This is a genomic window from Plantactinospora sonchi (assembly GCF_036422035.1).
GTDB lineage: Bacteria > Actinomycetota > Actinomycetes > Mycobacteriales > Micromonosporaceae > Plantactinospora > Plantactinospora sonchi.
This window is the reverse complement of sequence record NZ_JAZGQK010000006.1, coordinates 55774-113444: the sequence shown is the minus strand read 5'-3', so window position 1 is coordinate 113444 and position 57671 is coordinate 55774. Positions and strand designations below refer to the sequence as shown.

The 57671-nt window shown below is 73.7% G+C and carries 51 protein-coding genes and 1 pseudogene (2 of these 52 only partly in view); 24 read left to right on the top strand and 28 right to left on the bottom strand.

Annotated features, from left to right (window positions below; genetic code table 11):
* Positions 1–328, bottom strand: the 5' portion of a protein-coding gene (gene idi / locus V1633_RS06945; protein WP_331213356.1) for an isopentenyl-diphosphate Delta-isomerase. Its footprint begins 308 nt before the window's first position; the window shows 328 of its 636 coding nt (coding positions 1–328); it begins with the start codon at positions 326–328; the stop codon falls past the left edge of the window.
* The gene (crtI, locus tag V1633_RS06940; protein ID WP_331213355.1) at positions 325–1815 is read right to left on the bottom strand and encodes a phytoene desaturase family protein; all 1491 of its coding nucleotides are present in this window, start codon (positions 1813–1815) and stop codon (positions 325–327) included. Before crtI ends, idi begins: the two co-directional genes overlap by 4 nt.
* Before the next feature lie 124 nt (positions 1816–1939).
* On the opposite strand from crtI, the gene V1633_RS06935 reads away from it, so the two are divergent.
* Positions 1940–2887, top strand: a complete 948-nt coding sequence (locus V1633_RS06935; protein ID WP_331213354.1) for a phytoene/squalene synthase family protein — start codon at positions 1940–1942, stop codon at positions 2885–2887.
* On the opposite strand, the gene V1633_RS06930 is transcribed toward V1633_RS06935, so the two are convergent.
* The 4 genes from V1633_RS06930 to V1633_RS06915 all read right to left on the bottom strand — a co-directional run bounded on the left by V1633_RS06930 (position 2877) and on the right by V1633_RS06915 (position 8308).
* Positions 2877–3764 (bottom strand): carbohydrate ABC transporter permease, encoded by an 888-nt coding sequence (locus V1633_RS06930; protein WP_331213353.1) that lies wholly within the window; start codon positions 3762–3764, stop codon positions 2877–2879. The genes V1633_RS06935 and V1633_RS06930 overlap by 11 nt on opposite strands.
* A gap of 12 nt (positions 3765–3776) precedes the next feature.
* The gene (locus V1633_RS06925) at positions 3777–4730 is read right to left on the bottom strand and encodes a carbohydrate ABC transporter permease (protein WP_331213352.1); all 954 of its coding nucleotides are present in this window, start codon (positions 4728–4730) and stop codon (positions 3777–3779) included.
* Between the two features lie 88 nt (positions 4731–4818).
* Entirely contained in the window at positions 4819–6198 is a 1380-nt protein-coding gene (locus V1633_RS06920; protein ID WP_331213351.1) for an ABC transporter substrate-binding protein, read from the bottom strand.
* Positions 6199–6766: 568 nt separating this feature from the next.
* Positions 6767–8308, bottom strand: a complete 1542-nt coding sequence (locus tag V1633_RS06915; RefSeq protein ID WP_331213350.1) for a bifunctional 3-(3-hydroxy-phenyl)propionate/3-hydroxycinnamic acid hydroxylase — start codon at positions 8306–8308, stop codon at positions 6767–6769.
* A gap of 177 nt (positions 8309–8485) precedes the next feature.
* Here V1633_RS06915 and V1633_RS06910 point away from each other — a divergent pair, with 177 nt between their 5' ends.
* From V1633_RS06910 to V1633_RS06895, 4 genes are all read left to right on the top strand, one after another.
* Positions 8486–9946: a dihydrolipoyl dehydrogenase family protein gene (locus tag V1633_RS06910; protein ID WP_331213349.1), complete on the top strand. Its 1461-nt coding sequence runs from the start codon at positions 8486–8488 to the stop codon at positions 9944–9946.
* Between the two features lie 52 nt (positions 9947–9998).
* On the top strand, positions 9999–11000 hold the full coding sequence (locus tag V1633_RS06905) for a LacI family DNA-binding transcriptional regulator (protein WP_331213348.1): 1002 nt from the start codon (positions 9999–10001) through the stop codon (positions 10998–11000).
* Positions 11001–11653: 653 nt separating this feature from the next.
* The gene (locus V1633_RS06900; RefSeq protein ID WP_331213347.1) at positions 11654–13276 is read left to right on the top strand and encodes a glycoside hydrolase family 13 protein; all 1623 of its coding nucleotides are present in this window, start codon (positions 11654–11656) and stop codon (positions 13274–13276) included.
* A gap of 122 nt (positions 13277–13398) precedes the next feature.
* Positions 13399–13989, top strand: coding sequence for a pyridoxamine 5'-phosphate oxidase family protein (locus tag V1633_RS06895; protein ID WP_331213346.1), 591 nt, complete (start codon positions 13399–13401; stop codon positions 13987–13989).
* 88 nt (positions 13990–14077) lie between these two features.
* Here V1633_RS06895 and V1633_RS06890 read toward each other — a convergent pair.
* Positions 14078–14830: pseudogene (locus V1633_RS06890) on the bottom strand (crotonase/enoyl-CoA hydratase family protein); the annotation flags it as partial.
* 179 nt (positions 14831–15009) lie between these two features.
* Here V1633_RS06890 and V1633_RS06885 point away from each other — a divergent pair.
* Entirely contained in the window at positions 15010–15192 is a 183-nt protein-coding gene (locus tag V1633_RS06885) for a hypothetical protein (protein WP_331213345.1), read from the top strand.
* Positions 15193–15345: 153 nt separating this feature from the next.
* On the opposite strand, the gene V1633_RS06880 is transcribed toward V1633_RS06885, so the two are convergent.
* Positions 15346–15711, bottom strand: coding sequence for a YybH family protein (locus tag V1633_RS06880; RefSeq protein ID WP_331213344.1), 366 nt, complete (start codon positions 15709–15711; stop codon positions 15346–15348).
* 82 nt (positions 15712–15793) lie between these two features.
* Complete coding sequence (locus tag V1633_RS06875) at positions 15794–16822, bottom strand: NAD-dependent epimerase/dehydratase family protein (protein WP_331213343.1); 1029 nt, start codon at positions 16820–16822, stop codon at positions 15794–15796.
* A gap of 122 nt (positions 16823–16944) precedes the next feature.
* On the opposite strand from V1633_RS06875, the gene V1633_RS06870 reads away from it, so the two are divergent.
* From V1633_RS06870 to mycP, 4 genes are all read left to right on the top strand, one after another.
* On the top strand, positions 16945–17796 hold the full coding sequence (locus tag V1633_RS06870) for a Rieske (2Fe-2S) protein (RefSeq protein WP_331213342.1): 852 nt from the start codon (positions 16945–16947) through the stop codon (positions 17794–17796).
* A 133-nt stretch (positions 17797–17929) separates the two neighbouring features.
* Positions 17930–18322, top strand: a complete 393-nt coding sequence (locus V1633_RS06865) for a hypothetical protein (protein WP_331213341.1) — start codon at positions 17930–17932, stop codon at positions 18320–18322.
* 3 nt (positions 18323–18325) lie between these two features.
* The gene (locus V1633_RS06860; RefSeq protein WP_331213340.1) at positions 18326–19906 is read left to right on the top strand and encodes a WXG100-like domain-containing protein; all 1581 of its coding nucleotides are present in this window, start codon (positions 18326–18328) and stop codon (positions 19904–19906) included.
* A gap of 101 nt (positions 19907–20007) precedes the next feature.
* Positions 20008–21297, top strand: coding sequence for a type VII secretion-associated serine protease mycosin (gene mycP / locus V1633_RS06855; protein WP_407951987.1), 1290 nt, complete (start codon positions 20008–20010; stop codon positions 21295–21297).
* A gap of 115 nt (positions 21298–21412) precedes the next feature.
* Here the strand turns inward: mycP and V1633_RS06850 are convergent, their stop codons facing one another.
* Together V1633_RS06850 and V1633_RS06845 are read right to left on the bottom strand one after the other, a co-directional pair.
* Positions 21413–21709: a WXG100 family type VII secretion target gene (locus tag V1633_RS06850; protein WP_331213338.1), complete on the bottom strand. Its 297-nt coding sequence runs from the start codon at positions 21707–21709 to the stop codon at positions 21413–21415.
* Positions 21710–21734: 25 nt separating this feature from the next.
* Positions 21735–22073: a WXG100 family type VII secretion target gene (locus tag V1633_RS06845; protein WP_331213337.1), complete on the bottom strand. Its 339-nt coding sequence runs from the start codon at positions 22071–22073 to the stop codon at positions 21735–21737.
* A gap of 314 nt (positions 22074–22387) precedes the next feature.
* Here V1633_RS06845 and eccCa point away from each other — a divergent pair, with 314 nt between their 5' ends.
* From eccCa to V1633_RS06800, 9 genes are all read left to right on the top strand, one after another.
* On the top strand, positions 22388–26446 hold the full coding sequence (eccCa, locus tag V1633_RS06840) for a type VII secretion protein EccCa (RefSeq protein WP_331213336.1): 4059 nt from the start codon (positions 22388–22390) through the stop codon (positions 26444–26446).
* Between the two features lie 171 nt (positions 26447–26617).
* Complete coding sequence (locus V1633_RS06835; RefSeq protein ID WP_331213335.1) at positions 26618–26959, top strand: type VII secretion target; 342 nt, start codon at positions 26618–26620, stop codon at positions 26957–26959.
* Between the two features lie 34 nt (positions 26960–26993).
* The gene (locus tag V1633_RS06830) at positions 26994–28394 is read left to right on the top strand and encodes a hypothetical protein (protein ID WP_331213334.1); all 1401 of its coding nucleotides are present in this window, start codon (positions 26994–26996) and stop codon (positions 28392–28394) included.
* An 18-nt stretch (positions 28395–28412) separates the two neighbouring features.
* Complete coding sequence (locus V1633_RS06825; RefSeq protein ID WP_331213333.1) at positions 28413–28697, top strand: YbaB/EbfC family nucleoid-associated protein; 285 nt, start codon at positions 28413–28415, stop codon at positions 28695–28697.
* Positions 28694–29068 carry a hypothetical protein gene (locus V1633_RS06820; protein WP_331213332.1) on the top strand — a complete coding sequence of 125 codons (375 nt, stop codon included), beginning with the start codon at positions 28694–28696 and terminating at the stop codon, positions 29066–29068. Before V1633_RS06825 ends, V1633_RS06820 begins: the two co-directional genes overlap by 4 nt.
* On the top strand, positions 29043–30230 hold the full coding sequence (locus V1633_RS06815) for a WXG100-like domain-containing protein (protein ID WP_331213331.1): 1188 nt from the start codon (positions 29043–29045) through the stop codon (positions 30228–30230). The genes V1633_RS06820 and V1633_RS06815 overlap by 26 nt, the downstream gene beginning before the upstream one ends.
* Before the next feature lie 31 nt (positions 30231–30261).
* Positions 30262–30783 carry a hypothetical protein gene (locus V1633_RS06810; RefSeq protein WP_331213330.1) on the top strand — a complete coding sequence of 174 codons (522 nt, stop codon included), beginning with the start codon at positions 30262–30264 and terminating at the stop codon, positions 30781–30783.
* The gene (locus tag V1633_RS06805; protein WP_331213329.1) at positions 30783–31325 is read left to right on the top strand and encodes a YbaB/EbfC family nucleoid-associated protein; all 543 of its coding nucleotides are present in this window, start codon (positions 30783–30785) and stop codon (positions 31323–31325) included. The genes V1633_RS06810 and V1633_RS06805 overlap by 1 nt, the downstream gene beginning before the upstream one ends.
* 280 nt (positions 31326–31605) lie before the next feature.
* Positions 31606–32460 carry a DedA family protein gene (locus V1633_RS06800; RefSeq protein WP_331213328.1) on the top strand — a complete coding sequence of 285 codons (855 nt, stop codon included), beginning with the start codon at positions 31606–31608 and terminating at the stop codon, positions 32458–32460.
* A gap of 130 nt (positions 32461–32590) precedes the next feature.
* Here V1633_RS06800 and eccB read toward each other — a convergent pair whose 3' ends face one another.
* Both eccB and eccD read right to left on the bottom strand, forming a co-directional pair.
* Positions 32591–34009 (bottom strand): type VII secretion protein EccB, encoded by a 1419-nt coding sequence (eccB, locus tag V1633_RS06795; RefSeq protein WP_331213327.1) that lies wholly within the window; start codon positions 34007–34009, stop codon positions 32591–32593.
* A gap of 2 nt (positions 34010–34011) precedes the next feature.
* A complete protein-coding gene (eccD, locus tag V1633_RS06790) occupies positions 34012–35388 on the bottom strand; it encodes a type VII secretion integral membrane protein EccD (protein WP_331213326.1) in 1377 nt (458 codons plus the stop codon).
* Positions 35389–35627: 239 nt separating this feature from the next.
* Between eccD and V1633_RS06785 the strand changes: the two genes are divergently transcribed.
* Positions 35628–37388 (top strand): serine/threonine protein kinase, encoded by a 1761-nt coding sequence (locus V1633_RS06785; RefSeq protein ID WP_331213325.1) that lies wholly within the window; start codon positions 35628–35630, stop codon positions 37386–37388.
* Between the two features lie 41 nt (positions 37389–37429).
* Here the strand turns inward: V1633_RS06785 and V1633_RS06780 are convergent, their stop codons facing one another.
* Genes V1633_RS06780 through V1633_RS06755 form a run of 6 tightly spaced genes read right to left on the bottom strand, consistent with a single transcriptional unit; the run spans position 37430 to position 45863 of the window.
* A complete protein-coding gene (locus tag V1633_RS06780; protein ID WP_331213324.1) occupies positions 37430–39754 on the bottom strand; it encodes a transglutaminase domain-containing protein in 2325 nt (774 codons plus the stop codon).
* On the bottom strand, positions 39751–40968 hold the full coding sequence (locus V1633_RS06775) for a DUF58 domain-containing protein (protein ID WP_331213323.1): 1218 nt from the start codon (positions 40966–40968) through the stop codon (positions 39751–39753). Before V1633_RS06775 ends, V1633_RS06780 begins: the two co-directional genes overlap by 4 nt.
* 3 nt (positions 40969–40971) lie before the next feature.
* Positions 40972–41928, bottom strand: a complete 957-nt coding sequence (locus V1633_RS06770) for an AAA family ATPase (protein ID WP_331213322.1) — start codon at positions 41926–41928, stop codon at positions 40972–40974.
* Entirely contained in the window at positions 41925–43838 is a 1914-nt protein-coding gene (locus tag V1633_RS06765) for a fibronectin type III domain-containing protein (RefSeq protein WP_331213321.1), read from the bottom strand. The genes V1633_RS06770 and V1633_RS06765 overlap by 4 nt, the downstream gene beginning before the upstream one ends.
* 55 nt (positions 43839–43893) lie before the next feature.
* On the bottom strand, positions 43894–45174 hold the full coding sequence (locus V1633_RS06760) for a sensor histidine kinase (protein ID WP_331213320.1): 1281 nt from the start codon (positions 45172–45174) through the stop codon (positions 43894–43896).
* A gap of 14 nt (positions 45175–45188) precedes the next feature.
* Positions 45189–45863 (bottom strand): response regulator transcription factor, encoded by a 675-nt coding sequence (locus tag V1633_RS06755; protein ID WP_331213319.1) that lies wholly within the window; start codon positions 45861–45863, stop codon positions 45189–45191.
* Positions 45864–45968: 105 nt separating this feature from the next.
* Here V1633_RS06755 and V1633_RS06750 point away from each other — a divergent pair, with 105 nt between their 5' ends.
* The 4 genes from V1633_RS06750 (at position 45969) to V1633_RS06735 (ending at position 50682) form a co-directional block, all read left to right on the top strand.
* Entirely contained in the window at positions 45969–47774 is a 1806-nt protein-coding gene (locus V1633_RS06750; protein ID WP_331213318.1) for an AfsR/SARP family transcriptional regulator, read from the top strand.
* Positions 47771–49114, top strand: coding sequence for a hypothetical protein (locus V1633_RS06745; protein ID WP_331213317.1), 1344 nt, complete (start codon positions 47771–47773; stop codon positions 49112–49114). Before V1633_RS06750 ends, V1633_RS06745 begins: the two co-directional genes overlap by 4 nt.
* Positions 49111–49854 (top strand): helix-turn-helix transcriptional regulator, encoded by a 744-nt coding sequence (locus tag V1633_RS06740; protein WP_331213316.1) that lies wholly within the window; start codon positions 49111–49113, stop codon positions 49852–49854. The genes V1633_RS06745 and V1633_RS06740 overlap by 4 nt, the downstream gene beginning before the upstream one ends.
* A 174-nt stretch (positions 49855–50028) precedes the next feature.
* A complete protein-coding gene (locus V1633_RS06735; protein WP_331213315.1) occupies positions 50029–50682 on the top strand; it encodes a response regulator transcription factor in 654 nt (217 codons plus the stop codon).
* Positions 50683–50747: 65 nt separating this feature from the next.
* Here V1633_RS06735 and V1633_RS06730 read toward each other — a convergent pair whose 3' ends face one another.
* The 9 genes from V1633_RS06730 to V1633_RS06690 form a co-directional block, all read right to left on the bottom strand.
* Positions 50748–52028 (bottom strand): LysM peptidoglycan-binding domain-containing protein, encoded by a 1281-nt coding sequence (locus V1633_RS06730; RefSeq protein ID WP_331213314.1) that lies wholly within the window; start codon positions 52026–52028, stop codon positions 50748–50750.
* 15 nt (positions 52029–52043) lie between these two features.
* The gene (locus tag V1633_RS06725) at positions 52044–52490 is read right to left on the bottom strand and encodes a pilus assembly protein TadG-related protein (protein ID WP_331213313.1); all 447 of its coding nucleotides are present in this window, start codon (positions 52488–52490) and stop codon (positions 52044–52046) included.
* Entirely contained in the window at positions 52487–52954 is a 468-nt protein-coding gene (locus tag V1633_RS06720; RefSeq protein WP_331213312.1) for a TadE/TadG family type IV pilus assembly protein, read from the bottom strand. The genes V1633_RS06725 and V1633_RS06720 overlap by 4 nt, the downstream gene beginning before the upstream one ends.
* A gap of 150 nt (positions 52955–53104) precedes the next feature.
* Complete coding sequence (locus tag V1633_RS06715; protein WP_331213311.1) at positions 53105–53515, bottom strand: TadE/TadG family type IV pilus assembly protein; 411 nt, start codon at positions 53513–53515, stop codon at positions 53105–53107.
* A complete protein-coding gene (locus V1633_RS06710) occupies positions 53502–53747 on the bottom strand; it encodes a hypothetical protein (RefSeq protein ID WP_331213310.1) in 246 nt (81 codons plus the stop codon). Before V1633_RS06710 ends, V1633_RS06715 begins: the two co-directional genes overlap by 14 nt.
* A 35-nt stretch (positions 53748–53782) precedes the next feature.
* Positions 53783–54655, bottom strand: coding sequence for a type II secretion system F family protein (locus tag V1633_RS06705; RefSeq protein ID WP_407951986.1), 873 nt, complete (start codon positions 54653–54655; stop codon positions 53783–53785).
* On the bottom strand, positions 54655–55557 hold the full coding sequence (locus tag V1633_RS06700; protein WP_331213308.1) for a type II secretion system F family protein: 903 nt from the start codon (positions 55555–55557) through the stop codon (positions 54655–54657). Before V1633_RS06700 ends, V1633_RS06705 begins: the two co-directional genes overlap by 1 nt.
* A gap of 109 nt (positions 55558–55666) precedes the next feature.
* Positions 55667–57238 (bottom strand): CpaF family protein, encoded by a 1572-nt coding sequence (locus tag V1633_RS06695; RefSeq protein ID WP_331213307.1) that lies wholly within the window; start codon positions 57236–57238, stop codon positions 55667–55669.
* On the bottom strand, positions 57228–57671 hold the 3' portion of the coding sequence (locus V1633_RS06690; protein ID WP_331213306.1) for a ParA family protein. It continues 357 nt past the right edge of the window; 444 of the gene's 801 nt are visible here — the last part of the coding sequence; its start codon lies off the right edge, out of view; its stop codon occupies positions 57228–57230. The genes V1633_RS06695 and V1633_RS06690 overlap by 11 nt, the downstream gene beginning before the upstream one ends.

The following is a 57671-nucleotide window of genomic DNA, read 5'->3' as shown; positions in this document are numbered from 1 at the left end:
CGGCGCGGTAGAGGTACACCCCGACCTCGGTCAGTGGTACGGGGTCGACGCCGAGTTCCTCGCGCAGGCGTACCCGGGCCGCGCTGTCGGGCGACTGGCCGGGCTCCGGATGCCCACAGCAGCTGTTCGCCCAGCGCAGCGGGAACCGGGTCTTGGCGGCGGCCCGCCGCTGGAGCAGGATCCGCCCGTCCGGGTCGACCAGCAGGACGGAGAAGGCCCGGTGGAGCAGCCCCGGCTGCCGGTGTGCCTCGTCGACGGTACGGGCGCCGAGCGGCGTCCCCGCCTCGTCGACCAGTTCCACCAGGTGCGCCTCGCGACCCGATGTCATCGGTTACCTCCCGTCACCCGGGCAGCGGCGAGCTTTCCGGAGATCAACACCATGGGTACGCCCACTCCCGGTTGGGTGCCGGAGCCGACGAAAACCACATTGGACAAGGTCCGGTGCAGATTACCTGGACGGAACGGGCCGGTCTGCCACAAACTGTGCGCGGCGGCGAACGGGGTGCCGGCGGCCATCCCGGCGGCCGCCCAGTCGGCCGGGGTGACGATCCGGCTGACCTCGACGCTGTCGGCCAGCCCCAGGTAGCCGCGTCGTTCCAGGGTGGCGAGCAGTTCGTCGGCGTACCGCCGGGGCAGGTCGCCCCGCCAGTCCAGCCCGGTGCCGACCTCCAGGTTGGGCACCGGGGCGAGCACGTAGTAGCTGTGCCGGTCGGGCGGCGCCACCGACGGGTCGGTCCGGCTCGGGTTGGTGACCAGCAGCGACGGGTCGGACATCAGTTCTCCCCGGCGGATCACCTGGTCGAAGGTGCCCCGCCAGGCCCGGCCGAAGTGGATGTTGTGGTGGGCGATCCGGCGGTAGCCCTGGCGGGCGCCGACGTGCAGCACGACGCAGGAGGGCGAGTAGCGCAGCCGGCGGCGGGCACCGGACGACGGCGGCAGCAGGTCGCGGTACGCCACCGGCAGGTCGGGGTTGAGCACGACCACGTCGGCCGGGATCCGCTCGCCGTCGGCGGTGACCACTCCGGTGGCCCGGCCGGCGGAGGTCTCCACCCGGGTGACCGTGGTGTCGTACCGGACCCGTACGCCGTGTTTCTCGGCGGCGTCGGCGAGGGCCCGGGAGACCGCGTGGATGCCGCCGCGCGGGAACCAGACCCCGGCCACCGAGTCGAGGTAGGCGATCACGGTGTAGATGGCGAGCGCGTCGTGCGGGGCGAGGCCGGCGTACATTGCCTGGAAGGAGAAGATCCGCCGGGTCCGGGGGTCCGCGAAGAACTGGTCGATCTTGGTCTGGAGCCGGCGGAAGGCGCCGGCGCCGAGCAGGCGGAGCAGGTTGGCGGTGAGCAGGTCGGTCGGGCTGTCCAGGTTGCGGTCGATGAAGTCGGTCCGTTCGAGCTGCCACAGTCGTCGGGCGTAGTCGACGAACCGCAGGTAGCCGTCGGCCTCCCGGGGGCCGCAGACCCGGGAGATCTCGGCGGCCATCCGCGACGTGTCCGTGATCACGTCCAAGGTGGAACCGTCCGGGTAGTGGGCCCGGTACGCCGGATCGAGCCGGACCAGGTCCAGCCAGTCGGTCAGTTCCTCACCGACCGCGCCGAACGCCTCGGCGAGCAGGTCCGGCATGGTCAGCACGGTGGGGCCGGTGTCGAACTCGTAGCCGTCCAGGGCCAACCGACCGGCCCGGCCGCCGGGCAGCGGCTCGCGTTCCAGCACGGTCACCTGGCGGCCGCTGCCGGCCAGGTGCAGTGCGCAGGCCAACCCGCCGAGCCCGGCCCCGACGACCACCACCCGGTCGGTCCGTCCCGCCACGGTTCGCACCCGCCACCTCCGCCGTACACCATCACACCCGTCGACGGGGCGAACCCCGGCGTCCGTCCGCCGCTGAGCGTACCCTGAGCTGACGAGTTGCATCGATTTATGCGTCGATTTCTCAGGAGGGTCGGTGGACACCAGTCTCGGTGGGTCCTACCAGCGCTGTCGTGAGCTGCACAGACGGCACGGCCGGACCTACTATCTCGCGACCCGGCTGCTGCCGGCGTGGAAACGGCGACACGTGCACGCCCTCTACGGCTTCACCCGCTACGCCGACGAGATCGTCGACCGCACCGAGGACCTCCCGGCCGAGGCCCGGGCCGCCCAACTGGCCGACTGGTCCGAACGGTTCCTGGCCGGGCTGGCCGGCGAACCGGTCGACGACCCGCTGCTGCCGGCCGTACTGCACACCATCGCGGTGTTCGACCTCGACCGGGCGGACTTCGCCCTCTTCCTGCGCAGCATGGCGATGGACCTCACGGTCACCGACTATCCCCGCTACGCCGACCTGCTCGACTACATGGCGGGTTCGGCGGCGGCGATCGGCACGATGATGCTGCCGATCCTGGGCAGCGCGGACCCGGCCGCCGCCCGGGAACCGGCCCGACAGCTCGGCTTCGCCTTCCAGATGACCAACTTCATCCGGGACGTCGCCGAGGACCTGGCCCGGGACCGGGTCTACCTGCCCGGCGAGGACCTGGCGGAGTTCGGGGTGAGCCGCGCCGACCTGGTCGAGGCGGCGCGGCGAGGGGTCAGCCCGCCCCGGGTCCGGCAACTGATCGCGTACGAGGTGCGGCGTGCCCGGGCACACTACGCGGCGGCGGCGCCCGGGGTGACCCTCCTCGCCCCGGCCTCGCAGTCCTGCATCCGTACCGCGTACCTGCTGTACGGCGGCATCCTCGACGAGGTGGTCGCCGCCGGCTACGAGGTCTTCGCCGGTCGGGCCGTGGTGCCGGGGCGCCGCCGGGCCGCCGTGGTCGCCCGGGCGCTGCTGACCCCGGCCGGCACGCCGGTGCCGGTACCCGGCGCGCCGGCCGGGGTTGACCCTGCCTGGGCCGGGTCGCCGGTCACCCCTTGACGCTGCCGGTGGTCAGGCCGGACATGATGTTCCGCTGGAAGATCAGGAAGATGATCACGGTCGGGATCGCGGCGATGACCGACGCGGCGACCACGACGTTCATCGGCGTACCGCCGGAGAAGGCGTAGATGCCGACGCTCACCGTGCGGGTCTCCGGCGACGGCATGACCAGCTTCGGCCAGAGGAAGTCCTTCCAGACCGCGGTCATGGCCAGGATCGCGACCACGCCGAGGATGGGGCGCGACATCGGCAGGATGATCGACCAGAGGGTGCGCAGCGGGGACGCGCCGTCCATCACCGCCGCCGACATCAGCTCCTCGGGGATCGAGTCGAAGAACCGCTTCAGCAGGAAGATGTTGAACGCGTTCGCGACCAGGGGCAGCCAGATCGCGAACGGCGAGTCGAGCAGGTTGATGTGCAGGATCGGCAGGTCGATCACGGTCACGTACTGGGGGACGATGAGCACCATCGCCGGGATCATCAGCGTGGCCAGCATCAGGCCGAGGATCACGTTGCCGAAGATCGGCCGGAGCTTTGACAGCGAGTACGCCGCGGCGGCGTCGAAGACGAGTTGGAACAGCACCGCGCCGGTCGCGTAGTAGAACGTGTTGAAGAGCAGCTTCGCCAGGTCCAGGTTGTGCCACGCGTCGATGTAGTTCTGCGGCTGCGGATCCTGCGGGAAGAGCGACGGCGGGGTCTGCGCGATCTCCTGGCCGGACTTGAGCGCCCCGGTGACCATCCAGTAGAGCGGACCGAGGAAGACGAGGGTGAACACCACCACGACGACGGTGAGCAGGGTCCAGTAGATGACCTTGCCGCGTCCCCGCCTGAGCTGGGCATGGGAGATGAGGGTCCGGGTCCCGGAGTCCTGTGCCATTTCTCGCCCGTCCTAGTCCTGTTTCGAGGTCAGCCGCGCGTAGACGGCGGAGAAGCCGGCCAGCACCACGAGCATGATCACGCCGAGCGCCGCCGCGCCGTTCAGGTCGTTCTGGAAGAACCCGTGCTGGTAGATGAGGTACGCCACCGAGGTCGCGGAGTCCTCCGCGCCCGCACCGTTGGCGAGGATGAGCGGCTCGATGAAGAGCTGCATCGTGGCGACGATCTGGAGCATCGCCAGCAGCAGGAGGATCAGCCGGGTCTGCGGGATCGTCACGTTGACGATCCGTCGCCAGATCCCGGCGCCGTCGAGTTCGGCCGCCTCGTAGAGCTCGCCGGGGATGTTCTGCAGCGCGGCCAGGTAGATCAGTACCGCACTGCCCATGTTCATCCAGGTCGACGCGAGCACCATGGCCGGCATCGTCATCTCGGGCGACTGCATCCACTCCGACGTCGGCAGGTGCAGGGCCTTGAGGACGGCGTTGAAGAGCCCCGCCTCGCTGGGGTCGTACGCGTAGTACTTGAAGAGGAAGAGTGCCGAGGCCGGCGGCAGCATCACCGGCAGGTAGACCAGGATCCGCAGGTAACCCTTGGCGTGGCGGAACTCGTTGAGCAGGATCGCCACGAAGAACGGCACCGCGTAGCCGAGGATGAGCGCGAGGACGGTGAAGTAGAGGGTGTTCTTCCAGGCGGTCCAGAAGCTGGGGTCGTCGATGATGCGGAGGTAGTTGTCCCAGCCGACCCAGGTGGTCTCGCCCCGTCGGGTGCGCTGGAAGCTCATCACGATGCCGCGGATCATCGGGTACCAGGAGAAGACGGCGAAGCAGAGCACCGCCCCGATCAGGAACGCGTGCCCGGTGAGGTTGTCCCGTACCTTGCGGCCCAGGCTGGTACGCCGTGGCCCTGCCGCGGCTGGCGGCGCGGAACGACCCGGTGTGGCGGTACCCGGGACGGTGGTGATCGCCAAGGCAACTCCTGCGGAAGTCGGTGACGCGGACGGTGCGGCGCGGCAACGGTGTGGGTGGGGGCCGGTGGTGCCGGCCCCCACCCGTAGGTCAGTTCTCCGCGGCGAGAAGCTGGTTGACCTTCTCTTCAGCGGTCTTGAGCAGCGCGTCGATGTTCGAGTTCGGGTTCGTCAGCACCCCGGACATCGCGGCGTCGAGCACCGCGTAGATCGCCTGCGCGTTGCGCGGCTCACCCTTGATCGGCACCGGGGCCGCCTCGAAGAGCGCGAAGTTCGCGGTGTCGACGTTCGCGTTGGCCTTGCGCAGTTCGAGCTCCTGCTTCTGCGCCTCGGTGCCGTTGGCGAAGAGCAGCGGCTGGGGCAGGCCGACCGGACGGTTCTGCGGCTTGGCCCGGACGTAGTCGAACTGACCCTTGCCCGGCGTCAGCTTCTGGTACGCGATCCACTTCAGACCGGCCTTGACCTGCTCGGGGGTGAGACCCTTCTTGAAGAAGTAACCCTCGCCACCGCCGAGCGTCCCCTTGGCCGGGCCGTCCTGGCCGGGCAGCGGGGCCATCGCCCAGTCCTGGTACTTGCCCTGGAACTGGGTGACGATCGCCTCGGTGGCGTCCGGCGCGCCGACGAACATGCCCACCTTGCCGCCGGCGGCGTTGGTCAGCAGGTCGCCCCACTGCAGCAGCTGGCGGGCGCCCATGCTGTTGTCGCCGTACCGCATGTCCTTGAGGTTCTGCAGGACCTGCTTGCCCAGCGGGTTGTTGAAGTCGGCCTTCTTGCCGTCCGGGGTCAGCATCTGGCCGCCCTGCGAGTAGAGCAGGGAGGTGAAGTGCCAGCCACCGGTGTTGCCGGCGCTGTACTCCGAGTAGCCGGCGATGCCGTTGCCGAGGGCGGAGATCTTCTTGGCCGCCTCGCGGACCTCGGGCCACGTCTTCGGCGGGTTGTTCACGTCGAGCCCCGCCTGCTGGAACAGGACCTTGTTGTAGACCAGGCCCATCGAGTAGTTCTTCACCGGTACGGCGTAGAGCTTGCCGTTGTCGGTGAAGGCCGCCTTGAGCGCCGGGTCGACGCTGTCCCAGGTCGGCACCGTCTCCTTGTTGGTGAACTCGGTGATGTCCATCGCCTGACCGGAGTCCAGCACCTGCTGGAGGTCGGTCATGTACCCGTAGAACACGTCGGTCACGGTGCCGCCGGCCAGGCGGGCGGTGAAGTCCGGCGGGTTGTTGCACTGCTCGCCGACGCTCACGCTCTTGACGACGATGTCCGGGTTCTGCCGCTGGAACTCCACGACATCGTCGTTCCAGTTCTGCAGGAGCTCCTTCTGGGAGCCGACCGGCTGGCAGTCGACGGTGATGGTGACCTTGCCGCCGGCGCTCGAGTCGCCGTCGTCGCTCTTCGTGGAGCAGGCCGTGAGGCTGAGCCCCAGGCCGGCCGCGAGCGCCATCGCCGCGGCCTTCCTGTACTGCGGTACGGACATCTGTCCATCCCTTCGGGAACGGGAGTCTCCAAGACCTCTGCTGATCCGCGGGATCGTCACCGTGGCCTGCCCTGTTGCCGTTCTCTATCCGCCAGGTGACCAGGCCCTGGAGCTGCGTGGCGTCAGTGTGTGAGTGGGGTCACTGTAGCGAGGCGTACTCATCTCCGCAAGATATCGATTGCACGATGAAAAGACACGACTTGATTAAGACAGATAATGACAACAGCGCGGCAGGGTGCCCGGAAAATGTGTCTTGATGCGATCTGCCGGGCCCGTCGGCTACATCACCTACGCCGTTGCTTGGTTCGGTTTTTGTCGTATGCGGCCCACGCCTGGGTCGTGAACCCGGCACGACATCGGCGATAAGACGTCCGGGAATCGACGGAAGATCGCAGGTCCTCGGAAACGGTGGTCAGATCTGTGGCCCAGGCCGTCAACCTCCGCGACCCGGGGGAGGTCAGCGTCCGGCGCGGCGGGGTCAGGGTCCGGCGCCGCGACGTCAGCCTCCGACCCGGGGAGGTCAGGCTCCGGCGCGGCGGGGTCGGCTTTCCGGTCCTGGGCGCGGGGGTCAGTTCCCGGCCAGGCTCCGGCAGGCCCGGTCGAGGTCCTGGCCGCGCAGCGGAGGCGGCACCGCGCCGAGCAGGAAGCGGTCCGGACGTACCACGAGCACGGTCGGCCCGGCGCCGAGCGCACCGGCGGCGTCCTCGATCAGTCGACTGCCGCCGAGCGGCCCACCGTCCGGCCGCGGCTCCGGTGCCTCGGTGGTCAAGGTCACCGCCTCGTGGGCGGCGAGCCAGGACCGCGCCCCGACGTCCGCCCCGACCACCGGATCACAGCCGAGACCGATCACCGCCCAGCCACCACCGAGCAGGCCGTCGAGCCGGACCGGCCCGCTGGCAGCCGTCCCGACCAGCGGGTTCGGCAGCATCCGGCCGGCGCCGGGCAGCACGCCCGCGGTACCCCTCGGCAGCGCCGGCCGGGGCCGGCCCTGCCGGGCGGCCCGGGCCGGCACCCCGGGGACCGCCGCCACGGCCCGGATCAGCGACCGGAGTACCGCCGACACCGCCCGGTTGCGGGTCTGCAGCACCCGGCCGACCCCGAGGCTCACCCGGATCAACTCGGCTACGTGTGGCCGTCGCTCCCGCTCGTACCCGTCGAGCAGCCCGTCCCCGGCGCGGCCGTCGAGTACCTCGGCGAGCCGCCAGCCGAGACTCCACGCGTCCCGGATCCCGCTGGCCAGGCCCTGGCCGGCGAACGGTGGCATCAGGTGTGCGGCGTCACCGGCGAGCAGGATCCGACCCTGCCGCCAACGCGTCGCCTGCCGGGCGTGGAAGGTGAAGACGGTCACCCGGCGGATCCGGATCATGTCCGGGTCGACCCAGCCGGCGACCAGCCGTCGGACCGACTCGGGACGGCTGAGCTCGGCCGGGTCCTCGTGCGGATGCAGCATCCACTCCCAACGGCGCCGGCCGGGGCTGGCCATCGTCACCAGGGGGCGGCGCGGATCGAGCACCATGGAGGTGGACGCCTCGACGTCGACCTCGTCGGTCTCGGCGTCGACGACCAGCCACGGCACGGCGTACGTCTGTCCCTCGAAGGGGATGCCGGCCAGGTGTCGTACCGTGCTGGATCCTCCGTCGCAGCCGACCACCCAGCGGGCCCGCACCGTCGTACCGTCGTCCAGTCCCACCCGGACGTGGTCGTCGGCCGGCGCGAGGGTGGCCACCGAGCGGCCGAGGCGTACCGCCACCTCGGGCAGCGTGTCGACGCCCTCCCGCAGCGCCGCCTCCAGCACCGGTTGGTCGATCAGCGCGGCGGCGGGGACCCCGGAACCGTCGGCGCTGGGGGACATGCTGATCAGCACCCGCCGGTCGGGCGCCAGGAAGCGGGACTGGCGTACCTCGACCGCCCACCGGTCGAGGTCGGCGGCCCCCGGCAGATTGACGAGGATTCGCAGCACCTCGGCGTCGAGCACGGCGGCCCGGGGCAGTGGATAGGGCTCCGCGCCGGGGTCGACCACCAGCGTGCGCACCCCCTGCCGGCCCAGCAACGCGGTCAGCACGGCGCCGACCGGCCCGTACCCGGCGACCAGTACATCGACGTCGGTCATCGGTGCGCGCCTCCCCGTGGCCCCGGTCCGGTCGGCCACCACCCGGTGGGACCGGCCCGTCGAACCAGCCTAAGCAGCCCCGGGGCGGCACGGAACGGGGTACGTCGATGATCCGATCCAGCTGGTCGGGCGGGGGGTTCGATGAAGAAAGCGAGCTCGATGAGGAAAGCTGGCGTCATGGCTGAACCAGGGCAGACGCAGACGGATGTCGGAACGACCGAGGGCGCGAACCCCGCCGCGGAGCTGACCGTGGACGTCGTGGTGATCGGGTTGGGTGTGGGCGGCGAGGAGACGGCGAACCGGCTCGCCGAGGCCGGCCTCTCGGTCGTCGGCATCGAGCACAACCTGGTCGGCGGCGAATGTCCGTTCTGGGGCTGCGTGCCGAGCAAGATGATGATCCGGGCGGCCAACGCGCTGGCCGAGGCACGCCGGGTCGACCAGCTGGCCGGTCGGGCCCGGGTCGAACCGGACTGGAGCACGGTGGCCGGGCGGATCCGCAACGATGCCACCGCCGGCTGGACCGACAACGCCGGAGCCGAGCGGTTCACCTCGAAGGGGGGTCGGCTCGTCCGGGGCTCCGGCCGGCTGGTCGGCCCCGGTCTGGTCCGGGTCGGCGACCAGCTCTACCGGGCCCGGGTCGGGGTCGTGCTGGGTACCGGCACCACCCCGGTGATCCCGCCGGTACCAGGGCTGGCCGGTACGCCGTACTGGACCAACCGGGAGGCGATCGAGCTGGCCGAGCTGCCCGAATCGCTGGTGATCCTCGGCGGTGGGGCGATCGGCGTGGAACTCGCGCAGGTCTTCGCCCGGTTCGGGGTACGGGTCGGGATCGTGGAGGCGGGCGGGCGGGTACTCGCCCTGGAGGAGCCGGAGTCCTCGGAGCGGGTCGCCGCGGCACTGCGCGCCGACGGGGTGACGGTGCACACCGGCGCCCGCGCCGAGCGGGTGGCACACGACGGCACCGGTTTCACCGTGCACCTGGCCGACGGGGACGAACTGCGCGGCGAACGGCTGCTGGTGGCCACCGGCCGGCGGGCCGTGCTCGACACGCTCGGCCTGGACACGGTCGGGCTGGACCCGACCGCGCGGTTCCTGGACACGGACGACCGGATGCGGGCGGCCGACGGGATCTGGGCGGTCGGCGACCTGACCGGACACGGCGCCTTCACCCACGTGGCGATGTACCAGGCCGGGATCGCGATCGACGACATCCTCCAGCGGGCCGCCGACATCCTCCAGCGCGCCGGCGGCGGTGACGGCGGTGCCCGGCGGGCGGACTACCGGGCGGTGCCCCGGGTCACCTTCACCGACCCGGAGGTGGGCGCGGTCGGGTTGACCGAGCGGCAGGCCCGGGACCGGGGACTGAACGTACGGGTCGGCTTCACCCTGCTCTCCGACTCCACCCGGGGCTGGATCCACGAGGTGGGCGACGAGGGCTTCATCAAGCTGGTCGCCGACGTCGACCGTGGGGTGCTGGTCGGCGCGACCTCGGTCGGCCCGGTCGGCGGCGAGGTGCTGAGCGCGCTGGCGGTGGCGGTACACGCCGAGGTCCCGCTGAGCACCCTCGCCGGCATGATCTACGCCTATCCGACCTTCCATCGGGCGATTGAGACAGCGGTGCGGAGTTTGTTGCAGTAGCGCGGCGAACTTTGGTTCGGTTTTTGCAAGTTCCTGTCGTACGATCGCGGCCGTGACGAGAAGACTCACCGAGGTGGCCCGGAAGGCCGGGGTCAGCGAGGCCACGGTGAGCCGGGTACTCAACGGTCGGGGCGGCGTCTCCGAGAGCACCCGGGTCGCCGTGCTCACCGCCCTGGACGTGCTCGGCTACGAGCGACCCAGCAAACTGCGGGGGGAACGGGCCCGGTTGGTCGGGCTCGTCCTGCCGGAACTGCAGAACCCGATCTTCCCTGCGCTGGCCGAGGTGGTCACCGGATCACTCGCCCAGCGTGGCCTGACCCCGGCGCTCTGCGCCCGGACCATCGGCGGCATCTCCGAAGTGGACTACGTGGAGATGCTGCTCGACCACCAGGTCTCCGGAGTCATCTTCGCCGGCGGCTCGTACGCGCTGGCCGACGCCCAGCACGACCACTACCGGCGGCTCATCGACCGGGGCCTGCCCGTCGTACTGGTCAACGCGGGTGTCGACGAGTTGGACTTCCCGTGCGTCTCGACCGACGACGCGGTGGCGGTCGAGCAGGCGTACGGACACCTGCGGTCGCTCGGGCACGAACGGATCGGTCTCGTGCTCGGGCCGGCCGACCACATACCGTCCCGGCGCAAGCTGGCCGCGATGGCGAACATCGCCGGGTGGGCCGAGGGCGAGGAGTGCGTGGAGCGTTCCAGCTTCTCGATGGAGGGCGCCCGGGTCGCGGCGAGCAAGCTGATCGAGCGCGGGGTGACCGGGGTGATCTGCGCCAGTGACGTGATGGCGCTCGGCACCATCCGGGCCGCCCGCCGGCTGGGCCGCGCGGTGCCGGCGGACATCTCCGTGGTCGGCTACGACGACTCGGCCCTGATGACCTGCACCGACCCGCCGTTGACCACCGTCCGGCAGCCGATCGAGATGATGGGGCAGGCCGCGGTGGACCTGCTGGTCAACCAGATCGAGGGCGTCGGGGTGCTCACCGACGAGCTGCTCTTCGAACCCGAGCTGGTGGTACGCGGGTCGACCGCGCCGGCGCCCGGCCACTGACCGACGCCGCGATGTCCTTGGTGGCCGGTCCGGCCCTCGCCCGGTCCGGCCCGCCTGCCCGCTGACGCCCGGTGGGACCCACCAGCCCGCTGCTGACCGTTGCGGCCCGCGCACCGGACCTCGCCCGGTCCGGCCGGCCCGCGGGCCCGCTGATGACCGTAGCGGCCGCGTGCCGCCGCCCGTTGTCGTCCGGCGTCGGCCCGACCGCCCCGCGTGTCCGACCTGATCCGACCTGACCTCACCGGGCACACCCTCGCCGCCCAGTTCGCGGCAGCTCGGCTCCCGGATGGCCCTGTTCGCCCGACAATGCCGTCCGCAACGAAGCTCCCCGTTCCGTCGTCATCTTTCAGAGTTCTGTCGGGTTATTGCGGACCTCGCATCGGGTTTGTATGGTCATCGACACGAAACAAGGCGTACCAGAGGTCCGTGTCACACCCCGCACGCACCGCCCGGGAAGGTGGCGTCCATGAAGAGATCCGAGGCCCCGCGACGCCGTGGGGCCGCGACGGGCCGTACGGAGAACTGATCCGATCATGGCCGTATCCGGCCGACAGACCTCAGAATCCCGTGCGGTGGTCAACGGCGACCGCCCGGACCCGGGCGCGCAGGTGCCGGCGGCAACGACCACGGACCGATCCAGAGAGCAGGTATTCGTGTCCACATCAGACAGCCGCCGGTGGTGGCGAGACGCGGTGATCTACCAGGTCTACCCGCGCAGCTTCGCCGACGCGAACGGCGACGGCATCGGCGACATCGCCGGCATCCGGAAGCGGCTGGGCTACCTGGCCGACCTCGGGGTCGACGCCATCTGGTTCGGGCCGTGGTACCCGTCCCCGATGGCCGACGCCGGTTACGACGTCTCCGACTTCCGGGCCATCGAGCCGGTCTTCGGCACCCTCGACGAGGTCAACACGCTGGTCACCGAGGCGCACCAGCTCGGCCTGCGCATCATCATCGACCTGGTCCCGAACCACTGCTCGGACCAGCACCCCTGGTTCCAGGCGGCACTCGCCGGCGGTCCGGGCGCGCCGGAACGCGACCTCTTCTGGTTCCGTCCCGGCCGGGGCCCGGACGGCGAACTGCCGCCGACGGACTGGATCGGCGAGTTCGGCGGCGGCACCTGGACCCGGACCACCAACCCGGACGGCACCCCGGGCGAGTGGTACCTGCACCTGTTCGCCGCCCAGCAGCCGGACTTCAACTGGGACCACCCCCGGGTACGGGCCGAGTTCGAGGAGATCCTGCGGTTCTGGCTCGACCGGGGCATCGACGGGATCCGGATCGACTCGGCCGCCCTGCTGCTCAAGGACGCCACCCTGCCCGAGGTGGTGGACGGCGCACCGCACCCGTTCCACGACCTGGACGGCGTACACGAGATCTACCGGAGCTGGCGGCGGATCGCCGACTCGTACCCGGAGCCGCGTGTCCTGATCGGCGAGGTGTGGCTGCCCGACCGGCAGCGGTTCGCCAACTACCTGCGCCCGGACGAACTGCACACCGCGTTCAACTTCGACTTCCTCAGCTGCGCCTGGGACGCGGCCAAGCTGCGCGACAGCATCGACGGCACGCTGGCCGAGCACGCCCCGATCGACGCGCCGGCAACCTGGGTCCTCTCCAACCACGACGTCACCCGGGTCGTCACCCGGTACGGCCGTGCGGACACCACGTTCAGCTTCGCCAGCAAGCGCGAGGGGACCCCGACCGACCTGGAACTCGGCACCGTACGGGCCCGGGCCGCCGCCCTGCTCTCCCTCTCCCTGCCCGGCGCCGCGTACGTCTACCAGGGCGAGGAGTTGGGTCTGTGGGAGGTCGAGGACATCCCGTACGAGCTGCGCCAGGACCCGATGTTCCCGCGCTCCGGATTTGTCGACCCCGGGCGGGACGGCTGTCGGGTCCCGCTGCCCTGGGCCGGTGACGCGGCGCCGTTCGGGTTCAGCCCGGACGGCGCGACCGCCGCGCCCTGGCTGCCCCAGCCGGCGACCTGGAAGGACCGGACGGTACAGGCGCAGACCGGCGACCCGCACTCGATGCTGGAGCTCTACCGTACGGCGATCCGGCTCCGCCGGGCGGTGCCCGCGCTCGGCGACGGTGCCCTGCGCTGGCTGGACGCCCCCGAGGGTGTGCTCGCCTTCGCCCGGGACCCTGGTTTCGCCTGCGTGGTGAACCTCTCCGCCGACCCGGTGTCGCTTCCGGCGCACCGGACCCGGCTGTTGACCTCCCGCCCGGTCGACGGCGACCTGCTGCCGCCGGACACGACCGTCTGGCTCGAGGTCTAGGTGTAAGGAAGGGCCCCTTGTTATCGCTTCCTGTATAGGAGGGGGCCCTTCCTAACGCCCGTGCCCGTCCACCTGGTGGGCCGATGTGTGTCCTGGTCAAATAGGCGGAGCAGGATGGGGACGTGGGAAAGACTCATGATCGGATCGACGGTCGGCTGCGTGCCTTCATCGAGGCGCAGTCGGTCTTCTTCGTGGCGACCGCGCCACTCGCCGCCGACGGGCACGTCAACCTCTCACCGAAGGGGCTCGTCGGCTCGCTCGCGGTGCTCGACGAGCGGACGGTGGCGTACCTCGACTTCGGGGGCAGCGGCGCGGAAACCGTGGCGCACCTGCGGGAGAACAGCCGGATCACCCTCATGTGGTGCGCCTTCGACGGTCCGCCGAACATCGTCCGGGTGCACGGCCGGGGCGAGGTGATCTTCCGGGACGACCCGCGCTGGGGCGACCTGATCGGGCACTTCAGCCGGGCCGACGACCCGGGGCTGCGGGCGGTCATCCTGGTCACCGCGCACCGGATCAGCGACAGCTGCGGGTACGCCGTACCGCTGATGGACCTGCGCGCCGAGCGGACGCTGCACACCGAGTTCTTCGGCCGCAAGACCGACGAGGAGTTCTCCGCCTACTGCGAGAAGAAGGACCACGTCGCCAGCAGCCTCGACGGCCTGCCCGCCATCCCGCTCCCGCTGCCACCGCTGCCCGCCAGCCGCGGGTGACGGCCGGCTACCCGGGCTCGGTGGCGTCACCGCCCGCGCCGACCACCCGGGCCGCCGGTCCGCGTCGGGGGCGCGGCGTGTAGTCGTACGCCCCGTGCCGGCCCTCGCCGGCCACGAACCGGGCCACCCCCTCCGGTGCGTCGACGGCGAGCGAGTCCATCCCGTACGCCAATTCGAGGCGGAGCGCCTCCGCGTCCGGCTGCCCCACACCGGCCAGTACGGCCAACCGGTCGTTGCGGAGGCAGCGCTGCGGGAACGAGGCGATCTCGGTGGCCAACTGTTCCGCCGCCGTCCGCGCCTCGCCCGGCGCCACCAGCCGGTTCACCAGTCCCATCTGGTACGCCTCGGTGGCCGGCACCGGACGGCCGGTGAGGATCAGGTCCATCGCCCGGCTCTCGCCGATCAACCGGGCCAGCCGGCTCGTCCCACCGTCGATCAGCGGTACGCCCCAGCGACGGCTGAACACCCCGAAGACGGCGTCACTCTCGGCGATCCGCAGGTCGCACCAGAGCGCCAGTTCCAGGCCGCCGGCGACGGCGTACCCGGCGATCGCGGCGATCACCGGCTTGCCGAGGACCATCCGGGTCGGGCCCATCGGGCCGTCCCCCTCCGGCTCGGCCCGGTTGCCGCTGGACGTGGTGATCGCCTTCAGGTCGGCGCCGGAGCAGAACGTGCCGCCCTCACCCCAGAGCACCGCCACCGCCGCCTCGTCGTCGCCGTCGAAGATCCGGAACGCGTCCGCCAACGAGCGGGCGGTCGGCCCGTCCACCGCGTTCCGGCTCTCCGGCCGGGACAACACGACGGTCCGAACAGGACCGTTGTCCTCCACCCGTACACCCATCGGACCAGGATGCCTGGCGTCGGGCCGGTCGCACACCCTCCCGGTGGCCAGACCGATCCGGATCGGGAGCCGGTCGGGCAGCGTCCGGCCGCCGGGCCGGGGCCGGCCAGCGGGGTGCGGCTGCGGAGGACATCAGCGGCGGGCCGGCGCTCTACAGCGTCGGTCTCACCGCGTTGCCGATGCCGACCGGCCAGGTCCTCTGGGGCAAGTCCGGCGGCCGGTACGGCTACTCCACCGCCATCGCGAGCAGCCGGGACGGGAGGTTCCGGGCCGGGTACTCGGTCACCTCGACGGACGCCAAGGGCGAGGAGCAGCCGCCGGTCACCCAGGCCATCATCGGCGCGGCCCTGGCCCTCGGGTGAGGGCACGGGTCCCTTCCGGCTCGGCTGCGGGAGGGGCCCGCCGGTGAGGCATCCGGCCAGCGGGCTCCGTGCCGCAGCGAATCTGCTCACGGTGGCGGTCGTCCCAGCCGGGTTCGGCGAACGGCCACCCTCGGAGAAACGGGGGCGGTCGCCTCAGCCGGGTTTGGCGAACGGCCACTCCTCGAAGGCGAGGCACCGGCCGTCACCGGCGAAGCGCATGATCCAGAGATCGCGGTACTCGTCCCCGCTCGGTGGGCCGTACCGCACCTCGAGCCGGGCCACCGCGACGTCCCCGTCGACCGCCACGATCTCGTACGACATGGTGAAGTCCTCGTCCGGGCCGTTCCGCTCCGCCTCCCACATCCGGGTGATCGCCGGCAGGCCGAGCACGGGTTCCCGGTACGGCCCCTGGAGGTAGCGGGCGTCGTCGGTGAACAGTTCGGCCAGCGGGGCGGTGCCGACGCTGCGCCACGCCCGCTCGTATCTGGCGATCCAGTCCGCCACCCGGGTCCGGTCCATGCTGTCCAGCCTGACGCAGCGGGCGTTAGGAAGGGGCCCTTCCTCTACAAAAAGCGACAACAGGGGGCCCTTCCTTGCACCTTCAGGCTGCCTGTTGGCGGATCGGCGGGGTTCGGGTGCCGACGCCGTCGGCGATCCCGGCGAGCAGTTCGCGCAGTGCGTCGACGGCGTTGTGCCGGGGTCGCCAGTCGAGCTCCCGCTCGGCCCGGGAGCAGTCCATCAACGGTGCCGCCGCGCTCAACTCAAGCCAACCCTCGTCAGCGGGGACCAATCGACTGCGCCAGGCGGCCCGGGCCAGCAGCCGGAGCAGCGGCAGCGGCAGCGGCGCCGCCAGCCCGCCGACCTCGGCGGCGACCAGCGGCCCGTCCAGCACCGGCTCCGCGGCGATGTTGAAGGCGCCGGTCCGGTCGCTGAGCAGTGCCTTCAGGTACGCCTCGGCGACGTCGTCGCCGTGCACCACCTGGACCCGCAGCAGCCGGTGCCGGGGTACGACCGGCAGGCGGCCACCACGGAACAGGGAGACCGGCACGAGGCGCCCGAGCAGGTGTCGGGTGACCCCGGCACTCGCCTCGCGTTGGACGACCAGGGGCTTGCGCATCCGGACCACCCGCAGCCCCGGGTAGTCGCGCTCGGCGCCGTCGAGGTACGTCTCCACCGTCGCCTTGTCAACGCTGTACCAGGAGCGTTGGCCGATGCCGGTGGCCGGCCAGCTCTCGTCGACCAGCCGGTCCTTCGGCCCGGGGGCGTACGTCGCGACGGACGACGCGTACACCAGCCTCGGTACGTCGGCGGCGAGCATCGCGTTCACCACGTGCCGGGTGCCGTTGACGTTGGTACGCCTCAGCCGGGCCCGCTCGTGGCCGGGCTGGAACTGCCAGGCGAGGTGCACCACCGCGTCGACCCCGGCCAGGCGTTCGGCGAGCGGATGCAGGCACGCCGGATCGCCCAGGTCGGCGCTGTGCCACCAGCGCACCGCGTCGTACGGCGGCCCGGCGTCCGGTTTCGGGCAGCGCCGGGCGATGCCGATCACCTCGATGTCCCGCTCGGCGGAGAGTCGGCGCAGCAACGCGCTTCCGACGCTGCCGGTGGCCCCGGTGATCGCGATCCGCATGCCTGCCGTTCTACCCGGCGTGCCCGCCGCCATGCCGGCGACTCGCCCGAAGTGGGTGGGTCCGGCGTACGTTGTCGGGCGGCGACGCGTTTGTCGCGCGGGGCGGCGGGTAAGACGCGTCGATGCGCGCCCTATTGACCCGACTTGAGCAGGCTGCCGTACTGGACCGGGCTGGTGACCGGCTCCAGCGCGGAGTGCTCGCGGTGCTGCGTCCGCAGCGGGTCCGCGACGTCCTGCACGGGGTGTGGCTCGGGCATCCACTGCATCCGGCGCTGGTGCAGCTGCCGGTCGGTGCCTGGGTCTCCGCGGCGATCCTCGACCTGTTGCCGGGCCAGCGTCGTGCCGCCACCGCCCTGGTCGGGGTCGGCACCGCGGCGGCGTTGCCGGCCGCGCTCTCCGGGCTGAACGACTGGGCGTCGTTGGCCCGGGAACAGCGCCGGGTCGGCATGGTGCACGCGATCGCCAACGGGGTGGGCGTGCTGCTGTACGGGGGTTCGCTCGCTGCCCGGCTCGCCGGTCTGCACGCGGTCGGCCGTACCCTCGGGTTCGCCGGCCTGAGCGCGGTCAGCGGCGGTGCGTTCCTCGGCGGGCACCTGGCGTACAAGCAGGCGTCGGCGGTCAACCACGGCATTCCCGAGCTGCGTCAACTCTCCGACGGCTGGTACGCGGTCGCGGACCTGGCCGCCCTGCCGGAACGTACCCTGCACACCCGTCGGATCGACGAGGTGTCGGTGCTGGTCTACCGGAATGGTGACCAGGTGAGCGTGCTGTTGGACCGGTGCGCCCACCAGGGCGGCCCGCTCGGCGAGGGCGAACTGGTGACGGTCCGCGGCCGGGACTGCGTGGTGTGCCCGTGGCACGGCAGCACGTTCCAGCTCGGCGACGGCAGGGTGGTGCACGGCCCGGCCGCCAACGACCAGCAGGTGCTGCCGACCCGGGTCGTCGGGGGTGTGTTGCAGACCCGTCTGCCCTGAACAGGGCCTGAGCGGGGAGCGGGCGACGTCGTCACCGGTGTGCTGACCGCGCCTGGCAGCAACCGGCCAGTCGGCACCGCGCGGCGGGCGGATTCGACACGGTGGTCTCCAGCACGACCGGAGGGAGCCGTGGATGACTGTGCCGGGCGGCTATCTGCAGATGGACGTCGAGGCGGTGGAACCCGTGCTGCACGGACTGGCGTCGACCGGCGCCGACCTCGACGACGCGTGGAGTACGGGACGGAGCGCCATCCCGGCCGGTGAGGCGGCGATCGGCGGCGACGAACTCGGCGCGGCGTTCCGGGGTATCTACGCCGAGGACAGCGCGGCGGTGGGCGCGAACGCCGACCGCCTGCCGGACACGCTGCGTACCGACGCGGAGGTCGGGTCGAGCTGTGTCACGGACTACGTGGCGGCGGATCAGCGGGGCGCCGAGGCCCTTCGCGGTGTCGCCGGCGGCGCGTCGGTGCCGGGTGGCGCCGCCGCCCCGGCCGCGCCAGCTGCCGCCGTCCCGGGCGGACGGTGAGCCGTGCCCGTTCCCGAACCCCCCGCCGACCACGGTCTCTGGCCCGAGGTACGGGCGATCAGCGGTTGGCCCGAGCCGGACGAGGACGGCGTACGGGCACTCGCCGACGACTGGCGGCGAACCGGACAGCGCTTCATCCAGGCCGGCGGATACGACGTCGGTGGTCTGGCCGGGGCGTGGCCGGACGCTGCCGGCAGCGCCTTCCAGAACCGGGCCCGCCAGCACCTCCGGACGGCGGCGGTGACCGGCTCGGAGATGGTCGAGCTGGCGCGGCGGGCCGATGTCTTCGCCAACGAGGTGACGGCGGTCAAGACGGCGATCGTGAACCTGATCGAGGCCAACCTTCCCCGGTACGCCGCGATCACCGCCGACCGGGTCGTCTTCGCCGATTTTGTCCGCGCCCAGTTCGTCACCGAGGTGGCCGGCATGGTCCGGGAACTGGTGACCGCCGCCGCCGGCCGGGTCGCCGGGGCCGGCGGTGCCCCGCTGGGTCGCGGTGACGGTCCGCCGGCCGGGGCGACCCCGGCCCAGGTCGGGCAGTGGTGGAACGGCCTGCTTCCGGAGCAGCGGGCGGCGATCCTGCGCGACTCGCCCGACCTGGTCCGCAACCTCGACGGCATTCCGGCGGCGGTGCGGGACGAGGCGAACCGCGCGGTGCTCGAGCGGGAGATCACCGCCCTGCGGGCGCGCGAGGCCGAACTGGTGGCCGAGGAACAGCAGCGGATGTGGCAGGAGGAGCCGCCGATGTGGAATCCGGAGCTGCTCCAGGTCCGGGACAAGCTGGCCGGGCTGACCGCCCTCCAGGAGCGGCTCGGCGCGGCCGCCACGCCGGGCCGGGAGCCGTACCTGCTCGGGCTCGACACCGCGGACGACGGCCGGGCCGTCGTCGCGCTCGGCGACCCGGACACCGCCCGCAACGTCGCGACCATGGTGCCCGGGGTGGGCACCGATCTCGGCAGTGTGCCCGGCGAGCTCGACCGGGCCGGCCGGCTCTGGGACGCCGCCCGGGACGCCGGCTCGGCGTCGACCTCGGTCGTCGCCTGGATCGGGTACGACACGCCGGACGAGGTGTTCCTGGCCGGCTCGGAGAGCTACGCGACCGGCGGCAAGCAGGCGCTGGACAGTTTCCAGGACGGGCTGCGCGCCACCCACCAGGGAGAGCCGGCACTGCAGACCGTGATCGGGCACAGTTACGGCACCACGACACTCGGGCACGCCGCCCGCGACGAGAGCCTGGCGGCGGACCGGCTGGTCTTCGTCTCCAGCCCCGGCACCGGGGCGGGGCACGCCAGCGACCTGCGGCTCGACGGGGTGGCGCCGGAGCAGATGCGACAACACGTGTACGCCACCACCCCGCCCAACGACCCGATCCGGATCGCCAACCTCCGGGTCAACGCGGCCCAGGACACTCCCGGGGCGACGCCGTTCTGGGTCGACGTCGGGCACCAGATCGACCCCACCAGCCCGGAGTTCGGCGGCCAGGTCTTCGAGACGGCCGTCGGCAGGGACCCGCACGGTGCCTCGTTCGAGCCGGGCAACCCCGCTCTGCGTACCCTGGGCGAGATCATCGCCGGTCGACGGTGAGACCGGTGGACGCCGGCTCCGCGCCGTCGACCGGTCGTGGGTGGACAGACCGGCGCTCCGGTCGACGTCGGTGGGGTGGGCGGCGCCGGCCGGGTGCTGGGCTGACCCGGGCCGCACTGGTCGCCGTACTGGCCGGGGTGGCGCTGGGCGGGGTGGCCGGTGTCGTACCGGTTGCCTCCGGCGCCCTGGCGGCACCACCGAGGGGGGCCTGCGGCAACCCCGAACCGGGCGGCCCTCCGGTGCGGGAGCTCCCCTGGGCGCAGCGGATGCTCGACCCGGCCGCGGTCTGGCCGCACAGCACGGGTGCCGGCGTACTGGTCGCGGTGATCGACTCCGGGGTCGACGCCGACCACCCGCAGCTCAGGGCGAAGGGCGCGGTGCTGCGCGGTGAGGATTTCCATCTCGTCGGCGACCTGCCGGGCAACTTCGACTGTGTCTCGCACGGCACCGCCGTGGCCAGCATCATCGCCGCCGACCCGGTGCCCGGGGTCGGATTCGCGGGGCTCGCGCCGGGTGCCCGGGTCCTGCCGGTCCGGGTCAGCGAGCGGGACCTCACCGACACCGGCCGCGCCGAGGTGGTGGATCCGACCGTGCTGGCCCGGGCCATCCGGTACGCCGCCGACCGGCGCGCCAAGGTCATCAACCTCTCGCTGGCCGGCGTCACCGACAGCCGCCGGGTCCGGGACGCGGTCGCGTACGCCAGGAGTCGGGACGCGCTGGTGGTCGCCGCCGCCGGTAACCAGCAGCGGGGTACGGCCGACCAGCCGTCGTACCCGGCGGCGTACGACGGCGTCCTCGGCGTCGGCGCCGTCGACCAGACCGGTACCCGGATGTCGGGATCACAGCTCGGTCCGCACGTCGACCTGGTCGCGCCGGGCGCCGGGGTGCTCGGGGCGACCAGGGTCAGCGGGCACCGGTACTGGCAGGGCACCAGTTTCGCGGCACCGTTCGTCTCGGCGACGGCGGCGCTGGTCCGGTCCGCCTGGCCGAAACTCACCGCCGACCAGGTCGCCGAGCGGATCCTGGCCACCGTCAGCCCGGCACCGGGCGGTCCCGGTTACGGCGCCGGCCTGGTGAACCCGTACCGGGCGGTGACGGACGGGCTGGTGGCCGAGCCCCCGGCGGCGGTGCCCCCGGTGGTCCTGCCGTCGGCCGATCCGGAGCGGGTCCGGGCCGAGGCGCGGTGGGCGGCGGCCGGCCGGACGGCCGGCCTGGTGACGCTGGCCGCGGTCGCGGTGGCCGGACTGGCCGTGTTGGCGTCCGTGGTCGTCAGCCGGGGCCGGCGCGGTCGGTGGCGGCCCCGCCGGGCGACGCCGCTGCCGGCCCGGCCGGCTCCGGTCGAGCCGCCCGAGGAGATGTTCCTGCTACCGCCGCCGACGGCCGAACGCTGACCCGGCCGGCCGCGCCGGCCGGTGACGGAGGCGGGGCAGCGGGCGTGCCGTTCACGACGAGCGGGGGGACGGCCCGGACGGCCGTCCCCCCCGATTCGCCGCTTCCGGCGTCCGGTCAGATCCCGGTGCTGCCCACCCGGGCCACCGCCGCCGACAACGCCTGCTGCAACTCGCTGTTGGCGGTCTGTACACCGCCCCGCAGCGCCTCCAGCATCGCCTGCTGGGCGGCGGACACCTGCTGCCAGGCGCGGCTGATCTCCTCGAACTCGCCACCCGCCTGGTCCAGCCAGTCCGCCGAGGTGGCGCCGGAGGTGCTCTGCCAGGTGTCCATCTCCTGCTGCACCCGCCCGACCGTGGCGACGATCTGGTCGGCCAGGCCGTCGAGCTGACTGAAGTTTCCCTTGATCAGCATCTGCCGTTCCTTCCGCTGCCGCTACTCAGCCCCGGAGGGCCCCACCGAACGGGCTCTGCCCGGCCGCCGCGTTCATCCCGGCGGCCCCGGCCTCGTCGGCCGTCACATAGGTGTTGGACGAGAACCGGGTGTTCTCGCCGAGGGTGTTCAACGCCGTGACCAGGCGGGTGATCCCCGCTTCCCACTGCTCGTGCGCCGCGTCGAAAGCGGGTCGCGCGGTGCCCTCCCACTGTCCCCGGAGGGCCTCCACCGTCGGCCGCAGCGCGGCCCGGTGCCCCTCGATGTCGCCCGAGACGACGCCGGCCATCGCGGCCGCCCGCTCGAGCGACTCGGTTACCCCGTGCAGCTGGTCTCCCGCCGCCATGAGCTCACTCCTTCCCACGGTCCGCGCGAGCGTCCGGTTCCGTCGGGTCGTACGCGGGCGTACCGCGGTTGTCGTCGACTCGTCGGATGCCCGCCGCGGTTGTTGTCGGGTCGTCCCCGCGGCTGGCGGGGGGACGGTCCGAAAGGTAGTCGCGGACGGGTCCCGCCGACCGTCGTCGTCACCTTCCTGCCAGCACCACCCGTCCGACCTCCGAGGTCGGTGAGGATCGCACGGAGGGGTCCCCTCCGGTCACCGGGGCGGTAGCGGTCGGCGGAACGGGCCTCCTGTCGACGATCCTGGGCGAGGAGGAGCCGGTGGCCTCGGTGGTGGTACGACGGCCGGCGCGCCGGCCGGGCCCGGAGATGCCCTCCGGCGAGCTGGTCCTGGAGGCTCCCCCGGAGATTCCCGCGCCGACCGGTCGGCAGTGGACGGCGGCGCTGAGCATCCTGCCGATGATCGTGATCATGGCGGCGATGCTGCTGATGTTCTCCGGCTCCGCCAACGGAACGCTGCGACTCGTGGTCTTCGGCCTGCTCGGCGTGGCGATGCTGGCCATGGTGCTGGTCGCCGTCGCCCGGGGCAACGGGCCGAGCCGGCAGGAGATGGGCTACGCCCGACGGCTCTACCTGCGTCGGCTCGCCCAGCACCGGGTACGGCTGCTGCGTACCGTGGACCGGCAGCGGGACGCTCTGCTGTACCTGCATCCCGAGCCCGGGCAGCTGTGGTCCATCGTGGACAGCTACCGGCTCTGGGAACGGCGGATCGACGACGCCGACTTCGGGGTGATCCGGGTCGGTGTCGGGCCGCAGAGCCCGGCGACCGCGCTGATCGCACCGGACACCAAACCCCTGGAGCAGCTCGAACCGCTCTCCGCGCTCGCGCTGCGCCGGTTCCTCAAGACGTACAGCGCGGTTCCGGAGTTGCCGCTCGCGGTCGCGTTGACCGGCTTCGCCCGACTGCACGTCCGGGGCGAACGGGCCCGGACCGTACCCCTGGTCCGGGCGATGCTCGCCCAGCTGGCCACCCTGCACGCCCCGGACGACGTACGGGTCGCCGTCTGTGCCGGACCCGCCGAACTGCCGGCCTGGGACTGGGTCAAGTGGCTGCCGCACGCCCTGCACCCGGAACTGACCGACGCGGCCGGGCCGGTACGCCTGGTCGCCCCGACCCTGGCCGGGCTGGAGGAACTGCTGGAGGAACTGCTCGCCACCCGGCCCCGGTTCGCCCCGGACCGGCGGCGGGCCACCGGACCGCAACTGGTCGTGGTACTGGACGGCGGCGACGTCACCGGCTCGGACCATCTGATGACCGGCGGCGGCGTCGAGGGGGTCCTGGTCGTCGACCTCGCCCCGGCCGGACCGACGGCGCCCCTGGACCGGTCGGCGCTGGTCCTCGAGGTCGACGCCGACCGGACGCTGGTGGCCGGCACGCTCGACGGGCGGGCCGAACTCGGCCGGGCCGACCAGCTCGACGCGGCGGGCACCGAGGCGCTGGCCCGGCAGCTCGCCCCGCTCCGACTGGCCGGCACCAGCCGGGGCGAGCCGGCGCTCAGCCAGGACCTCGGCCTCGCCGACCTGCTCGAACTCGGCGACCCGTACGCCTTCGACCCGGAGCGGACCTGGCACCGGCGGCCGAACCGGGACCGGCTGCGGGTGATGTTCGGCCTGCAACCGGACGGCACCCCGGTGGAGCTGGACCTCAAGGAGTCGGCGCAGGACGGGATGGGACCGCACGGCCTGATCATCGGGGCGACCGGTTCCGGCAAGAGCGAACTGCTGCGCACGCTGGTCCTGGCGCTGGCGATCACCCATCCGCCGAACTCGCTCAACTTCGCGCTCATCGACTTCAAGGGCGGTGCGACCTTCACCCGGCTGGACGCGCTGCCGCACACCAGCGCGGTGATCACCAACCTCGCCGACGAACTGCCGCTGGTCGACCGGATGACCGACGCGCTCAACGGTGAACTGATCCGCCGGCAGGAACTGCTCCGGGCGGCCGGCAACTTCTCCTCGATGCGGGAGTACGAGCGGACCCGGGCGGCCGGCGCGCCGCTGCCCGAGGTGCCGACGCTGCTGGTGATCTGCGACGAGTTCAGCGAACTGCTCTCCGCCAAGCCGGACTTCATCGACACCTTCGTGCAGATCGGTCGGATCGGCCGGGCGCTCAACGTACACCTGCTGCTGGCGAGTCAGCGGCTGGAGGAGGGGCGGCTGCGCGGGTTGGACGGGCACCTGTCGTACCGGATCGGCCTGCGGACCTTCTCGGCGATGGAGAGCCGTACGGTGCTCGGCGCGACCGACGCCTTCGAGTTGCCGCGCGCGCCCGGCCACGGCTTCCTGCGGTACGGCACCGAGCCGCTGGTCCGGTTCCGTGCCGCGTACGTCTCCGGGGCGCACCGGCGGCCGGAGACGGCGTCGGAGCCGACCGGCCCGGAAGCCGTGGAGTTGATCGAGTACGTCGTCGACCACCTCCCGCCGGCTCCGGCCGACGGCCTGACCGCTGACCCGGCCGGTGGCCTGACCGCCGACCCGGCTGCCGAGCCGACCCGGGGCGCCGACGCGTCGGGCGACGACCCGGACGACGGCGGCACCGACAGTCTGCTGGACATCCTGGTGGACCGGCTGACCGGTCGGGGCGCCCCGGCCCACCAGGTCTGGCTGCCGCCACTGGCGGAATCGCCCACCCTGGACGCCCTGCTCGGCCCGCCCGGCGCGGACCCGGTCCGCGGCCTGCGGGCCGGCCGGGAGGAGCTGACCGGGCGGCTGCGGGTGCTCGCCGGCGTCGTGGACCGGCCGCTGGAGCAGCGCCGCGACGCGTTGGAGTTCGACCTCGCCGGGTCGGCCGGGCATCTGCTGGTCACCGGCGGCCCGCGCAGCGGCAAGAGCACCGCGCTGCGTACCGTCATCACCAGTCTCGCCCTCACCCACACCCCTCGCGAGGTGCAGTTCTACTGCCTCGACTTCGGCGCTGGCTCGCTCGCCGCGCTGCGCGACCTGCCGCACGTCGGCGGGGTCGCCGGCCGGCAGAACGTCGGGGCGGTCCGCCGGACCGTCGCCCAGGTCGCCGCCGTGCTGACCGAACGGGAGCGGCGTTTCGCCGAACAGGAGATCGACGGGATCGCCGGCTACCGGGCCGCCCGCGACCGGGGCGAGTTCCCGGACGACCCGTACGGGGACGTGTTCCTGGTGGTCGACGGTTGGCAGACCCTGCGCAAGGACTTCGCCGACGTCGAGGAGACGGTCTGCGACCTGGCGGTCCGGGGACTGGCGCACGGCGTGCACCTGCTGGTCGCGGGAGCCCGTTGGTTCGACCTGCGGCCCGCCGTCCGGGACCTGTTCGGCAGCCGGGCGGAACTGCGGCTCGGCGACCCGATCGACACCACGGTGGACCGGGCGGCGGCACTCGCCGTACCGGAGGGGGCGCCCGGACGGGGGGTCACCACCTCGCGGCACCAGATGCTGCTGGCCCTGCCCCGGATCGACGGCGTGGCCGCCGCTGATGGGCTGCCCGCCGCGACCACCGCGCTGGTCCGGGCCGTGGCCGCCACCTGGCCGGGTGAACCGGCTCCCCGGGTACGTCTGCTGCCGGCGGTGGTGCCCTACCCGGAGCTGCCGACCCGGGACGAGCACCCCCTGGTGCTCACCGAGCGTCCGGCGGCCGCGAACGGGACCGGCGGTCGGGGCCTCAGCGTCGGCATCGCCGAGCAGGACCTGGCACCAGTCCGGCTGGACTTCGGCACCGATCCCCACCTGCTGCTGCTCGGCGACGCCCAGTCCGGCAAGACCGCCTTCCTGCGGCTGCTGGCCCGTCGGATCGTGGAGAACTGCCCGCCGACGCAGGCGCGGATCATCCTGGTCGACCACCGACGTGGTCTGCTCGGCGACGTCCCCGCCGGCCACCTGCTCGGGCACGGCACCGATCCGGTCGGCACCCGCCAACTGATCGTCGAGGCGGCCCGGGGGATGGCCGAGCGGAGGCCCGGGGCCGGGGTCACCCCGGAGCAGCTACGCGCCCGGAGCTGGTGGCGCGGACCCGAACTGTTCGTCCTCGTCGACGACTACGACCTGGTGGTCAGTCCGATGGACAACCCGCTCCAGCCGTTGCTCGAATACCTGCCCCAGGGACGCGAACTGGGTCTGCACGTGGTGCTCACCCGTCGTACCGGCGGTGCCGGCCGTGGCCTGTTCGAGCCGTTCCTGGCCCGGCTGCGGGACGTCGGTTCGCCCGGCCTGCTGCTCTCCGGCGAACCCGGCGAGGGACCACTGCTCGGCGGGCTCAAGGCGGAGCCGCTGCCGGCGGGCCGGGGCCGGCTCATCGCCCGGGGACTGCCGCCCCGGCTGCTGCAACTGGCCTGGCTGCCACCGGCCGGCTAGCAACCCCGGTGGTCGGGCGCCGGTTGGCCGTGGCCGTCTGGGTGGTCAGGCCGGTCGGTTGGGCGCCGGTTGGGCGGGTGCCGGTTGGCCGGTTGCTGTCGCGGGCCACCGGCCGGCCCCGCCGGCGTGGTTCGCTCGGCACGGCAACGAACTTCGTCGACGGGAGGGGCCATGGCAGCGGCACCGGGAATGATCCACGGCGACACCGAACTTCTCCGGCAGGTCGCCGACCGGCTCGACCCGGCGGCCGTCGTCGCGGCCCGTACGGCGGCGGCCGAGGTGGCGGGGAGCGCGCGGGACTGCGGCGACACGCTGCCGGGTTGCCAGCGGTACAACGCCGCCGTACGCGAGGTGACCGACCGGATCATCGCGTTCTGCGCCGAGGTCGAGCAGGGGATCACGGCGTACGCCTCGGTCGCCCGCGACAGCGCGAGCGGCTACCTGGGCGGCGACGACACCGGCCGTACGGCGATCCAGGGCGCCGTACCGGCGTCTCCGACGACGCAGCGTTGACAACCCACTCGTACGGCGGTGAGGAGGTGACCGGATGGACATCGGTGCGCTGATCCAGGAAATGACCAGGTTGTACGGTCAGGCCGAGGCACAGCGGCAGCACTCGGACCATCTCTCCCGGAGCCCGCAGGGCTGGGAGGCGGTCCAGAACGGACTCCGGGACACCGGGGACCTGCTGCGACGCGGTGCCGGGGAGATCGCCCCCGGTTGGCAGGACCAGGCCGGTGACCAGTACGCGCAACGCCTGACCCGCAGCGCGAGCGTCGTGCAGGCGTGGCAGCAGACGTTGGCCTCGGCCCAGCTCGGCCCGGCGCTGACCACGCTGAACGAGGCGGTACGGACCACCTTCGACAGTGTCAGCCAGCTCAGGACGACGTTCGACGCCCTGGTCCAGCAGGTGGCCGGGGTGCCGGCCGGACCGGGGGCGGCCGCCGCGATCGCGCAGCTCGTCGCGGAGTTGCAGGCGCTGGTGGAGCAGGCCCGGGAGCTGCTGCGGCAGCTCGACCAGGCGTTCGCGGAGGTGGCGACCCGGGTCGCCGGCGCGGCCGACGGGACCGCCTGGGACGGACCGGCGGGCACCGGCGCCGCCGGCGCCTCGACGATGGCCGCCGCCGCGGCACCTGCTGGTGCCTCGGCGACGAGTGCGGCGACGGGCGCCACGGCCGCCGGCGCGGGTGCCGTCGGCGGTGGTTCGTCGGCCGGTACGGGTGCCGTCGGCGGTGGTTCGTCGGCCGGTACGGGTGCCGTCGGCGGTGGTTCGTCGGCCGGTGCGGGTGCCGTCGGAGGCGGTCCCGGCCTGGCCGGCGTCGCCGCACCCACCCCGGTCGGGCTCGCACCCGGCGCCCTGCCCGCCGTACCGACGATTCCGCCGGTGGCACCGCCGCCGCCGGTACCGCCGCTCGTGCCGCCGGTGGGCGCCCTCGGCGTCGCCGGTGCCGCAGCCGGCCGATCCTGGGCCGGTGGAGGCGTACCGCCGGTCGCGGGTGCGGCCAGCGCCATCCCGAAGGCGGGCCGGACCGTCAACGGCGTCGGTCCGCTCGCCGCCGCGCCGCCGCCGGCCAGCCCGAGCACCGCCATCCCGGCGGCGGGCGGTGGCACCGGAACGGGCATGGGCCGGATGGTGCCGCCGATGATGATGCCTGCGCTGGCCGGCGGCGCCGGGACCGGCAACCTTCCGGGACCCGGTACCGCCGACAGCCGGGCCGGCGGACACCGGGACCGGCCGCTGCGCGCGGTACCCGGGGTACCGCCCCGGCTGCGCGGCCGGACCGAGGGCCTCGCCGGCACCCCGGGGGTCACCGTCGGCTCGGGTCGGGCGGCGAACCGGCGTGCCGAAGACCCGGACAGCAACGGTGGACACCTGCTCGACGAGGAGCTGTGGCAGGTGACCCCGGCTCCCGGCCCGGTCCTCGACCGACGCCGGCCGACCGGCTGAGCGGCGCCGGAGTCCACCGTGGAGCTGCGGTACCGGCAACTCCGAGCCGGCCTGCTGGCCGTCCGGGAACGGCTCGACGAACTCCGGATCGAGGCGGAGTCGGCCGACGGGCTGATCGTCGCCACCGTCGACGGGCGCGGTCGGCTGGTCGACGTCACCCTCGACCCGAGGATCCGCCGGCACGCCGACGCCGGAGCGCTGGCCCGGGACGTACTGGCCACGGTCCGCCGGGCGGCGGAGCTGGCCGCCACAGCGGCGGCCGAGTTCACCGCCGGAGCACTGCGGGCCGGAGACGTACGGTGACGGCACCCGCCGGGGGTTTCCTCCACATGGACAGCGGTGCGGTCCTGCCCGTCCTGCAGGCGCTGGACGAGTGCGGCCGTACCGTCGGGGAGGCCTGGCGGAGCAGCCGGGACACGATCACCGGTGCGGAGCCGGGAATCGGCGGTGACACCCTCGGGCAGGCGTTCCGTAGCGTCTACACGGCGCCCGGCACCGAGCTGCGGACAGCCGCGGACCGGCTACCGGGGCTGATCGTGGCGGACGCGGCGGTCGGCGCGCAGTGCGTGGCGGACTACCGGACCGCCGACGCCCGGGGTGCGGCCGCCATCACCGCCGTCCCCGGGGCCGTGGCGGGAGGTGGCCCCGGTGGCGGTGCCCGAGCCGACTTCTGAGCTGGGACTCTGGCCCCGGGTCAGGGCGTACAGCGGGTGGCCGGAGCCGGACGAGGACGCGGTACGGGAACTGGCGGCGGGGTGGCGTGCCGGGGCGACGGCCTTCGCCGAGGCCGGACGGTTCAACCTCGGCGGGCTCGCCGGTACGTGGCCGGACGTCGCCGGTGCGGCGTTCACCACCCGGGCGACGGCCACCCTCCAGGCCAGCGCCCGTGGTGCCGAGGGCATGACGGCGATCGCTGACCGGGCCGACTTCTTCGCCGACGAGGTGACCCGGGTCAAGAACGGGATTCGTGACCTGATCCAGACCAACCTCGGCGCCTTCGCCGTCACCGAGACACTGCCGCCCGGCGTACGTGAGGTGGTGCAGGAGACCTTTGTCCTCGCCTTGGCAGGCCTGGTCAACGTCCTGGTCTCCGACGCGGCGGGCCGGGTCTCCGGGCAGCCGGGCGGCTGGGCGGAGGCGGCCAAGGAGTTCGGCGGCTTCTTCAAGGGCTTGTGGGAGGGGGCCGTGGAGAGCGCCGAGGGCCTGGCCGCGCTTCCGAGCGGCATCGACGACGCGGCCCGGAAGCTCTGGACCGACCCGCGGGGGTTCGCCGAGGACTCCTGGCGAGGTCTGGTCGACCCGATCGTCGAGGACTGGAACAACGGCAACGAGGGCGAGGCGATCGGCCGGGGGGTCTTCGGCCTCGCCGAGGCGGTGCTCGGCAGCAAGGGACTGGCCAAGGTCGGCCACCTGGCGGACGTCGTACCCGATCCGGACGCGCCACGACCCGACGCCCCGACCGGCGGCGGTGGCTCCGAGCCCGGCGCCGGCGGGTCGGACCCTGGCCCCGGCGGGTCGGCGAGCCCGCCGAACGCCACGGAACAGCTCCGGAACGGGCAGGAGTTCGGTGGGGCGAAGCTTCCGGTTTACGATGGTCCGCCGGACGGCGTCCTCTACAAACGCAACCCGCAGACCGGTGAGATCACCAACTACACGGTGTACGACGCGGACGGTCACGCCGTGAAACGGGTGGACCTCACCGGCCGGTCCCACGGAGGCGTTCCCACCCCGCACGTCGTCGAGTACGACCGGAACGTCCGACCGTCGGACGGGCAGGTGTTCGTCCGGGAGCAGCGGCACGTACGGCCGGCGAACCCCGACGAGATCCCCGAGTGAGCAACTTTCTCCGAGGAGTCGAGGAACGAGGATGAGCGATGACGTCCAGGGAGGACCGGTGACCACCATCGACGGGCCGGACGACGGACGGCTCCTGCCGGGGTTCTTCGTCGAGTGGCGGAGCGGCTGGGGGGAGTCGGCGTCGTCCTGGGGACCGACCGACTACCTCAACCAGGAGGCCGCGGTGCCGGCGGTTGTCGCCGCCGGCTGGCTGTTCAACCCCTCCACCGTCGGGTACCGGGGCGGAATCTTCCTCCGGGACCGCTTCGACGCGGCCACCGTCGACCGGTGGTTCAGCCAGTTCCCGGACGATCCGGGCCGGATCGAGGCGGTGGTCAACACCGTGACGCTGTACGACCTGTTCGTCAACGTTGACCTCGACCCGTACGAGGACGGCCTGCCCGGTCTCGCCCGGGACATCGCCGCATGCTGGGCCGGCGTGTTGGCGCGACGTTACCCGGACCGGAACGTCCAGGTGCGGACGGAGGACGCGTACGGACCGTCGGTGACGTTCTGGACGGCGACGGAGGTGCCGGCGGCGGGAGAGGCTTGATGCCCGCCCGACGCCCGGCGCCGAACCTCCGGCCGACGGAACGCCGACGCCCGGGCCCGGATCCGCAGCGGAGGGCACACCGACCGCCGGATCCGGACGGGTTGGACGGCGGGGCATCCGTCGCGGGTCCACTGACCCTGCCGGCTCGGGTGGCGGTGGTCCGGGAAACCGCGACGTCGGACGACGGGCTGGTCGTGGCGACCGTCGACGCCCACGGCCAGCTTGTCGACCTGGTCCTCGACCCCCGGATCCACCATGCCGCCCCCGACGCGCTGGGCCGTACGATCGTCGACACCGTACGGCGTGCCGTCGTCGGTGCCGACCGGCAACTGTCGGACCTCACCGCCGCGACGACGGAGCCGCGACGTCGGCCGTACGACGGGGCCGGCGGCTCGCCGACGCCGACCGCCACAGGGGACCCGGCCTTCGACCCACTGCTCCGCGAACTCGACCGGCTCGCGGCCGGGCCGGATCCGGCGATCGGCCAGTCCCGGTGGCCGCACCGCGAAGCGCCGCCCGGGGACGCCCGCACCCGGGACTGACCACACGCCGCCGGCGTTCGTGCCCCCCGGACGCCGTCGCGAGGTGGCGTGCCGGCTGCCAGAGGCACTTCTGGGCTGGTTGGCGCCGCGTCGGCGCTGACCGGGACGAAGGCGGCATGTGCGCCGTACCCTGGGTCGCCGGCACGCCGAGAGCCGGGAGCTGGTCCCCTGAACCCGCCTGAAGGTGCGGTTTTCCGCACCCGGGCTGTGAAGCCGACCTTCCGGCCCCCGCGGTCGACCTCATGGCCGGGGCCGCGGTGAAACTCGTAGCCTCGTCGGCATGATCCCTCTGTGGCATGTGCCGATGCACGCTGGCCTGTTGGCCCAGGAGTCCGATCCGCCGTCGGACGGGCTGGTCGGGTTGGTGACCGACCTGGTGGAACGGCTCGGTGCGCCCGGCGCCGGTCTGGCGGTCGCGTTGGAGAACGTGTTCCCGCCGATCCCGAGTGAGGTGATCCTGCCGCTGGCCGGGTTCACCGCCAGCCAGGGCAAGATGAGCCTGCTCGCCGCGATCATCTGGACCACGATCGGCTCGGTGGTCGGCGCCATGGCGCTGTACTACATCGGCGTCGCGCTCGGGCGGGACCGGGTCCGGGCGATCGCGGCGCGGCTGCCGCTGGTCAAGTTGAGCGACATCGACAAGACGGAGGCGTGGTTCGCCCGGCACGGGGTGAAGACGGTCTTCTTCGGGCGCATGATCCCGATCTTCCGCAGCCTCATCTCCATCCCGGCCGGTGTGGAGCGCATGCCGGTCACCACGTTCCTGCTCTACACCACGCTGGGCAGTCTGATCTGGAACACCGTGTTCGTGATGGCCGGCTACCTGCTCGGGGAGAACTGGCATGCCGTCGAGTCGTACGTCGGGACGTTCCAGAAGGTCGTCATCGTGCTCTGCGTACTCGCCGTGGGGTACTTCACCGTCTCCCGCGTGATCCGGATGCGCCGGAGGCGGGCGGCGGCAGCCCACGAACCGGCGCCGGACACCGTCGAGCCGTACCGTTCCGACACCCACGTCGAGCCGTACGGGTCGGGCACCCACGTCGAGCCGTACGGACACCCCGGGGCGCACAACCCGGCCCGGGCCGTACGCGGCACCCTGTACGGCACCCCGCGCCGGCCGGAGGATGGCCGATGACGTCGGATGCCGGGGACCTCGCACCGACGCGCAGCGTCGCCGACGGCGGAGCGGTTTGGTGCGCGACGTCGCCGATGAGCGTTAACAGGGGGCCCTTCCTCTACAAAAACCGATAAGAAGGGGCCCTTCCTTACCGGCGGGCGGCGGTGGGGTCGAGGCCGCTGCCCATCGGCACCCGGGTGACCAGGCCGGCGGGCAGCCGTACCGGGGTCACCCGGCCGTAGCCGAGAATCGCCGGCACCTGCCGATCCCCGAGCGGGTGGGCCCGACCCTGGTCGGTGACCAGGACAAGGGTGCCGACCGGTGCCCGCGCGCTCGGCAGCACCTCGACCAGGGCGGCCCGCCCCGGCGGCACGTACACCCGGTCGGCGAGCGGCAGGCCGTCGGCGGTCCGCCCGCCGGTCCTGGTCATCGAGTCGAGCGCGGGCAGTTCAGGGTCGATCCGCAGCCGGGGAACGGTGGCGTCACCGTCGTACGTCACGCAGACCGTCACCGGGCCCCGGCCGGCTCCGGCGAACTCCGGCCGCCGCGTCGGCGCCGCGCCGGCGGTGGCCTCCGGCAGCGTCTCCTGCCGGGCCTCGGCCGCCGCGACCAGCCCCAGCGGTACGCCGACCGGCTCGCCGCCTCGGTACGCCTTCGCGGTCTCCCGGTACGCCAACTGGATGTCGTACTGAAGTTCCGTGATCATCCGCAGCCGGTCAGGGCCGGCGAGGTAGTGCTGGACCCCGCCGCCGGAGGTCTGCACGGTCAGCAGTTGCCCGATCCGCAGGTCCTTGCGTCCGGGCACCGCCGTGGACCGCTTGCCGACGTCCCGGACCGGGATCGGGGCGATGGTCTCACCGGCGGGCAGGATGTCGACCACCGCCAACCCGACCCGGGCGCGTGGCTCCGCACGCAGCGCCAGGCCCACGGTCACGGTGTCCGGCTGCCGGATCCGGTGCCGGTAACCCCGCCAGATCAGGTACTGGTCACCGGTCTGCGGCACCTCCACCAGCAGGGCGTTGTCGTCGAGCGGTAGTCCGCCGGCCGGTTCGGTGCCGACCAGCAGCGCCGAGGTGTCGACGGTGGCGCCGGTCGGATCGGTGGTCGGCCGGGAGCAGAGGGTCCAGCCGCCGGTCAGGATCCGGCGCGGGCCGGGCAGCGCGTCGGGCGCGTCCGGGATACCGATCCGGGGGCCGCGTGGCACGTCGACCAGCGACTCCCGGGAGACACTGCGGGTCGGTGCGTTCCGTTCCAGCGCCAGCAGCGCGGAGGCGTAGTTGAGCACCGGATGCAACCGGCCGTCGAGGTAGACGTACCGGGTGCCGGTCTCCTTCACCACGATCACCGCGTCACCGTCGCGCCAGGCCCGGTTGCCGCCGGGCACGACGAACCCGTACACACCGAACGCGGCGAGTACCAGCACCGCGATGGCGATGCTGCCGAGCGCCGCCCCGGTCGGCCGGCGGAACGGCGGCTGCTCAGGATCGGTCTCGCCGGTCACCAGGGCGGAGAGCACCCGCTGGCCGAGGAACCGGTGGGCCTGGAGTTGGTCGCGTTTTGTCGCCATGGTCAGCCGCCCAGCCCACGGACCAGGCCGTAGAGCCGCAGTACCGCGCAGAGCACCGGGACGCAGGCCAGCACCAGCAGGGTCTCGGCCAGCTCGGCGTACCGCCCGAGCACGGGGCTCGGTGTCCGTCGGCTGTGCACCAGACCGGCGAGTACGGCGAGCGCGGCGGCCAGCAGCAGCACCGGCAACACCGTCCCGACCAGCCGCGCCGACCCGGCGAGCAGTGGGCCGACGGCCAGCCCGGTCGCACCGGCCAGTCCGGCGAGCAGCACCGGCAGCCGCTGGCGGAGCGCCGGATAGAGCCGGGCCCGTACGCCGAACCCGAGGGTGAGCACGACCAGCAGTACGGTCACCGCCGTGCCGGCCCGGGCCGCCAGCACCGCCTGGGCCAGGACGGCGGCCAGTGCGGCCCCCCACAGCATCCCGGTGAGCAGGCCGTCGGCGCGCAGCACCGCCGCGTACACCGCGCGCCGGGGCGGCTGCGGCTCGTCCCGGACCAGATCGGCGGCGGTACGCGGCAACACCGGCATCGGCACCCGCCCGAGCCGGATCGCCAGCGGGCCGAGCAACGGGGAGAAGAGCAGGACCGCGGTGGCCAGTACCGCCGCCGCGCCGGTCGGGTCGACCAGCTCGACGTGCACCGCCCAGGTGGCCGGGCCGACCAGCAGCGCCAGGGTCGCGGCCCCGACGAAGAGGGCGGCTCCGTCGACCACCCCGAGGTGGCCGAGGACGGCGGCGAGCAGCAGCAGCGCACAGCCGCCGAGCAGGTGCGGGGCGCCGAGGCCGGAGAGCGGCAGCCGGTCGCCGAGCAGCAGCGCGCCGCCGGTGAACGCGTGCGGCAGGGCCAGGCCGGCGAGCACCGCCCCGGCCCGGGCGTCGCCGACGGCGCGGGACACCGCCGTGCCGGCGGCCAGCAACACGGCGGCGAGGACCAGCGCCGCCCAGCCCGGCCACGGCGGCCCGGCGTGCAGTACCGCGACCACCGCGACCAGCATCGCCACCACCGCCCCGGCCAGGCCGGCGAGCCGGGTGTGCCGGGGGCCCCAGAGCTGACCGACCCGGCCGGCGCCCCGGGCGATCGCGTCGACCAGGTCGTCGTACTCCAGGTCCGGCCACGACATCCGGTGGGGCACCAGGTGCAGCACCTCGCCGTCGCGTACCCGGTTCGTGGCGAACGTCCGACCCGGGTCGACCGCCGTACCGTCGGCGCGGCGCAGCACCCAGCCGCCGTCCGGCACACCCTCGTCGGCGAGGCGTTCACCGGCGTGCCGGAGCAGGGCGGGGAGCAGTTCGGCGACCGGCGCACGTTCCGGCAGCGCCAGGTCGATCCGTCGTTGCGGGGCCGCGATCGTCACCCGTACCAGGCCAATGGTTGTCATCCGGCGCGTCCCGTCTCCGTCTCCCGCCGGGCGGCGGTGCTCCGACGGGCGGCAGCATGCTGCCGCCCGGTTCCGCCCGGTGTCCCGGGTTCCTACGATGGGCACCTGGCCGGGCGGATGGAACGGGCACGGCAGCTAGCGGACACCGTCGGCGGAAGGGGAGGCGCGATGTACGGGCGCGCCCAGGTTGCCGGGCCGGACGGTCCGGATGAGGGATCCGTACGAGGATGAGCGCCGCCATGAGCAGCGAACCCGGGCACGACGAGCTGGTCCCGCTCGGCGACGGCCCGGTCGCGACGGTGTTGGCCGGCGTCTCCGGCGAGCCGGGTGAGGCGTACGCGCTGAAGGTGTATCCCGGCCGACTGGACCGGCGTACCCGGGCACGGGTCCGGGACGAACTGCGCCGCCTCGGCGAACTGCGCGGAATCGCCCCGGTCCTCGTCGCCGACGGTCTGCGGGAACTCGCCGACGGGCGGGCCGCGCTGCGTCTGGAGCTGTGTGCCCAGTCGCTGCCGGAGTTGCTGGACTCGTTCGGCCCACTCTCCGGTACGGACACGGTGGCCCTGGGCAGCGCCCTCGCCGCCGCGCTGGCCGCCGCTCACCGGGCGGGCCTCGTCCACGGCGGCGTCACCCCGGGCAACGTGCTGTTCCGGCCCTCCGGTGAACCACTGCTCGCGGACTTCGGTCTGACCCTGCGCCATGCCTTCCCCGCCGACCCGGCGCGGAATCTGGACTTCCTCGCACCGGAGACGGTGCGGGACGGCTCCGCCGACGAGCGGTCCGATCTCTACGGACTCGGGGCGATCCTGCACTTCGCGTTGACCGGCCGTCCGCCGCACCAGGGGCCGCCCGGTGAGCCACCGGGCGAGCGCCTGCTGCGGGTGTTGGGCGCCCCGGTACCCCCGGTCGAGCGGGCCGACCTGCCGCCGGGGCTACCGGATCTGGTGTCGGAGCTGCTCGCCAAGGACCCGGACCACCGGCCGGCCGACGCCGCCGACGTGCTCGCCCGGCTCGCCGCGTTCCCCGTGCCGTCAGTCCCCGCGCCGGCACCGGCCGGATCTGACGAGGTCGTGGCGGCGTCCACGGTGCCCTCGCCGGTCCCGGCCGGATCCGCGGAGGTCAGGGCCACCTCTTCCGCGCCGGTCCCGGCGCAATCTGCGGAGGTCGGGGGCGCGTTGTCCGCGCCGACAACGCCGTCGTCCGCCCCGACAACGCCGCCGCCGGCCCCGGCACGTACTGCGGAGGTCGGGTCCGCGCCGTCGACCGTGGAGGCCGACCGGCCGGACAACCCGCCGGTGCCGCCGGTGCAGGTCGTCGCCACGGCACCGGCGCTCCCCGACGGGGTGACCACCCGGCCGTCGGTGTCCGAGACGGAGACCACGGTGCCGGCCGACGCCGCCGTCGACGCCGAACCAGCGGGGGCCGAGACCGGCGATGACCCACCGGCGACCGTCGTCGACGTCGTGCCCCACCCGGGCACCGAGTTGGCGGTCGTCTCCCGGCCCGGTAACGGGCCGGCGGCGCCGCGCCCCCGGGGGGAGCCGATCCTGGTCTTCGGCTCGGCCGAACCGCCCCGGCGTACCCATCGGACCCCGCTGCTGATCGCGGCCGGTGGCCTGTCGCTGCTCGCCGTGCTCTCCGTACTGTTCTTCCTGAACCGGCCGGGTGAGCTGGCCGTACCGCCACCGCCGCCGTCGGCGGCCGGGACGACGGGTCCCGCCCCGACTCCGGCCACGGTGGTGCACCTGGAGTTGACCGACCCGGTCGACCGCGGCAACGTCGTGGAACTCTCCTGGCGGAGCACCGAGCCGCTGGACTTCGCGGTTGTCGTGGCGGAGGAGGGGGAGCAGGCCAAGGTGCTGCTGGCGCAGCGCGGCACGACGTACCGGGTGCCGGTCGACCCGGTACGCCGGTACTGCTTCCTGATCCAGGGCAGTAACGGTCTCCAGGTGTACGAGACCCCGCCGAAGCCGATCCGGGGAGCCCGCTGCGTGCAGTGACGGGTGCGGCGGGTCCGTCCGTCGACGTTTACCGGGTCGGCTCAGCCGCGCCGGAGCACCGTACGCGGGTCGAGGCCGGCCCGTAGCCGCCTCCGCCAGCCGCGCCGGGCCAGCCCGCGTCGGACCGCGCGTACCGCCGCCCAGGCCTCGGTGACGTCCCCCTGCCCGGGTGAGTCCCCGGACCAGAGTGCCCGGTCCACGATGGTGCCGAGCCGTCGGAGTTCGTCGACCGTGCTCTGGTCCACCACGGTCGCCGCCGCACCGGCCAGCTCACGTACCGTCATGCCGGGCGGCACGCCGAGGCCGTGTTCGCGCAGTCGGTCCCGGACCTCCGCCCAGGCGCCCGCCACCGCCGCCGCGCCGGGGCGACGCCGCCGTCGCAACGTCCGTACCGCCCGCGCCGCCGGTACGCCGACCAGCCAGGCCACCAGCAGCAACGCCGGTACGCCGAGCCAGCTCAGCGACGGCGCGAAGCCGCTGCCGTCGTCGTCGCGGTCGCCGGCCGCCACCGGGTTCGGCGCGACCGGTGGATCGCGCAGCGCCTCCGGTGGCGGCAACTGTGCCCGGGCGCGGGCGGTCAGGGCCGCCAGCCCGGGGCCGGCGGGGGCGGCCGTCGCGCTGCTGCTCGGGTCGAGTGGCACCCAGCCCAGTCCCGCGACCGCCACCTCCGGCCAGGCCAGTACGTCACCGTTGCGGACCGTGTAGCCGCCGTCCGGGTCCGGGGTGGCCGGGGTACGGAAGCCGACCGTCAGCCGGGCCGGGATGCCGACCATCCGGGCCAGCGTCACGTACGCGGCCGCGAACTGTTCACTGGTGCCCCGCCTGGTACGCAGCAGGAAGTCCGCCAGCTGTGGCCAGGCGTGACCGGTCGGCAGTTCCGCCCCGGTCGCCAGCCGGTAGTTCTCCCGGAGGTAACGCTCCAGCACCAGTGCGGTCTGGAAGGACGGCCGGCCGCCGCGTACCGCCTGTTCGGCGAGTTCGGCGATGCCGGGTGGTACGACGCCGACGCCGCCGCGCCCGCCGGGAGCGCGGGGGTCGAGTGCGGCCGTGTCGAGCCGCCCGGCGTCGACCTGCGGCTGCCACCAGGTCAGCGTGTACCGGGCGGGGCCGGGTGAGGACGGCAGCAGCAGCGAACCGTGCTCCTGCTCGACCAGCGGTTCGACGCCGCGTACCTGGGCCGGCCAGGTCTGGCTCGGCAGCCACGGGCCACCGACGGCGGCCGCCCCGACGGTTTCGATCTCGGCGGAGCGGGGCCGCACCGGCACCGTCACCACCGCACCCGCCGGCAGTTCGGTGCCCATCCGTCGGTAGTGGGCGCCGGGTGTCCAGTTGACCCCGTCGAAGGTGTCCAGCACCACCAGTGGCCACCGGTCCGTTTCGGGCTGCGCGGTGGGGCCGGGTGTGCCGTCCGTACCGGCCCGGCCGCCGTTCCCGACGGCCCGGACCCGGAAGACCGGGGTGCCGGGGTGGGTGAGCCGGAAGGCGATCTCGTCGAGTGGGCTGGTGACCCGGGTCTGTGGCAGCGGCGCGGGCTCGTCCCGGTGCGCGGCGTAGCGCGGTACCCCGGCCGGCGGCCACACCCCGGCGAGCAGTGCGGCCAGCACCGCCAGCAGCAGCGGCAGCCCGATCCGGAACAGCGCCGACGCCAGGTCGGACCGCTCGGCGGCCGGCGGGCGCGACCGGAACCCCGACGCCGGCACCGCCCCGCCCGGCGAGCCGCGGGTCGCTGCGCCACGGGTCGGCGTCATCGTCCCGGCCCGGGTACCCGACGGGTCGGTGCCGTGCCGGGTGGTGGCCAGCAGGGCACCGGCGACAGCGGCGTACCCGAGCGCGGCCACGGTGCCGGCGACCGGGGGCAGGGCGGCGTAACCCTGGCTGAGCAGCGCGACGGCGAGGCTGGGGGCGAGGGCGGGCAGCGGACCACGGAGCCGGTGCAGCAGTTCGACGCCGAGCGCCCCGGCGAGGACGACCAGCAGCGGCACGAAGAGCAGCAGCTCGGGCTCGGGCCGGGCCGGCCAGGTCGACTGGAGGGCGAGCCGCCAGGAGTCGGTGACCCCGGCGGCCAGCGCCCGCCACGTCGCACCGGTGGGTAGGCCGGCGAGCGTGGTCGACCAGAGGGTCGTCCAGAGCACCGCCAGCAGGCCGCCGCCGGCGACCAGGAGCGGACGCCAGACGACCAGCGACGGCCGGCGGGCGCAGGCCAGCGCCACGAGCAGCATCACCCCGGCGGGTACGCCGACCGGGGCCAGCAGCCCGGTGAGCCCGAAGACGGGGGCGAAGAGCAGGCCGGCGACCGCTCCGGCGAGCACCACGCACCCGGTCGGGGCGGCCCGGGCCAGCAGTGTCCGCGCTGCGGCGACGCTCATCGGACCATCTCGTTCCATCGGCGTACCGCGTCGCTGGCGTCCGCCGCGACGAGCATCCGCAGGCCCGGCGAGGTCATGGCCCGCCCGGCCGCCGGATCAGCCGGGGTCGCGGCCGGGTCAGCCGCCGGCACGGCCGGGCCCGCGAGCGGGTCGGGCACGGTGTCCGCGCCGGCCAGTCCGACCACGACGATCGTCGGATGGCGGTACCGGAGCCGGGCGAGCGGGCCGAGTCCGGTACCCGCCGAGGTCACCACCACCAGCGCACCCCCACCGCGGCTGCCCGCCGCCACCGGCAGTACGTCGCCGTCGGCGCTCGCATCCGGGCCCTGCCGCAGCTCGCAGAGCTCGTCGAGGAGTTGGCGGACGGCTCCGGCCCCGCCGGGTGTGGCCAGGTCCCGACCGGTGGAGGTGAGCAGCCGGGTGTGGTGCCCGGCCCGGGCGGCGGCGCCGAGCAGCGAGGCGGTGACGTCCACCGCCTCCTCGAAGTCGGCGGCGGTCAGTCCCCCGGCACGGTCGTCGAGCAGCACGGTGAGTCGGGGCTGGGCCGGGTCCGCCAGGTCCCGCACCATCAGCCGGCCGGTCCGGGCGGTGGCCTTCCAGTGCAGGTGGCGTACCTCGTCACCGGGGACGTACTCGCGGACGTCCTGCAGGTCGACCGACCCGCGCAGCGTGTTGTCGGTGCGGACCCCCTCGTGGTGGTGCCGCCGGTGCCCACCGGCCAGCGGCCGGGCCGGCAACTGCCGGGGATGTACCCGGAGCAGGGCGGTCTCCCCGACCCCGGCGCCGGTCCGGGACAACCCGAACGGGTCGACCCGGTGCAGGGTCAGCGGGCCCACGGTCAGCGGCCCCCGGGTGCCGGTCGGCAGCTCGTAGTGGTGGACCGCCTCCCCGCCGGGTGGCAGTGAGCGGACCCGGACGCCACGGGACGTGCCGGCCACCGGATCGGTCGCCAGGAAGCCGGCCTGCCGGCGGACTCCCGGGTTGCCGACCCGCAGGGTGGCCACCGCGGGCCGGCCCCGCTCGACCCGGTCTGGATAGACCGAACGGCGTACCGTCACGGTCAGCCCGCGTGCGGTGAGCAGCACCGCGGCGAGTACGGCGCCGACCAGCGCACCGCCCAGGGCACGCAGGAACGGGTAGCCGCCCCAGAAGCCGACGGCCAGCGCCAGCACGCCGAGCACGAGCACGGCCCGGCCCCGACCGGTGAGCCGCACGCCTCAACGCCCCGCGTCGACCGTCGGCAGCGGGGTCGAGTCGAGCAGTTCGGCGACGATCTCGCCCGGACCGCGCTGGTTGAGTTCCGCCTCGGCGGTGAGCACGAGCCGGTGGGCCAGCACCGGTACGGCCACCTCCTTCAGGTCGTCCGGGGTGATGAAGCCGCGTCCCGCCATCGCCGCCAACGCCTGGGCGGTACGCACCAGGGCGATGCTGCCCCGGACGCTGGCGCCGAAGCGTACGGCGGCGTGGTCCCGGGTGGCGGCGGCGAGCCGGACCGCGTACCCGGCCAGGGCCGGGTCGACCCGTACCGCCCGTACCTCGGTGATCGCCGTCCGCAGTGTCTCGATCTCCACCACCGCCGGCAGTTCCTCGGCGGTCACCCCGGCACAGTCGCCGAGCACCACCGCCACCTCGGCGTCGAGGTCGGGGTAGCCGACGGACAGCCGCAGCAGGAACCGGTCCAGTTGCGCCTCCGGCAACCGGTACGTCCCCTCCAGCTCGATCGGGTTCTGGGTGGCGACCACCAGGAACGGCCGGGGCACCTCGTGGGTGGTGGCGTCCACCGTGACCCGGCGCTCCGACATCACCTCCAGCAGCGCCGACTGGGTCTTCGGGGTACCCCGGTTTATCTCGTCGGCGACCACGACGTTCGCGAACACCCCGCCGGGGTGGAAGGCGAACCGCTCGTCCCGCTGGTGGTAGACGCTGACCCCGGTGATGTCGCCGGGCAGCAGGTCGGGGGTGAACTGGATCCGGTTCCAGTTGCCGCCGATGCTGCGGGCCAGGCACCGGGCCAGGGTCGTCTTGCCGAGTCCGGGCACGTCCTCGATCAGCAGGTGCCCCTCGGCCAGCAGACCGGCGATCGCCAGCCGGACCAGCTCCGGCTTGCCGAGGATGACCCGTTGGACGTTCCCGGCGATCCGTGCGGCGATCTCCGCCGCGCTGTTGTCGTTCATCCTTCGGGCCAGAGGAAGCGGTTGGACCGTACGCCGTCCACGGTGACCCAGACCCGCTGGCCGACCGCGTCGAACGGGAAGTCCTCGAAGGTCAGGTTGCCGTTGCCGTCGGTGCGCCGGGTCGCACCCGGGTTGTAGTTCGGCCACTCGTCGGAGCTCGGCCTGACGTGGTAGTCGGTGTTCGGGCGGAATCCACGCATCACGATCCGCATGTACCCGCAGTCCGGGGCGTGGCAGTCGTCCCGGTAGGTGGTGTCGGATCCCCGGGACACGGTGACCGTACGCGGCGGGGTGGGGGCGTTCGCCCGGGCCGTCGCCGGGGTGCCCCGGCCGGCGGAGTTCTCCGCCACGACGGTGATCCGGTACGCGGCCCCGGCGGTGAGGCCGGTCAGGGTGATCGACCGGGTGCCGCCCGACCGGGTCGCCGAGCTGCTGCCGCCGCCGGTGCGCTGCCAGGTGATCCGGTACCGGGTGACCGACGCGCCGTTCGCGGCGGCGGCGCCCCAGCTGACCCGGAGTCCGTCGCCCTGGGCGGCGGCCCGCAGGCTGGGCGGCATTCCGGGCGGGCTGGCCGGCACGGGTGGCGGGTCGGGTTCCCGCTCCGGCGTCCGGTCGGAGTTCGGCGGCGGGTTCGGGCGGCGCGGCGGGTCCTCGTCCCGCTTCCGGTCCGACGACGGGGTTCCGGCCGGGGTCGGGGTCGGGCCCTGCGCCGGCCCGTTGGACGGGGAGTCGGACGGCACCGGGGTGCCCGGCGCGGCGCCCGCCACCGGCACGTTCCCGACGGTTCCGTCGTGGTCCACCACCAGGACGTGTCGCCCCTCGGCGCCGTCCACGTAGACCCGTTCGTCCTCGCCCCGGCTCAGCGTCGGCTCGCCGGTCTCCGGCGGTACCGGCGTGACCCGCTGCTGCTCGCCGGCGCTGTTGTAGGTGAGCACCGCGTTGCGCTGCCGGTCGAGCAGCACCACCGAGGAGCGGCTCACCGTCGGCGCCGCGTACGTCCCGTCGGGCAGCGCGACGGTGACCGGCCGACCGGCGGCCGGTTCCCGGCCCAGGCCGGTGGCGTCCACCAGGTGCATCCGCCGGGCGGTCGGGTCGAGGATGGCGACCCGACCGGAGACGTCCGCCGGGGCGACCCGGGCGGTCGGCGGGATGTCGACCCCGATCGGGGTCGCCCGGCCGAGTCCGTCGTCGCCGACCGGACTCAGGGTGTCCGTCTCGGTGTCGACGAAGACCGGCCGCTGGTCGACCACGGTGAGCGCACCGGTGTGGCCGACGGGTGCCGAGGCGGGACAGGAGATCCGGTCGGTGCCCTTGGCCAACCGGCAGAGCACCCCGGAGTCGGGCCGGTGCAGCCAGAGGGTGCCGTCGCGGGTGGCGACCGGTTCGCCGAGGGCGCCGCCGGCGGGGATGGTCGCCGGCGGGTCACCGAGCCGGACCACCCGGCCGGCCTCCCGGTAGACCAGGTACGGCCCGCCGTCGGTCTCGACGGCGACCGGACGTTCCCCGGTCGGTGGGGTCAGCGTGCTCTCCACCGACAGGCTCGACTTGCCGAACTCGACGATCCGGCTCCGGCCGACCACGTAGCCGCTGGTGTCGCCCTGCACCACCTGGCTGCCGGCCTCGAGGCCGGGGACCTCGGCCCGGGCGTCCACGCTGCGCGCGGAGCCGTTGACGTGGTAGACCGAATCCGACCCCGGGTGCGCCACCCAGTGCCCCGCCTGCGCGAAGCTCAGCCCGGGTGCCGGGGTGGCGGCACCGGAGACCGCAGCGGTGACGGCGACCAGGCTGGTGCCGACCAGCAGCACCAGCGGCAGCCGGCCGCGCAGTCGCGGCGGCAGGCGGTCCGCCCGGAGGTGGTGGAGCCGGCGCAGCCGGCCGGCGGAGCGACGGAGCGGAACCAGGAAGCTCACCCGGCCGAGGATAGAAGAACCCTTACAGGATCGGTCCACTGTCGGTACAGACCTCTCAGTCGTCGATCGTCGGCAGTACCAGTTCGAAGATGGCTCCGCCCTCCTCGGCGTTGTAGACCCGCAGCATTCCGCCGTGCGCCTGCGCCACCCAACGTACGATGGAGAGCCCGAGCCCGCTCGACCCGCCGCCACTGGTGAACCGGTCGAAGTTCTCCCGGGCCACCGCCGCGTCGATGCCGGGGCCGTGGTCGGCCACCAGTACCCGCCCGCCGGCCACCGTCACGTGCACGATCGCCGGGTCACCGGGCCGGCGCCCGTGCCGCAGTGCGTTGTCCAGCAGGTTCCCGATCGCCCGCTGCACCAGCACCGGGTCGGCGTTCACCTTGGTCGGCGCGGCCGTCACCGTCACCGTGGCCCCCTCGGTCGGGGTCTCCTCCACCACCGTACTGACCACCTGGTCCAGCCAGACCGGTTGGATCGCCAACTGCTCCACCCCGGCGGCGAGCCGGGCCCGTACCAGCAGGCCGTCGATGATGCTGCCCATCCGGGACGCCAGGGCGACCGTACGGGGCAGCAGGTCGGCGCGGCGGGTCGGATTGTCCCGGGCCGTCTCGGCCAGCGCGCGCAACGCCGCCACCGGGGTACGCAGGTCGTGTGCGGTCTCGGCGAGCAGCACCTCCTGCTGTTCCAGGGCCGCCACGGCGGGCCGGATCGCCCGGCCGGAGAGCAGGTGCCCGGCGGCGCCGACCGCGGCGACCAGCAGCAGGCAGCCGCCGACGACCAGTGCCGTCACCTGGTTGTGGCGGTCCCGTTCCGGCCCCGCGTCGGCCACCGCGACGACCGCCCCGATGTACTGCCCGGTGTCGTTGCGGAACGGCTCCGCCCTGACCCGGACGAGTTCGCCGTCGGTGTCCCGGGCGTAACTGTTCAGCGGCAGGCGGGTCTGGACCGCGCGGGCCGCCAGCCCACCGAGCAGTGCCGGCTCGACCGGTACGCAGATCCGCTGGCTGAGATGGCCGGTGAACCGCTCCGAGTCGCCCGGCAGGATGGCGAACTGCGGACACTGGGTGTTGAGTTCGTCCTCGCCGACGTACGCGGTGACCAGCGCGCCGCCGTTGTCGACCTGGATCAGTCGGGTGACCGCCGTGGTGACCCGACGCAGTTCGGCGTCGAGCCGCTGCTCACCCTGCTGGGAGTCGGCCCGGACCAGCAGCCAGGCGAAGACCACCAGACCGGCGGCGTTCATCGCGGTGAACAGCACGGTGAGCCACCAGCGCAGCCGGCGGAGCCGACCGGCCGCCGAGCCCGTCGGGGCGGTCCGTCCGCGCCCGGTCACGCCACTCACTCCGGTCACGTCGACGTCCGGGACTCGCCGAGCCGGTAGCCGTGTCCCCGTACGGCGTGGATCAGTTCGGGCTGGCGGAGCTTGCCCCGCAGGCGGCGTACCACCACGTCGACCACGTTCGACATCGGGTCGGTGCGGGAGTCCCAGCAGTGCTCGATCAGCTCGGTCCGGGACACCGCCTGCTCGGGCCGGGTGAGCAGGTACTCCAGCACGGCGAACTCCTTGGCGGTGAGGGTGAGTAGCACACCGGCCCGGCGTACCTCGCGGCGGGCGCAGTCGACCACCAGGTCGGCGTGGCGCAGCACCGACGGCCGCCGCCCGCCGCGTCGCCGGCCCAGCGCGAGGACCCGGGCGGTCAGCTCGGCCATCGCGAACGGCTTCACCAGGTAGTCGTCACCACCGTGCGCGAAACCGGCCACCCGGTCGGCGAGGGTGTCCCGCGCGGTCAGGAACAGCACCGGCACGGCCCAGCCCAGTTGCCGGCGCCGGTGCACGTACGTGACGGAGTCGCCGTCGGACAGCATCCGGTCGAAGACCACACAGTCGTAGTGGCCGGCGGTCAACGCCGCCTCCGCGGTGGCCAGGTCGGCCGCCTCGTCGACCCGCAGGCCGGTTCCGGCCAGTTCGGTGGCGACCGCCAGCCGCAGGTCGTCGTCGTCCTCGACCACCATCACGCGCATCCGGGGACCTCCTCGTGCCGTGTCATCGGAACCTCATGTGCGGGGCCGGATCGTAGGGGTGGCACGACAACCGGTTCCGGCGGGCAAGATCGGGGAGGTGCGGGCATGGTGCTCTTCCATGTCTTGGGGCCGATCGAGGTCCACAGTCGACCGGGTCACCGGCTCGGCGCGGGTAAACCCGCGAGGGTGCTGGCGACCCTGCTGTCGCAGCCTAACGCCTGGGTCACCGTCGACCAGCTGCGCGAAACCACCTGGCAGGAACAGGACGCGCCGGAGTCGGCGGAGGCCAACCTGAAGACGTACGTCTGGCGGCTGCGCCGGATCCTGCCCGGTTTCGCCGACGGCCCCCGGATCGAGAGCCGGCCGGGTGCGTACCGGCTGCGGGTCGGCGCCGGGGAACTCGACGCGGACCTGGCCACCGATCTCGCCGCGCGGGCGCGCACGGGCTTCGCCGACGGCGACGCCGGAGCCGCCCTCGCGCTGGTGGACGCGGCGTTGCGGCTCTGGCGCGGCCGGCCGTTCGCCGGTTTCGACCCCGCCTCGGCGGCCACCGTGGCCCGCCTCGACGAGCTGCACCTGGACCTCCAGGAGCAGCGCGCCGAACTGCTGGTCGCGCTCGGCCGGGCCGGCGAGGCGGTCGAGGTGCTGCGGGCGGTCACCACGACCGCGCCGCTGCGGGAGGCGGCCTGGGCCCGGCTGGTCGGCGTCCTGCACCTGACGGGGGCGCGGCCCGCCGCCCTGGCCGCGTACCGGCAGGCCCGGCAGGTGCTCACCGCCGAACTCGGCGTCGAACCGGGGCCGGCGCTCGCCGAGGCGTACCGGCGGGCGGTCGGCGGGGTCCGCGACGTGACACCACGCCGGGAGCTGCCCCGGAACGTACCGCTGACCGGCCGGGCGGACGAGCTGGAGACCCTGCTGCGGGCCGTGGCCGGTCCGGCGCCGCTGGTGCTGGTCGACGGGATGGTCGGGGTCGGCAGGACCGCGTTCGTGGTGCACGCGGCGCACCGGCTGGCGGCCCGCTGCCCGGACGGCCAGTTCTTCGTACGCCTCGGCGCCGACCTGCCGGCCGGGCCGGCGACCGGCGTCCGGGCGGTGGAGACCGGGCCGGGAGGTCCGGCGGCGGTGCTCGGCCGGCTGCTGCGAGGGCTCGGGGTCCCCGGCCCGGAGTTGCCGGCCGACCTGGACGGACGGTCGGCGCTGTGGCGTTCGGAGCTGGCCGGGCAACGCGTGTTGCTGGTGCTCGACGACGTGCCGGACGGCACGAACCTGGCCCCGCTGCTGCCTGCCGGCCCCGGCTGCCTGACCCTGGTCACCACCCGGAACCGGAACTGGCACCCGGACGCCGCGACCCGGGTCAGCCTGCCCCCGCTGGACAGCGGGGCGGCTGCCGCGCTGTTCCGGTCGGCCCTCGGCGACCGGGCCGGTGACATCGACCCGGCGGCGGTGGCGGCCGTGGTCGGGTACTGCGGTGGTCTGCCGGCCGCGCTCCGCGACGCGGCGGCACGGCTGCGGACTCGTCCACGGTGGACCGCCGACCGACTGGTCGAGGAACTGGACGACGATCCCTGCCTCGTCCTCTCCGACACGCTGCGGCGGTCGGTCGGGGCCGTTCGCGACCGGCTCACCGACGCCGAACTCGCGACCTGGCACGCCCTGACCGGGCTGCCCGACGAGTTCGGCCGCGCGGCCGCGGCCCGGGCCACCGGGCTGCCGGCAGACCTGGCGGGTACGGCGTTGGAGACGCTGGTCGACCGGGGGCTGCTGGAGGCGGTCTCGGTCGACGCGTACCGCAGCCAGCCGCTGCTCCGACACCTGGCCGGCTGCACCGGGCGGACGGAACGGCGTACCGCCACCGCCTGTCCGGCCGGCGCGAGCCGGGAGCTGCGCCCGACCCGGCGCAGGGTCGCGTGAGCGCGTGGCGGGGTCGGGCCGTCGAGCCGGCCGACCCGGAGTCGACGGCACCGGCGCCCCCGCCGCCCGTGCGTACCATCGTGGCCGCCGCCCGGCTCGACGGTCCTCCGGCGGCGCACCTCGCCGCCCTGGTCCGCGCCGACCGCCCCGCCGCCGTCACGCCACCAACCGGTGCCACCCCGCAGCCCGACGTCGCGCCACCGACCGGTGCCGCCACCCGGCCCGACGCGCCACCGCCCCCCGCCGTCACGCACCCGGCGGTCGCCGAGCCCGGCCCGGCCCGGTCGACGGCGAACGTGGCGTCGCCGGCACGGCTGCCCTGGCTGCACAGCGCGCCTCCGGTCCTGCGGATCATCTGCTGGCAGGTGGTGCTGGTCCTGGCGATTCTGGCGGTGGGCCGCCGGTGGCCGGTAGCGGTGGCGCTCGGTGGTACCGCCGCCGTCGGGCTCCTGCTCTCCGCCACCCGGGTACGCGGCACCTGGCTCTCCACCGTGCTCGCCCGGCGGCTGCGGCTGCTGCTCCGCCGACGGGCGTACCGGCTGCCGATCGGGGGCGACGGGTCGTCGAGACTGCTGGCCCTGCTCGCCCCCGGGGCCCGGGTCCGCCCCGCCGACCTCGGCGGCGAGGCCGCCGCCGTGGTCAGCCGACCGGACGCGATGGTGGCGGTGCTGCGGCCGGTGAACGTGGACGCGGTCCAGCTCTGCCGGACCGCGATGTCCGGAGCACTCAGCCCGGACGGCGACGAGCCTGATCCCCGGCCCGAGACGCACCTGGTGCTGCACCGTGGTGCAGGGCAGGCGCCGGCGCGCGGCTGGCTCACCGTACGGGTCCGCCGGGGCGTCGACATCGCCGGGGACGAGGTGCTCCGCCTCGTCCTCGCCAACGCGGTACGTCGGCTGCTCCGCCGTACCCGTCGACGCCACCTCGAACTCGCGGCGCTGCCCGGACCGGACGTGCTCGCCGTACTGACCGCCCTGACCCACACCGGGCCGGGCCGGGGTGACCTCCGCGAGGAGTGGCGGTACTGGTGGGCCGGGCCGGTCTGCCAGGTGACGCTGCGGCTGTCCGGCGAGAGCACGGCGGCGGACGACGCCGCCGACCAGTTGACCCGGCTCCTCGCCGAGGTGCCGGAGGTCGCCGTCACCGTCGCGGTCGCGGCCCACCCCGGCAACCTGGCCGGGGCGCTGCGGATCGCCGCCACCACGCCGGAGACCACCGACACCGCAGCCGACCGGCTGACGGCACTCGGTCCACGTCTCGGCGTACGTCTGGAGCGGCTGGACGGCCGACACGGCCGTGCCGTCGCCGCCACGCTGCCGATCGGAGGGAACCTCGGATGACCGTCCAGACCACCACGTCCAGCCCACGGCACCGGTACGGCCGAAACCCGGCAGGGGCCACGTCCCGGCGGGTGGCCCGGACCGCCCAGCCGATGGTCTTCTCCACCCATGCCGGGGTCGACGCCGCGCTGGCGACGGCGACCCGCGAGGTGCTCATCACCAGCACCCTGTCCGAGGGCGCGGCGGGGCAGATCGGCGTGCTGCGCCGGATCGACCAGGAGAACCTGCGGCGCGGTGTGCGCTACCGGGTTCTCCTTCCGGACCGGGTCCGGACGGTTCCGACCCTCGCCGCGCGGCTCGGCGGCCTCGCCGCCGCCGGTGCCGAGGTGCGCACGGTACCGGAGGTGCCGACGGACGCCACGGTGCTCGACGGCACGATCGCCATGGTTCCGACCGGTCGACCGGACGGCGGCGGACCGGGCGGTGTCGCGCTGCTCCGGCTGCCGGGCGTCGTACTGACCATCGTGGAACTCTTCGAGCGGGTGTGGCCGTCGGCGGTGTCGTTGACCGCGGCGGACCTACCGGAGGAGGCCGGGCTGACCGGTCGGGAGCGCGAACTGCTGGAACTGCTCTCGGCGGGCTGCACCGACGAGTCGGCGGCGACACGGCTCGGCATCTCGGTCCGGACCGTACGTCGGACGATGTCCGGCATCATGGGCCGACTCGGTGCGCGGAGCCGGTTCCAGGCCGGTATCAAGGCCGCCGAGGGCGGCTGGCTGGCCGTCCCCGGAAACCGCTGACCCGGCCCGTGCCGCCGGCCCGCTGACCCGCCCTGGCGTCGGTCCGCTGACCCGGCCCGTGCCGCCGGTCCGGTCGGCGCGCGGCCGGGTCCGTCGCCGGGCCCCGGGCAGCCGTCGCAGAGGCCGCCCCACCGATCCCCACTGGTCGCGTTTTACCGGTTACTGTGGTCAATTGTGCGGGTACTGGTCACCGAGGACCACGAGGATCTCCGGGTGGCCGTGGACGCGGCGCTCCGGGGCGCTGGTTACGCCGTGGACACGGCCTGTGACCTTCCGGAGGCCGACGAGGCGCTGAGCGTCAACGACTACGACTGCGCGGTCTTCGACCGGATGCTGCCGGCCGGAGACGCACTGCGCTACGTGGCGGGCCGACGCCGTACGGGATGGCCGGTACCGGTGCTGTTCCTGACCGGTCGGGACGCGGTCGCGGACCGGATCGACGGATTGGCCTGGGGGGACGACTACCTGGTCAAGCCGTTCGCGATGGCCGAGTTGGTGGCCCGGGTCGGCAGCCTCTGCCGAAGTGGCGGTCCGGTCCCGCCCCCGGTGCTGCGACACGGTGACATCGAGCTGGACAGCGGTCGGCACGAGGCGCGGCGCGGTGGCCGTCCGCTTCCCCTCACTGTCAAGGAGTTCCGTGTCCTGCACCGGCTGGTGGTCGCCGAGGGCGCGGCGGTACGCCGCTCCGAACTGATCGCCGCCGCATGGGACGAACTGGTGCCGCCCGCCTCGAACGTGCTGGACGTGGTGGTCGTGCAGTTGCGCCGTAAGCTCGGCCCGCCTCCGGTGCTGCACACCGTGCGTGGTGTCGGCCACCTGTTGCGCTGAGCGGCCCGCCCGCCGTCGCGGCGCGTCGACCCCTCTGGCCGGCACCGGCGGACTCTGTCGCCCGGTCAGCTGGGGTGACGGTGCCGGCCGGTGGGCACGGATCCACGGCGTGGCGGCCGGCCGCGTATCCCGAAGAGCGCGCCGACCTGTGCGCCGACCATGCCGGCCACCGCGATCACCGCGGAGATCGCGAGTGGTCGGTTGACCTCGTCGAGCACGTCGTCCGACACGGCGCCGGCCGCGTACGTGGTGCGGTCGTCAGCTCCGCGACCGGACTGCGGGGCGGTCGGCCGGGCCGGGGCGGAATCCTCCGGCTCTCCCTGCTCGGGCAACGGCCCGCTCGCCGGCCCGTCGCTCGGTCGGGACGTGCCCGGCTGGCCGCTCGGCTGTGTCCCCTCCGGTTGGGGCGCGCTCGGTTGAGGCGTACCCGGCTGGGTTGTCCCCGGTTGCGGAACGCCCGGTTGGGGCGTACCCGGCTGGGCGCCCTCCGGCTGGACGTGCTCCGGCCAGCCGCCGGGTGGCGGCGGGGTCGCCACCAGGCCGGTGGCGTGGTCGCGTACGCCCCGGTCCTCGGCCTTCTCCGGCAGATGCAGCAACTGGCCCGGCCGGATCCGGTCCGGATCGTGGATCTTGTTGAGTCGGGCCAGCTCCGGGTACTGGTCGAAGTCGCCGAGATACCGGTCGGCGATGTGCCCGAGATAGTCGCCCTTCTCGACCCGGTACACCGGCTCCGGTTGCTCGGGCGGTTCCGGTGCGGCCAACCAGTGCGGTGCGGGACCGGACGGCGGCGTGGCCATCCAGTGCGGCGCCGGACCGGACGGTGGTGTGGCCATCCAGTGCGGGGCGGGACCGGACGGCGGCTCGTCCGCGAGCAGTGCCGTCGAGCCGACCGGGGACGCCAGCGGCAGGGCCGACGGTGGCGCCGCCGCGGCCGCTGCCGGTGCGGCCACCACGGCCGCGGTGGCCGCCGCCGGCCCGGCGGCGAGAGCCAGGGCCACCGAGCCGACGAGCGCGGCGGCCCAGCGCTGCTGACGACCGAGCCCGGGAAGCCGGACCGCCGGCCGGCGCAGGACCCGGGCCGGCACCTCCACGAGTACGGAGAGCGCGAACGTCGCCCAACCCGCCCAGCCGACCAACGCCAGCGCCCGGAGGAAGAGCTGCCCGTCGTCCCGGCTGGTCAGCACCGTGCCGATCTGGTCGAGGGTGGGTAGTTGGTCCGGCAGCGGGTTTCCGGCGAAGGCCAGCAGCGCGATCGGCGCGCCGACCAGCAGTCCGATCAGGACGATCAGCGCACCGAGCCCGGTGGCGAACCGACCGGCCCGGTGGGCCGTCCGCGGTGCAGGCATGGTCATGCCCCCTGTTCAGCGGTTGGTCGTGGTGAGGAGTGTCGCGGTGGCGGTGCCCGGCACCGGGACGGTGCCGTCGAAGCTGAAGAGGTCGAGGAAGGCCCGGTCGTAGGTGAGTACGAGGTCGACGGTCAGCCGGGGGTTGCCGTCCTCGACCTGGATGTCGACGTTGCGTAGCGTCACCCCGTCGACACCGTCCAGGTAGTTGTCGATGGCCGTCCGGGCCGCGTCCTGGTCCAGCACGGTGGAGCCGTCCTCGAGCAACTGCCCGAGGTCGACGGCCTGGCCACCGGCCCGGGCGGCCTCGGCGGCCAGGTTGTCGGCCCGCTGCATGGTCCGGAGCTGGCCCGCGCCGTCGTAGGCCAGGCCGATCAACGTCAGGACGCCGAACAGTGCGATCGCGAGGAAGAGGCTCACCCGTCCCGCGTCCCGCCCGTCCACGTCCCACCCCGGTCGGCTCACTGGCCACTCCTCGCGCGGTAGCGGTCCAGCGGCGACGCGAAGGTCGCCTCGGCGTACGTGTGCTCCGGCACCCCGGGCACCAGCGGCATCCGGAGGTTGCCCACCGGGACCCGGCAGCCGACGGTGACCACCACGGTGGCGTCCACCCCGAGGTCGCTGGCGAAGACGTCGTCGAGGTCCTGTTCCTCGCCGGCCGTCGTGCCGGTGACGTCCAGCTCGGGGGATCCGGCGCAGTACCCCTGCCCGGCCAGCCGTTGCAGTACGGCGTCCTCGGCCGCGTCCCGCGCCTCGTCAGCGGTCCGGGAGATCGAGGCGGCGCGGGCGGCCTCGTGCGCGGCGACCTCGATCGCCTCGTGGGCGACGGCGGTCCGGCCGGTGACCCCGGCCAGTGCCACCAGCGCGAGGAAGGCCGGGGCGAGGATCGCCACCTCCACCGAGACGGACCCCCGGTCGGCCCAGGTCATGGCCTCTCCTCGCTGCGCTCGTCGATGCCATGACCTGGGTGACTGTGCCTGCTGATGACCTCGCTCCGCTCGGTCATGGCCTCTCCTCGCTGCGCTCGTCGATGCCATGACCTGGGTGACTGTGCCCGCTGATGACCTCGCTCCGCTCGGTCATGGCTGCCCCGGCTCGGTGAAGCGCTCCACCGGCCCGGAGGCGGTCTCGCTGATGGCGGGCAGCGAGATCAGCGGCACGACCCGCAGCGGCGTACCGGTGACGGTCGCGCTCACCTGCGTGTCGTCCGGCTCCGGAACGCTGACCGTGACCTCCCAGCCGGTCAGCCAGTCGCCGGCCCGGTCGAGGAAGTCGAGCGCACGTTCCTCGCCCACGCCCGGTTGGGCCTGGTACACCCGCTGTGCGCTGACCGCCTCCTGGGCGGCGTTCAGCGCGGTGGAGCGGGCGAGGAACCAGGCCGCCGCCTGGATCGAGGAGAGCAGCAGGACGAGGATGGCCGGCATCAGCACGGCCAGCTCGACCGGTGTCGCCCCCCGTTCCCGGTCGGATCCGCGGTCAGCTACCGCCACCGGTGTCCCCACCGTCGCCGCCGTCCCCGGCGTCACCGGGCTCCGGCAGCTCCTGCAACCAGTCGTCGACGCTGCCGGAGACGGCCACGGTGACCGCGATCGCGGCGGCCGCCAGGCCGATGATGATGACGGCGGTGGGTACCGGACTGTCGCCCCGGTCCCGCTCGCCGCCCCGGCGTAGCTCGTTGAGACGTATCACCAGCGCGGTGTGCAGATAGGCGATGACGGACATTGGGACTCCTCCTCGCGGGATCAGGTGCGTCGAGGTCAGATGCGGGCCACGAACGGATAGAGGACGAACCCGACCAGCACGAAGACCAGCAGCGCACCCGGTACGTCGAGCCGGCTGGTGATCGTTTCGGCCCGGGCCAGGTTGTCGGTCCGGATCTGGTCGCGCAGTGAGTCGGCGCGGCTGCGCAGCGAGTCGTGCACCTGGGCGCCCTCGGTCCCGGAGGACTGCATGATGGCGCCGACGTCGCCCAGTTCCGGGATCCCGATCCGCTCGGCCAGGTCACGCAGTTCGGCCCAGGGCGAGTGCATCTGCAGTTGGGCGATCCGCAGCGACTCCCGGATCCGCTCGAAGACCCAACCGTCGCAGACCTCGGCGGCCCGTTCCAACGCCTGCACCGGGCCGTGCGCGGCGGCAAGTTGCAGCGCCACCAGGTCCAGGTACGCGCAGACCGCCTGGGTGAACTCCCGCCGGGCCCGTTCCGCCCTGACCAGTACGTTCCGGTGCGCCAGCAGCATCGCGAGCAGGGCGAAGCCCAGCGAGCCGACGGTCGGTACGACAACCGGCGGCCGGATCCCCCCGAGGAAGAGGATCGCGCTCGACACGGCCGGGGTGGCCAGCCCGACGAGTCCGGACAGGACCAGCGAGAGCGTGTACTGCTCCGGGGTCCGGCCGAGCAGCGCGAGTTGCCGGTGGGGTGGGCGTACCCAGCGGGTGAGGCCGGCGAGCCAGTCGAGGTCGCGGACGGTGGCCCTGGCCCGTGGGCGGGAGAGCCCGGGCGGCTGGTGCAGCCGGCGCAGTGCCGGCCCGAGCGCGGGGGTGGCCGGCAACGCCTCCCGGACCAGCAGGAACAGCCCCAGTCCGACCGCCGCGCCGCCGAGCACACTGATCGCGAGATGCCAGTTCAGGATCATTGCAGCACCTCCTCGGCGGCCGGTGGGGCGAGGAACCGGGCGGGCCGGGGCGGCAGGCTCATCGACCGCACCCAGGCCAGCAGGGCGACGAAGGCGGCGCCGAGCAGCACCATCACGACCTGGCCGGTCGGCGTCCCGTACGGGCGCATGTAGTCGGGGTTGATCAGCCCGTACGCCAGTACCAGCAGGGTCATCCCGGTCAGGAAGCGCACCGCGAAGCGCGGCTGTGCCCGCTTCGCCTCCACCTCGCGTCGGGTGACGACCTCGGCCGCCGCCGCGCTCGCGATCGCCCCGAGTACGTCGCCGAGCCGCTCGCCCCGATCGGTCAGGTGCAGGATCAGTGCCGCCACCACCTGGTCACAGACCGGGTCACCGATCTCGTCGGCGAACGCCAGCAACGCGGTACGGCCGTGCCAGCCCGCCTGCAGCCGGGCGGCGAGCAGGCGTACCTCCTCCTCGACCTGCTCCGGTGCGGTGGCGACGGTACCGATGATCGCCTGCTGCAGGCCCTGGCCGGTGCCGGAGACGTCCTTGAGCCGGCGGGTCCACTCGCCGATCGCCTCGATTCGGTTGATCGCCCGTCGTTCCGCCCGGCCGGCGGTGAGCAGCCACGGCGTACCCGGCACCGCGACCGCGACCAGCAGGCCGACCACGGGCAGGCCGGTGAGCAGGAACGCCACCGCCCCGGCGACGAAGGCGCCGACCAGCAGCGTCTGGTGGGCCCGGTGTTCCCGTGGCGTGCTGCCGCTGCCCTGCCAGAGCCGGCGCAGCCCGGGACCGGAGTTCGGTCGGGCCGGCCGGGTGGTGCCGACGATCGCGACCACCGCCAGGATCAGCCCGGCGACGCAGGCGGCGCCGGAGAGCACCGCGATCAGCTCGATGTTCGACGGCAGGTTCACCGGGCCACCACCCGTCGCGGACCCGGCGCCGCCCGGACGGTCGGCCCGGCCCCAGCACCGCGCCCCTGCGCCGAAGCCAGCGTGGCGGCGGCCCGCCCCGAGCGCGCCGTCACGGCCGGGGCCCCAGCTGCGTGTGCCGGGCCCGGCGCCACGCCCCGACGCCCGCCTCGATGTAGCGGGTCAGCAGCCGGGCGTCGTAACCCACCCGCAGCAGTTGGTCCCGGATGCGTTCCGGCAGGTGGCGGGGGATGGCCCGGCCGTCGGCGCCGGGACCGAAGACGGTGGTGGTGACGATCCGGTTCCCCTCGCCGACGCCGATCACCTCCTCGACGTGCGAGACGAACCGGTGCTTGCGGCCACCGATGGCGGTCTCGTCCTCGATGGTGACGTAGACGATCAGGTCGAGCGCGTTGCCGGCCATTCGTCGGGCCTGCTCCACGGTCATCTCCCGGCCGTGCGACAGGGCCAACTCGATGATTCGCTCGCTCACCCCGCCCGGCGTACGGGCGTGGATGGTGCACATCGAACCCCGGCTGGTGGTCATCGCCTGGAGCATCGGCACGATCTCCCGGGACCGGACCTCACCGACGATGATCCGCAGTACGCCCATCCGCAGTGCCACCGGGATCAGGTCGGCGATGGTCACCTCGCCGGCCGGTCGGCCGTCCGGTCCCCGGTCGCCGTGCCCCTCCCGGGACTCGAAGCTCATCACCGCCCGGTGCCGTACCCGGCGCCGGGCCGGCAGCAGTTCCCGGCTCTCCTCCAGCAGCACGTACGGCTCGTCGACCGGGATCTCGTCCATCAGCGCCCGGATGACGGTCGTCTTGCCGGCGCCGGCCAGCCCGGCGACCATGATGTTCAGTCCGGCCCGCATCGCGGCGCGCAGGAAGTCCCGGATCAGGACGTCGATCATCTCGTCCAGGTCGCCCCGGCCACCGGCGATGTCGTCCAGGCTCACCTCGACGGTGTTGTGCTTGCGGATCACCGCGTACGGGCGGTGGCTGACCAGGAAGACCGCGGCGAGTCGGCTGCCGTCCGGCAGTTGCAGGTCGAGGGTCGGCTTGGAGGTGGAGAGGGACCGTTCCGTGGCGCCGGCCCGACGGGCCGCCGCCTGGAGGATCTCCACCATCTCCTCGTCGCTGTCGGCGATCGGGTCGCCCCAGTCGACGGTGCCGCCCCGGCGGGTGATCCGGACCAGGTCGCAGCCGAGGATGTGCACCTCCTCGATCGAGGTGTCGACCAGCAGGCTCTGCAGCCGGCCGAGCCCGACGAGTTCGGCGTTGACCTGGTCGAGCAGCAGCCGTTCCTCCAGCGCCGACATCGGCGTACCGGCCCGGCGGACGGTGTCGGCGTACTCGGCGACCACGGCCGCGGCGAGCCGGCTCCGTTCGGTGTCCTCCTCGGCGGTGGTGAACTCCCGGCCCCGCTGCCAGGCGGTCAGCCGTTCACTGAGTTCCCGACGCAGTTCGCGGACCACGGCGAAGTCGACCCGCCGGGGTGGCGGCGGCGGAGGTGCGGTCACCGGCTGCGGCACCGGCAGGTGCGGCACGGCGACGTACGGCGGGTTGCCGTTGCTGACCGTGCCCGGGTGCGGGTGCCCGTTGTGCGGCACGGTCTGCCAGGCCGGCCCGTCGGCCGGGTCCGGGCGTCGCGGGTCGTGGAAGACCGGTTCAAACCGCATCCGGCACCTCCTGGGTGGTCGGCCAGCGCAGCCGGGCCCGGCGGCGGTCGAGCAGCGCCCGGATCGGCACCTCCAGAGCTCCGGCGGCGCGGATCAGCGGCCGGGTGCTGCGGACGGTGCCGCCGTAACTGAGCACCTCGGCGGTACGCGGGTCGTGCGGCAGTTGCTCGATCACCGGCAGCCGCAGCGCCTTGCTGACCTCGCCGCGGCCGTGTCCGGTGCCGACCAGCAGCAGCCGCAGTGGGCCGGCCGGCACCCGGTGGTCGACGAAGTCGCGTTCGATCGCCTTGACCGTGGCCTGGGTGCTGGACAGGTCGGGAAGTCGGGCGGCGGTGACGACCAGGACGATGTCGGCGGCGCGCAGGATCGGCCAGGGCGGGCCGACCACGTGCAGCCGTCCGCAGTCGACGATCACGTCGTACGCCGGGTCGCC

What these genes read in the sequence shown, in the direction of transcription:
- V1633_RS06810 (WP_331213330.1), top strand. Translation starts at nt 30,262, where the DNA reads ATGAGCGATGACGTCCAGGGAGGACCGGTGACCACCATCGACGGGCCG.
- V1633_RS06885 (WP_331213345.1), top strand. Translation starts at nt 15,010, where the DNA reads ATGCCGACCGGCCAGGTCCTCTGGGGCAAGTCCGGCGGCCGGTACGGC.
- V1633_RS06780 (WP_331213324.1), bottom strand. Translation starts at nt 39,754, where the DNA reads ATGAGCGTCGCCGCAGCGCGGACACTGCTGGCCCGGGCCGCCCCGACC.
- V1633_RS06750 (WP_331213318.1), top strand. Translation starts at nt 45,969, where the DNA reads ATGGTGCTCTTCCATGTCTTGGGGCCGATCGAGGTCCACAGTCGACCG.
- V1633_RS06770 (WP_331213322.1), bottom strand. Translation starts at nt 41,928, where the DNA reads ATGAACGACAACAGCGCGGCGGAGATCGCCGCACGGATCGCCGGGAAC.
- V1633_RS06910 (WP_331213349.1), top strand. Translation starts at nt 8,486, where the DNA reads ATGGCTGAACCAGGGCAGACGCAGACGGATGTCGGAACGACCGAGGGC.
- V1633_RS06740 (WP_331213316.1), top strand. Translation starts at nt 49,111, where the DNA reads ATGACCGTCCAGACCACCACGTCCAGCCCACGGCACCGGTACGGCCGA.
- V1633_RS06930 (WP_331213353.1), bottom strand. Translation starts at nt 3,764, where the DNA reads ATGGCACAGGACTCCGGGACCCGGACCCTCATCTCCCATGCCCAGCTC.
- V1633_RS06785 (WP_331213325.1), top strand. Translation starts at nt 35,628, where the DNA reads ATGAGCAGCGAACCCGGGCACGACGAGCTGGTCCCGCTCGGCGACGGC.
- V1633_RS06915 (WP_331213350.1), bottom strand. Translation starts at nt 8,308, where the DNA reads ATGACCGACGTCGATGTACTGGTCGCCGGGTACGGGCCGGTCGGCGCC.
- eccD (WP_331213326.1), bottom strand. Translation starts at nt 35,388, where the DNA reads ATGACAACCATTGGCCTGGTACGGGTGACGATCGCGGCCCCGCAACGA.
- V1633_RS06695 (WP_331213307.1), bottom strand. Translation starts at nt 57,238, where the DNA reads ATGCGGTTTGAACCGGTCTTCCACGACCCGCGACGCCCGGACCCGGCC.
- V1633_RS06830 (WP_331213334.1), top strand. Translation starts at nt 26,994, where the DNA reads ATGGACATCGGTGCGCTGATCCAGGAAATGACCAGGTTGTACGGTCAG.
- V1633_RS06720 (WP_331213312.1), bottom strand. Translation starts at nt 52,954, where the DNA reads ATGACCTGGGCCGACCGGGGGTCCGTCTCGGTGGAGGTGGCGATCCTC.
- eccB (WP_331213327.1), bottom strand. Translation starts at nt 34,009, where the DNA reads ATGGCGACAAAACGCGACCAACTCCAGGCCCACCGGTTCCTCGGCCAG.
- V1633_RS06730 (WP_331213314.1), bottom strand. Translation starts at nt 52,028, where the DNA reads ATGCCTGCACCGCGGACGGCCCACCGGGCCGGTCGGTTCGCCACCGGG.
- V1633_RS06870 (WP_331213342.1), top strand. Translation starts at nt 16,945, where the DNA reads ATGCGCGCCCTATTGACCCGACTTGAGCAGGCTGCCGTACTGGACCGG.
- V1633_RS06710 (WP_331213310.1), bottom strand. Translation starts at nt 53,747, where the DNA reads ATGTCCGTCATCGCCTATCTGCACACCGCGCTGGTGATACGTCTCAAC.
- V1633_RS06835 (WP_331213335.1), top strand. Translation starts at nt 26,618, where the DNA reads ATGGCAGCGGCACCGGGAATGATCCACGGCGACACCGAACTTCTCCGG.
- V1633_RS06865 (WP_331213341.1), top strand. Translation starts at nt 17,930, where the DNA reads ATGACTGTGCCGGGCGGCTATCTGCAGATGGACGTCGAGGCGGTGGAA.
- V1633_RS06805 (WP_331213329.1), top strand. Translation starts at nt 30,783, where the DNA reads ATGCCCGCCCGACGCCCGGCGCCGAACCTCCGGCCGACGGAACGCCGA.
- V1633_RS06755 (WP_331213319.1), bottom strand. Translation starts at nt 45,863, where the DNA reads ATGCGCGTGATGGTGGTCGAGGACGACGACGACCTGCGGCTGGCGGTC.
- V1633_RS06875 (WP_331213343.1), bottom strand. Translation starts at nt 16,822, where the DNA reads ATGCGGATCGCGATCACCGGGGCCACCGGCAGCGTCGGAAGCGCGTTG.
- V1633_RS06800 (WP_331213328.1), top strand. Translation starts at nt 31,606, where the DNA reads ATGATCCCTCTGTGGCATGTGCCGATGCACGCTGGCCTGTTGGCCCAG.
- V1633_RS06845 (WP_331213337.1), bottom strand. Translation starts at nt 22,073, where the DNA reads ATGGCGGCGGGAGACCAGCTGCACGGGGTAACCGAGTCGCTCGAGCGG.
- V1633_RS06850 (WP_331213338.1), bottom strand. Translation starts at nt 21,709, where the DNA reads ATGCTGATCAAGGGAAACTTCAGTCAGCTCGACGGCCTGGCCGACCAG.
- V1633_RS06920 (WP_331213351.1), bottom strand. Translation starts at nt 6,198, where the DNA reads ATGTCCGTACCGCAGTACAGGAAGGCCGCGGCGATGGCGCTCGCGGCC.
- V1633_RS06880 (WP_331213344.1), bottom strand. Translation starts at nt 15,711, where the DNA reads ATGGACCGGACCCGGGTGGCGGACTGGATCGCCAGATACGAGCGGGCG.